Consider the following 47,055-nt stretch of genomic DNA (forward strand, 5'->3'; position numbering starts at 1 on the left):
GACTGACAGTCATTTTGGTATTGACTACTAACATCTGGAAAATGATAAAAATCCAATTGTGCAAAATTTTCAAGGTACTATATGGTAGGTCAGAGAGTTTTTACAAACTCTTTTGACCCCAACATCTGGAGATTATTTAATGAATGACACTAAAAAATATAAGTTCACCCTGAATCCTCTCTCGACAATAATCTTATCACCGAGAGAGCAAAGCTGTTTTTTATGCAATAATAAAGAAATGAAAAAAATAAAAGGACAGGACGGCCGGTTTTCCTATACAGACAGCATTAAATTCGTTTATCCTTTTTATCAGTATGGGATGTATGAAGAATATGAACCGTCAAATGCACAATACTATATACCTGGTTCCTCAATCAAGGGGGCGGTAGGTTCATCGCTGATTTCATTTGATGATATAAGGGTGGATGGACAAAACATATTGCTAAGAAATCTGTATAAATTACAGAATATCCGAACGGATTCAGCAGAGGAAAAACCTAAATTAGGAATTTTTTTCCCAAAAGTGGCAATAGAAACTCTTGATTCAGGTACGGAATTAAACGGTGAGCTGTTTACTGGAGAAAATCCGGTAGCTGTGCTGCAGGATGCGCAGCAGAGAAGTACAGATAAATTAAAGCAGCTCTTAAAACAAATAAACGCTATTTTGTTGAAATACGAAGGAGAATCCCGGGAGATAAAAGAGAAGGATATTCTGTGCTTGATGAAATCAAAGTTAGAAACATTGTTACGTGAGATTTCATCAACCGACCAGAACCGATACCTCATTATTCTTGGTGGGTATAAGGGCCTTAACTTATCCGGCGTATTCCCCCACGAAGCCGCCGGCGCAATATACATCGACACAGAAAACAAACTCCCCCACGGCCTTGCCTGGATAAGATTGGAATAACCCATGATAAACAACGAACCCGTCCACTTCTCCCTGAAATACCTTCCGCTCCTGATACGCCTGCGCTGCTGTGAGCCGGCCCGGCTTCCCGGTTATCTGGGCTCCACCCTCCATGGAATTCTGGGATGGGCCCTGCTCAATCACAAGGAAGCAAACAGATATATATACGAGAACAGGAAAATGGCTGAAGGCGGTTATGATATCCCCAATCCTTACATCATCAACCCGCCCGGGTACAGGGAGCAGTATAATAAAGGCGATGAACTCAGATTTCAGGTGATACTTCTTGGCGATGCCCTCCGGTATGCGGAGCAGCTAATCAATGCCCTCATAACTGCCGGGAGCTTTACCATAGGGGCGGAGCGCAAGAGATTCCAGCTGGAAGAAATCATGCAGTATGATCAGCTTCAGTCAATCTGGAAGCCCGGCCTTTATGCCCCCGAGGCCATAAAAGCGGAAGTCCTCTCAGAACACAGAACCGAAGGCTGCACCAACTGCTCCATACAGCTGCTGACCCCGCTTCGCATCCGGAGAAGCGGCAGCCTGCTGACCGAACTCGATTTTATAACCATCTTCCGGAGCATAAGCAGAAGGATAACAGAGCTTACCGCGCGTTACGGCGGCTATGTAAACGAGCAGGAAATTGCCTGGCTCATGGAAGCGGCGCAGCATATCCAAAAAACATCCTCAGGGCTTTATGTAAAAAATATGGAGCGCTATTCCACCAGAAGAGATAAAAAAATGGATTTAAGCGGCCTGCTGGGCGCCATGACCTTTCAGGGAGAGCTGGCTCCCTTTACACCCTGGCTGAATGCGGCGTGTATCCTTCATCTGGGAAGAAATACAACCTTAGGCTGCGGTAAAATAGACGCAGTAATAATGAACTGATAAAAAGCTGCCCTGTTGTTTTGTTCAGGGCAGCTTTTTTGCCGCCGCAGTATCTGGCTGCCGCCGTTGCGCCAGGCTGTGGCGCTGCACTGCCTGCTATCTGCTCTGGCATAAGCCATGACCCAATTTCAGAAAAAAATCCCCTCTAATTTCCCCAACTTTTGCAAAAACCATTTGACAAATCCTGGATCCCCCATTATAATCAACAAAAACATACTAATCCAATAGGAATTGTAAACATACTATGTACAGACTGCCGTCGGGCAGGAAGGAGAGGCGAGATGAAAGACAGGACAGAGAGAGCATACAGATTTGAGACATTGCAGCTTCACGTAGGGCAGGAGCAGGCGGACCCGGCGACGGACGCGCGGGCGGTGCCGATTTACCAGACATCCTCATACGTGTTCCATGACTGCGAAGACGCAGCGGCGAGATTCGCGCTTTCGGCAGGGGGCAATATATACGGAAGGCTGACGAACCCTACGGAAGAGGTTTTCGAGAAAAGAATGGCCGCACTGGAAGGCGGAAGCGCAGCTCTGGCCGTGGCCTCCGGCGCCGCAGCGATTGCCTATACCTTCCAGAATCTGGCCCATCAGGGCGATCACATTGTCGCGGCGAAAAACATATACGGCGGGACCTATAATTTCCTTGCCCACACCTTCCCCGATTCCGGAGTCACTACGACCTTCGTGGATCCCTTCAATTTCAAAGAACTGGAAGGCGCCATTCAGGAAAATACAAAGGCTGTCTTTGTAGAAACTCTTGGAAATCCCAATTCCGATGTGGTGGATTTGGAAGCGATTGCAGCAATTGCCCATGCCCACGGCATCGTGCTGGCAGTGGATAATACCTTTGCCACGCCCTATCTGGTGCGGCCCATGGAATACGGCGCGGATATTGTGGTACATTCCGCCACCAAATTCATCGGCGGCCACGGTACGGCAATCGGCGGCGTGATTGTGGAAAGCGGCCGTTTTGACTGGGAGGCGAGCGGAAAATATCCTTCCTTAACGCAGCCGAATGAAAGCTACCACGGCGTAAGCTTTACCAAAGCTGCAGGCCCCGCGGCATTTGTTACGAAAATCAGGGCTACCCTGCTGCGTGATACAGGAGCTACGCTGTCCCCCTTTCATGCATTTTTGTTCCTTCAGGGGCTGGAAACCCTGTCTCTGCGCGTGGAACGCCATGTTTCAAATGCGCTGAAAACCGCAGCCTGGCTGGCGGCCCATCCCCAGGTGGAAAAGGTCCATCACCCTTCCGTTACCACGGATGAGGTCCAGAAGGCGCTGTACGCCAAATATTTTCCCCATGGAGGCGGATCTGTTTTTACTTTTGAGATCAGAGGCGGAGCGGAAACCGCGAAAAAATTTATTGATAATCTTCAGCTTTTCTCTTTACTTGCCAACGTGGCGGATGTAAAATCTTTGGTAATCCACCCGGCCTCCACCACCCATGGACAGCTGAATGCAGAGGAGCTGGAGGAACAGGGCATCCGCCCCAATACTATCCGGCTTTCCATTGGAACGGAGCATATTGATGATATCATTCAGGATCTGGAGGAGGCATTCCGGGCAGTGGCGGAATAAGCGCGCGGCGGCTATATAAGCAGCTATATAATATGGGAGCTGTGAAATAAGCGCCGGCGGGCCGATTATACTCCAGGCAGAATTTTGCCGGAAAAAGCGAAGGAGATGACAGCATGGGAAAAATACCAACAAGGGAAGAAGCCTGGGAGCTTCTGACCAGATACAACCAGGACGAATTCCATCTGAAGCATGCGCAGACCGTGGAAGGTGTTATGAGATACTTTGCACAGAAGCTGGGCTATGAAGATGAGGTGGATTTCTGGGGAATCGTGGGTCTGCTCCACGATCTGGATTTTGAACAGTATCCGGAAGAGCACTGCATAAAATCCCAGGAAATCATGAGGGCTGAGGGGCTGGATGAAGCCCTGATTCATGCAACGGCGAGCCATGGCTATGGCCTGACCGTAGACGTAAAGCCGGAAAAGGAAATGGAAAAGGTGCTTTTTGCGGTAGATGAGCTAACTGGCCTGATCGGCGCTGCCGCGCTGATGCGTCCTTCCAGAAGTGTACAGGATCTGGAACTGAAGTCCGTGAAAAAGAAGTTCAAGACAAAAAGCTTTGCTGCGGGCTGCTCCCGGGAAGTGATTGAGCAGGGCGCAGAAATGCTGGGCTGGAGCCTGGATGATCTGATTACGGACACCATACTGGCCATGAGGATCTTTGAAGAATAAAGAGAAAAAAGGGCGGTACGGATACGGTAAAAGGTATCTGTACCGCCTTTATGCATAAGGAGGAGGCATGAAGAAGACTGGTTAAAAGGAGAAAACCCTTCCTGTTTCAGGAAGGCTCCGCGATTCTGGAAACTCCCACATAGATACGGGAAATTTCGTACCAGGTGGGAAAATCCACCACACCGGTCCGGGGCAGCCCGAATACCCGCTGGAAAACCCTCACCGCCTCTGCGGTCTGCTGGCCGAATATGCCGTCCGGGGTTAAATAGGGAATGGCAGGATAGTTCTGCCGGATGCGGTTGAGCTGCTCCTGCATCTGGAGCACCTTGGCTCCGGAGGAGCCTATGGTCAAATCGTAGCCGGGCCAGGAGGAAGGGACGCCGCTGATGGCAGCAGCGGCGTTGATATACATGTCGCTGCCGTAATAGTAATGGATGATATCAATGGCATCATAGCCTTCCTCTCCCAGATACATGGAGCCCCACTGGCTCAAGCCCCGGCAGTTCACCCTGCGGCCGTCGCAGTAGCTGGTAAGTATCGGCTGTCTCACGCCGGGGCGGGAGAGATAATTGGAAAAAATAGTATCTACCAGAAAGCTGATATTTTCAAAGATATTTCTGCCGTAGACCCATTTCTGGTCAAAGGCTGTGGAAGAGGTAATGGTAAAATTGTAGCCCTGGTTCCGGTACCATTCCGTATAGACACGGTTCAGGGTAAAGGACATAATTGCCAGTATGTTTGCATAAATGGTGGATTCCGGCCAGGTCGCATAAATCTCGGAGGAAGCCACATTTTTAATGTAATCCGTATAGCGGACATAGTAATTCGGGGCGGTGGAATCGGAGGGGACGCCGTCATGCACAATGACAAATTCAGGGATGACGACCCGGCTTAAAACGATTTCGCCTGTTTCATCCACAGGCTTTATTTCAGCCTCCGGAATTTTGGGAGGAAAATCACCAAAAAGGGTGTGGGCGGGTATTACAATGTCTTCTTCCCTTCCGGGCCGTTCCTCCGGAATCAGGGCAATCGGCTGAAAAGCGGTAACGTCGGCCAGGATTTGTGTGCCGGAAACGAGTACAGGCTCAAAGCCGGGTGCCTCAACGGATATGTTGTATTGGGAATAAGGCTGCTGGTCGGTAGGCGTCAGGCTGTATTCTACCGGGGGCGCGGGAAGCTCCACCGTATCGGTCTGGCCGGATTCATCAGTGGTCAGGGTTTCTACGACGGAATCCGGATCTCCTGTCAGAGAGATGGTAACGGAAGCGCCTTTTATCGGAAGCGGGCCAAGGCTGGAGGTGAGACTGATTTTCAGCCCACCTGCATAGGGACTGTCGATGGTCTGGGCGGCATGCAGTTTGTTTGCCATATGTTGCGATAACCTCATATTTATTGCTTACAGTTATTATATGCGCTTACGGAAGGAAGTTTCCGCCGAAAGATGTAAAGGGCTTTGAAAACGGAAAGAGGAAAGAACCGTCGGCAGAAGGTAGATTTTCGTCTGAAAATATGAAACGTCAGCATAAAAAAGGAAGCAGCCGCCAAGACTGCTTCCTCTGTAGATACTGTTTGAAATCCTTAATCCAGGTTCAGCTGCTTTTTCATAAGGTATTCGGAAAGAACATAGCAGGCGGCGCCCGTGACTACGGAGGCTATAAATGAAAGTATAAAGGTATTGCGCATAAAACTTCCCATGAAGTCCGGGATTCCGGGGCCGATGGAAACGGAATGGTTCGTAATGACTATTTTAGTCAGATAGGGCGTCATGGCAAAGGAGGTCACCGTCTGGATTAAAATGGTAACGCCAATGTAACACAGGACGGAGCCCATCACCTTATGCTTTGAAAACATCTGGCCCAGGGATATGGAACCATAAATAACCAAAGCGCTGCTCATTGATGAAACAAGAAAATAAAAAAAGTTAAATACGATAAACGCCGGCAGCGACATCCCGAACAGCGCGTCGGAATATTCAGCGGCATATTTCATAAAGAAAGAAAAGGACAGATTCATATCCTCCAATACCATAACCGGCAGGGCAAAAATGAGTATCATGAAAATTGCCCAGAGCACCAGCAGAGTAACTACGAACAGCCACACAGTGCTTACTAAAAGCTTGGAAACCAGCAGCTGCCTGGGGGTTACAGGCAGTGTATGCATAAGATAGCCTTCATCGGTATACAGATTCCTGTAAAAACGGACCGCTACATAAAGCGTGATGACAAAGCTGATACAGGTGATGGTCATTACATAGAACATCATCAATACAAAAGCGCCTACATTCAGATCATCTGCATTGGCGGGAGGGCCCATCCTGGTAAAACAGATGACGGCCGTAAGGGTCATCAGTATGACAATGGCACAGCATAAAGCGGGGATGCGCCAGGTTTCCTTCCATTCATGTTTCATTAATTTCGTCAGCATGCAAACACCTCCCTGAAATAACTGTCCACGGATTTTCCATAGGTTTCCCGGATATTTTCCACGGAGGAGCAGAGCATAATCTGTCCGTTCCTGATTAAAATCACGTCGTCCAGCACGGCCTCGATATCGGATATAAGATGGGTGGAAAGCAGGATGGATGCATTTTCGTTATAGTTGCCGATGATTGTTTTCAGGATGAAATCACGGGCGGCAGGATCCACACCCGCTATCGGTTCATCCAGGATGTAAAGATCGGCTTCCCTGCTCATAACCAGCACCAGCTGAACCTTTTCCTTGGTGCCCTTGGAAAGGGTTTTCAGGCGTGAGTTCAGGTTGATCTGCAGGCTCTCCAGCATGGACATGGCTTTTTCCCTGTTGAAATTATCATAAAAGTCTTCAAAATATTCCACCAAATCTATTACGGTCCGGCTGCTGGTAAGATAGGTGCGTTCCGGAAGATAGGAAACTTTTTTCTTGGTTTCCACGCCGGGAGCCTTTCCGTCAATCAGGATCTGGCCGGAGGAAGGGGTCAGAAGACCGTTGAGCAGTTTAATCAGCGTGGTCTTGCCGCTTCCGTTCGGACCGAGGAGGCCGATAATGCGTCCTCTGGGAATATTCAGATTCAGGTTGTTCAGCGCCATAAAATGACCATAAGCCTTGGAAAGGCCGGAAATAGTCACAAGATCGTTCATGCGCGCTCCCTCCTTTGTTCGGCAGGCTCTTCAGCAACGGCTGAGAGCAGTGCCAGGATATCATTTTTTTCAAAACCCAGTTCTTTCATTTTCTCGATAAAGGATAATGCTTCTTCTTTTGCCAGCTGAGTCCGAATCTGTGTAATCATGTCTTTGTCCTCCGTTACGAATCTGCCGCTGGTACGTTTTGTTACAATCAGGCCGCTGCGCTCCAGCTCCGCAAAGGCCTTCTGCATCGTGTTGGGATTTACGCTGGCTTCAGCGGCCAGTTCCCTGACACTGGGAAGTTTATCACCCGGTCCATAGGTGCCGGAAACAATCTGCAGTTGGATGCGTTCCAGCAGCTGTGCATAGATGGGGCGGTCAGAATCCAGGTTCCATGCCATATCATCATTCCTTTCTTAATATGTATCTCTGTATTAATTTAATAATACAATATAACAATAAATATAGAATGTCAATAGAATTCCTTACTTTTTATAAAATATGGAAAGGGTATCGCTTTCCCTGCAAAAGGGTGCGCCGGCAATATCCCCGAAGACACCGTGAACCTTAAAGCCTGCGTTTTCGGCCTCTCCGGCCAGACTTTCCACGGTAAAATAAGTGTTCCACAGGTAATAGGGAGTGATCTCCTTACCGGAAACGACGGCTGTCAGATCCAGGGTTACATTTTCGGGATATTTATAATAACCCTGGAAGGCGGCATATTCGCCGGGACGCCAGAAGCCGCCGCTTTGGCAAAGCTCCCAGGTCTGCCGTTCCCGGAAATGACGGTAGGCGGCCATGGAAAATACATCCAGCACGAAGCAGCCGCCCGGCTTCAGATGCCGGTAAACCCTGGCCATGATATTTTTCCTGCCGTCAGCGGACAGCGCGCCATAATCGCAATAGATCATAACGGCAAAATCGAATGACTGCGGCAGCTCCATCTCCAGATAATTCTGATATAGATAAGAAATATCCAGGCCCTGGCTCCGGGCGCCTGACGGTGTATAGACCGCTGGTTTTTTCAAGGCTTCGATAATTTTGTTGTTCATTTTACTGCTCCTTACATAAACAGAAAAAGCCGCAGATTTTACTCTGCGGCTAAGCCCTCAAAAGCTGAAGTGTTCTTCCCCAGCCATATCCATGCTGCCGGTTATACAGCATCCGATACGCCGGACTCACATCACCTTTTTCCGTTATTATTTCTGTTTTTATTCTATTGCAGTATCCAGCGGCTGTCAATGATAAATCCCACTGTTCTGCAGGACTGTAAAACCCTGCACTCTGCAGGCCTATAAAATACCGCCGCTTTGTGGGACAGCAAAATCCCACCGTCCGGCAGGGCGGCAGGCCTGGCTGAACCGTTACCTTGTTATTTCTTTACCGGCAGCAGGGCTTCGGTTACGCGAACAACTCCCGGATACAGGTAAGCAGCCGTGTATTATCCTCCGGCAGCATGAAGCAAAAACGGAAATAGCTGTTGTTAAGGCTATGAAAGTCGGAGCAGTCCCGAATCATCATTTTACGGCGGATAGCGGCCTCAAAGAGAGTCCGGGCCGTTATTTCCGGATTGAGGCTGCGGGCCAGGACAAAGTTGGCATAGGCCGGGTAAACCTTAAGCTCAGGAATCGCGGCCAGAGCCTGGATACAGCGTTCACGTTCCTTACCGATAAGGGAACGGGTGCGTTCAATGTATTCCTTATCAGTGAACATGATTTGCCCGGCGGCATCCGCCAGGGAACTGACGGTCCAGGGATTTTTGGCGGCATCAATCCTGCCGCGCAGTTCCCCGTTGGAGGTGACGGCATAGCCCAGACGAAGCCCGGGAGCGGACCAGAATTTAGAAACACCCCGCAGCACCAGGAGATTGTCGTACTCCCCGGCCAGGGGAATGGAAGTGATTTCCGATATGGAGGGTGCAAATTCGGCATAGGTTTCGTCTGTCATGACGAAAATATTATTTTCCCGGCAAAAAGAAAGAAGGAGGCGCATCTGCGAGGCCGGAACAGCGCTGGAGGTTGGATTGTTCGGATTACACAGCACAAGCAGCCCGGGCAGACGCTGTTTCCCTCCGGCAGCCTTGGCACCATCGGCATGTTCCATAATAAAGCGTTCCAGATCCTCCACATCCAGGACGAAATCCTTTTCCGCACACAGATCATAATAGTGAAGCACACTTCCTGCCAGGGTCAGCTCACGCTCATACTCGGAATAAGCAGGCCCAAGTACGACTGCGGCATGAGGATGTATGGCCTGTATTGCGGCAGAGATAAGCTCTGTGGAGCCGTTTCCCACCATAATATTTTCCGCAGCCGCGCCGGTATAATCAGCTATCGCCCGCCGGAGCGCCGTATAGTTCCGGTCAGGATAAGCACACAGCACATCCAGATGAGCGGCAAGATAATCTTTCATGAAAGGCGAGAGCCCCAGCGGATTAACATTTGCCCCAAATCCCGTAATCTCTTCCTTTTTTATCCCGTAAATCTGTTCTATTTTTTCCAAATCACTACCATGAAAAGCAGCCATAATACCCTCCTTTTTCGGGAACATTATTTTATATATTGGGGAGACCGCCGCGGCATTGTCATGGGCTGAAGCGCGCCGCCCCGCAAAGCTCTGAACGGAGTACCATACCGGCCGCTGCCCTGTTCTGTACTCCGTTCAGAGCTTTGCAGGACGGCGCGCTTCAGCCCATGACAATGCCACGGCGGAACATCCGAATGTATGAAATGAAATAATGTCCGCGAACTTCTATTTTGAAATGTTGCAGGATTCCTATTGGTAATGTTATACTGTATACTGATATTAAATCTTTTTGGTTTGAAAAACAAGTGTGTCTATTGAATAGCTTTATGTTGGCTGTTTGTAAATGTCGAAAGAACATATTAGGTGTATTTATTTACTGTTTATAGAGCAAGACCTGGCTTATACAGCCTCGTGGAAGAGATGTTTATTTCTGGAAAGATGACGAAAACAGGCCTCTTTGGAAAGATACCTATATTTATGCTAAATTGAACGGCGTAATGGGCTGAATTGAAGAGACGGACTAAAGAAAAATTTTTTATGAAACACTGCGGCATTATGCTATAAGAATATATACAGGCCTATGCAACGTGTTTTAGCTATAGTTGAATAAAAATAGACGAGGAGGTGAGAACTTTGAAGGAGCTTTTTGCGCGGATATCAACAGAGGATTGGGAAGAAACAGGCGGTTCCTTGGAGCTCTCATGTCAGGAAGTGGGTCTGGCCCTGGAAAAGGATGAAGTGAGGGAAGGCTTCTTTACGGTAACCGGGGAACCCGGACAGGTAACGGAAGGGTACGTTTCCTGTGACGAAGAGCGTATGGAGTGCCTGACTTCTTTTTTTTCGGGCTCTGTGGAAAATATAGAGTACCGGTTTGACAGCCGCGGGATGCGGGAGGGGGAGGAGCGCAGGGGAAGATTCCTGATCGTGTCCAACCGGGGTGAGTATGAGGTGCCGTTTCAGGCGGTGGTGGTACATAAGGAGCTGGTCAGCTCGGAGGGCGAGCTGGGCAATCTGTTCCAGTTTACGAACCTGGCGAGAAATAGCTGGGAGGAGGCAGTGAAGCTGTTTTATTCACCTGATTTCCTGCGGGTTCTGGGCGGGCAGGACCGGAAATACCGAAATCTGTACAAAGGTCTTTCCAGAGATCCGGGAAATGTGCATAACGTGGAGGAATTTCTCATTTCCGTGCATAAGAAGCAGCCGGTGGAATATGTGCTTCCCCGGACGGAAATCGTGGTGGCAAACCTTCAGGGACAGGGAGGGGAGACGCTTCAGATTGTAAAAAACGGCTGGGGCTGTACCTATCTGGAGGTGGAAACGGAAGGAGGTTTTCTTTCCACGGAGAAAAAAATCCTGCGGGAGGAGGATTTCCTGGGAAACCAGTGCAGCCTGCCTTTGTTTGTCAATCAGGAGGCGCTGCACGAAGGAAAGAATTTCGGAAGGATCATTTTAAGACATGCCTATGGAACACAGTATGCATCCGTTACCATTATCAAAAGGGCGGAGCATCGTGTGGTGAGAACCGGGCGCCGGCAGGAGATGAAGCGTCTGACGGTGGAGCTGGTTCGGCTTTATCAGGATTATAAAATGAAGCGGATGAATGCAGTGCTGTGGAGGGCGCAGACCGCTGAGGTGGTGGAGCGGATGAAGCGGCTGGATGATAAGAATCCTGCGGTGCGGCTTTATCAGGCGCATCTTCTGATTACGGAGGAACGCTTTGACGATGCGGGCCGGATTCTGGAACATCTGGATATCACCCTGGACGATGAAGCGCCGGAGCTTTACTGTTATTATCTGTATCTGAGCAGCCTGTATCACAGGGATGAGGCTTTTACCGCAGAGGTTACCATACAGGTGGAGGATTTTTACCGGGTATACCGGGATAACTGGCGGATTGCCTGGCTTCTGCTGTTTATGCTGGCGCCCCTGGGGAGAAGCGTTTCCCAGAAATGGCTGTTTCTGGAGGAACAGTTCCGGCGCAGCGGGACGAGCCCCGTGCTGTATCTGGAGGCTCTGCACCTGGCGAATTTCAGCCCAACCCTGATGATGAAGCTGGATACCTATGAACTGCAGCTTCTGCATTTCGGCGCCAGGAATGGAATCCTTTCCGAGGATCTGGTGGGGCATCTGGTCTATCTTGCAGGAAAGGAAAAATATTATAAGGAGTGCCTGTTTGGGATTTTGAAAGCCTGCTATGAGAAAAAAAGTGATCCGCAGCTGCTTGCCGCCATCTGTTCCCTGCTCATTAAGGGAAATAAAAGCGGTCCGGAATATTACCTGTGGTACCGCAGGGGCGTGGAGCAGGAGCTGAGGGTTACCAGGCTGTATGAATATTATATGATGTCGGTGGATTTGAATAAGGAAGTGGAAATCCCCCGCATTGTACTCATGTATTTTGCTTACCAGAGCAATCTGGATTATGAACACTGCGCCTACCTGTATGCCTATCTGCAAAAGCACAGGGAAGAGTTCCCGGAGTTGTATCTGGCCTACAAGAGCCAGATAGACCGCTTCGTGCTGCAGCAGCTCTACAAAGGCCGCATCAACCGGCATCTGGCGTATCTGTATCAGACCGTCCTGGATGAAAAAATGCTGACCAGGGATAACTGCCAGGCGGTGGCGCCCCTTCTTTTCATGCAGCAGCTGGACTGCGAGGGATCGGATATCCGGCAGGCGGTGGTCATCCATACCCGGCTGCGGGGCGAGCAGGCCTATCCGGTGGAGGATGGCAGAGCCTATGTGGCGGTTTATGATAAGGATTATGAGATCCTTCTGGAGGATGAAGCCCATAACCGTTATGCTGCCGGAAGGCCCTTTGTACTCGACCGGCTGATGTATCCGGCCCGGTGCGCGGGCGCTTTGGAGCCCTTTGTGGAAAATTCCTTGGGCTTTAATCTGTTCTGCTGTGAGAGCAGCAAGGGAAAAATACGGATTACGGAAAAAAATGCGTCCAGGTTCCGGCTGCTTTCGGAGGATGAGCATGTTATCCCGGCCTTTGCCCGGGCGATACGCATAGCACTGCTGCGTTTTTATTATGGACAGGAGAACCTGGAGGAGCTGGATCTGCTGCTGGAGACATTGAAAAAAGAGGATTTGGACGCGTCGGATGTTTATGAGGCGGCAGGCTTTCTGGTGCTCCGTTCCTTTTATGAAAAGGCCTACGCCTGGCTGCAGGGAATGGAGTTGGGACGTGCGGATGCCAAAATCCTGCTGCGCCTGTGCAGCAGAATGCTGGAAACCGGCCTGTGCACCCAGGAGGCGGCCATGACCCGGCTTTGCTACAGCGCATTCGGCAGGGAAAAATATGACAGCCATATCCTGCAGCACCTGGTAGAGCAATATGAGGGAAGCTGTAAGGAACTGACGGAAATCCGGAGGGCAGCGGAGAACTTTGCGGTGGACACCTATAACCTGACGGAAAGGCTGCTGGTGCAGCTGCTCTATACCGGCGTAAATGTGCTGGAAAGCACCGGGCTTTTACGGCAGTATATTGTGGGCGGCGGGAAAAATGAGCTGGAAGCGGCTTTCCTGCACAGGTGCAGCGGCCTGTATCTGATGAACGGGGAAAAAATGGACCGCTACATTATCACTGATATCGGCAGGGTGGCGGCCAGGGGTGAGCCCTTAAGCGATATGTGCCGCCTGGCGTTTCTGGAATATTTTGCGAGAAACCGTGACGAGCGCGGCGAAAGGGTTGATTTGCTGATTAAGCAGTTCGGGGAGGAGCTTATCGGCAAGAATATGAAGCTTCCTCTGTTCCAGGAGTATGTGGATATCCTGGAAGGCGCGGAACCCATGATGGATAAAACCATGGTAGTTTTCCGGGGCCAAAGGGAGCGTCCGGCAGTGATCAATTACCGGATAGTTTCAAATGGAACGGGCGGCAGCGAGCCTTCTGCGCCGCAGAAGACTTACCGGACCCTGGAGCTGCAGCATATGTATGCGGGCATTTATACGGCCAGTTTTGTGCTGTTTGCAGGAGAAAGCCTGCAGTATTTTATCACGGATAATTCCGGCAGCGGGGAGATCCTGGACAGCGGCGAGCTGAAAATGGGGGACTGCAGCCTTTTTGTGAAGGAAAGCCGGTATGGCTTGATTAACGATATCGCTTCCGCCCGCCTGATGGGAGAGGAAGCGGAGGCACAGGAGCTTCTGGAACAGTATCTGATGACGGAGTGGATGACTGACGGACTGTTTCAGATAAAAGGGCAGTAACAGAAAAAAAGCGGCGGTTTGTAACGGTTCAGCCCCATCGGGGCTGTTACCGTGGTTCAATTTTAACTGGGCTGCCGCAAAAGAAAGGCAGGTGAAGGAAGATGTTTCTGGGAAATGGGGACAGGAAAAGCGGAACAGGCGCGTTTATCGGATATGACATCAGCGACAGGTTTGCCCAGATCAGCTTCTGGATGCCGGGAGTGGATAAACCGGAAACACTGACCCAGGTCATGGGAGAGGAGCAGTACATGATTCCCGCGGTGCTCTGCCGGCGCACGGATCGGGATGTGTGGACCTATGGAAGGGAAGCGCTGAAAAATGCGTCTGCCGGTGACGGCATCCTTGTGGAAAACTTGCTTTCCAAAGCGCTGGCGGGCGAGAGCGTGGAGGTGGACGGGGAAAGCTACGAAGGGGCTGTTTTGCTTTCCCTGTTTATCAAACGAAGCCTTTCGCTGCTTGCGGGGGCGGTCAATCCGGAAAAAGCGGGTATGTTCCTTTTTACGTTAGAAAAAGTGGATAAGCAGACCGTGGAGGTGCTGTCCCGGGTGGCGGCGCTGATTTCCCTGCCGCCGGAACGGGTTTCCTGCCAAAGCAGGGCGGAGAGCTTCTTCTATTATAATATCAACCAGCCGGAGGAGCTTTGGCGGCATCATGTGATGGTATGCGATTTTTCGGGCAGCCATATGAAGCTGCTCATGTTTGAGGTAAACCGGCATACCAGGCCGGTGACGGTGATGATACGGGAGGATGATTACCCGCAGCTGCCAAGAGAGGCCCTGCCGGAGGAGGAAGCTGAACGGGAGGCTGTAAAACAGCGGATGGACAGCGTCTTTGCAGCGATTTTAGGAAAGGTGTGCGAGGGAAAAATCATTGATACGGTTTATCTGATAGGCGACGGTTTTGAAGGTGACTGGTATACCCGTTCGCTGCCGATCCTCTGCCGCGGCAGGCGTGTTTTCCTGGGAAACAACCTGTACAGCAAGGGGGCGTGCTATGGGGCAAGGGCCAAGCAGCAGCCTGGTGAAAACAGCAGCGGCTACGTTTATCTGGGCAAGGACATGCTGAAGGCCAATATCGGGCTGGAGGCGGCCTTCAGGGGGGAGGAATCCTATTTTGCACTGCTGGATGCGGGAACCAACTGGTATGATGCAAAAAGGGAATGTGATTTCCTTTTGAACGAGGATCATGCGTTTTCCCTGCGGATTACGCCTCTTTCCGGGCGTGAGGTGAAGGAAGTGACCGTAACGCTGGACGGGGTTCCGGAGAGGCCTGTGAGAACGACGAGGATACGCCTGACGGTTTCTCTGGAGGATGTGGATACAGTAAAGCTGCGGATGGAGGATCTGGGCTTTGGGGAAATGTTCCCGGCATCCCATAAGATATGGGAGGAGACTTTCAGTCTTGGCGGACGGCAGGAGCGATTTTAACATATTTCAGCGAAAGGAGGCGGAGGCGCATGAGCAGGGTCCATTTATGTCTGGGAAGACTGGCAGATAATCCATACACCTTTGAAAAGTCCAGGGTCCGTGTTTTTTCCATAGAGGAGCTGTGCTTCTTCCTGCGGGAAAATGCGTATCTGCTGGATGAAAATATTTTTACCAGGGGGCTTTTTGACTGGATAGGGAAGGAATGCGCCCTGCCGGATCTGGGACAGAAGCTGAATATGCTTTTAAAAAATAAGGAGAAACCGGAAAGCTTTGTTACCGTAATTTTTGAGTATACAGGGTATTTTGACGACCGGGAAATCCGGGAAACACAGCATCTGGTGGAGGTGAGCGCAGATGTGACGCTGTCAGAGAAGCAGAAGGCCAGGGCGGATTATTTCCTGGAAAGCAGGCGCTATGTGCTGGCGCTGCAGGAATACCAGAAGCTGCTTCATGACGGCGAGGGACTGTCCCCTGTTTTCCTGGGGAAGGTTTACCATAATATGGGCTGCGCGCAGGCCAAGCTGTTCTTATTTGAAAAAGCGGCTGTGTCCTTTGAGCAGGCCAGCCGTCTGGGAGGAGATCCCGCCAGCCTGCTTTCCTATCTGGCGGCGATGCGGCTGCATCTGAAGGAGCAGGAGTATCTGAATTTCCTGACGGAGCATCCGGAGTATTATGAGGCGTCCCTGGAGCTGGAAAAGCTTGTGGTGGAACGCAAGGAGGGCTGGACGGCTTCCAGGAATGAGTCTGTGGTAGCTGAGATTAAGAGCGCTTTCTTCTCGGGAGAGGAGGAAAAGTGCGGGGAGCTGATGGAGGGCGTCCTGGGAAAACTGGAGGAGGAGTACCGGGATTACGTAGTGCAGTGAGGGGAGGACGATTGCGGGTCTTGTCAGCCTGTGGTTCCTGGCAAACTCCCGCGGGAACCACAGGCTGACAGGATCCGCAAAGTGGAACCTTATCCGTGGGTCATATTGCTTGGGGCTTGTAGTAGATAAGTTTGGTGTTTACTGGGAGCTGTATTACAAAGTGTGAAACGACTTTCTCTAGGTGGGGAAAGTGTTTATTTTGAAAGAAAGGCTGTAAATATGATAGATGTAGAAAGTTTCAAAGAACTGTTAGGAGATAACGGAGAACGCTTTCCTTTATTAACCCTTGATGAATTTTTTGAGGGAAATACGCAGGAGGATTCCATTGCCCCGAATCAATGGGAGTTTGGCCGGCCTTCTCTTGGTGAAATGTGGGAGCTGTTGAAAAAAATTGAGCGGTTGCCCAAGGTGGAGTGGGTTCGTGTTGCCCTTCATGATGATACGGAAATTATTAAATGTGGCGGGGAGGAAATATTGAATCTTGCGGGAGATTCTATCGTAGTATGTGCGGACATCCAGCCTGAAGAACTGGAAAAACTGGTGAATTGCGAGTGGTTATGTTCTGACGGGGTAATTGAAATAAATCCTTCGGAACTAGATATTTATTCGTGCATACCATTAATTCCGGAAAATTTTAGTTGTTTAGAAATTGTGTGGGACTAATTCAAAGAAGCTGTTTTTTGTATACGATGATGCGGAAGCTATAGAGTTTAATGAGAATTACCTTAAAACCCCATATTTCCGGGATGTACAACTATAAGTTGTCAAATGAGTGTGCTTTGTAGGTGGTTTGCAACCATAGCAGGGGCTATGATTTGGGCACAGTCAGGAACGACTGAAATAGACGGAGGCCTAAGGTATGTGCGTATCAAAACGAGCGGAACTTGATTATCTGATCTGTAATGCACCTCTTGAATATTCTGACCTTATCTTGAATGGCAATCCCGAGACATATTTGAAAACTGTAACTGAATATAAAATATTGGATAGTGACAATGAACAATGTCATTACCAGAATGCGAAAGGACGGTCTGCTGGAATACAGCAGTGCGCACTCTATTGGGCGTGAAAAGGCATTTGTTCTGTCGGAAAAGGGTACCGGCTATATCGCACCATTGCTGGCTTCGCTGGAAGGAATGGAAACCGGGGCGCTGGAACTGCTCGGCGATGAAAAGCTGGCCATGCTGACAGGGCTTTTATCGGATTATAATAAGGCATTATGTACCGTTATGGAGGAACAACAGGAATAAATGGATACGATTGCATTTTACGGAAAAGAAAAAATCAGCAAAATACTTCTGAAATTGGCTCCGCCTGTAATGCTGGCACAGCTCATTCAGGCGCTGTATAACATTATTGATAGCCTTTTCATCGGAAGATTTTCCGATGATGGTTTAACGGCTCTGTCCATCGTATATCCGCTTCAGCTTTTGATGATCGCTCTTGCAGTGGGAACAGGTGTTGGGATCAACACCATCATTGCCGCTAAGCTTGGTGAAGGCCGGGAAAAGGAAGCCAATGAATACGCTGGTGTGGGTACTCCGTTGGCCACAGTCCTTTGGCTTTTGTTTGCCCTGATCTGCTGGCTCATTATGCCCGCTTATGCCAGGATGTCCACTGAATCCGAAACGATCATTCAGGATGTAATCACTTACGGCAGGATGAGGTTTCAACAGATTTCTTATTAAAGGATGCAAAAACAGAAAAGAGTGCTGACGAAAAGGGATATTATGTGAGCAGGGAAATGGCGGAGGCATATATTATCAGTGAGAAAAAAGTCTGAAGGAATTATCGAAGGAGTATGCTTTCCGAAAAAAGAGATATGTGGCCGTGGCCATTCCCTGTACGGTGCTGTTTATTATCGGCGTTTTGGTTCTGGGCTTTACAGCGAGGGGATATATTGCATGGTCGGATTTTCATTCCTTTGTTTTCCTTGGATTTGCGGCAGGCATCTTTGGGTTTGTGTACTCTGCCGGTGTTATGGAAGCGTACGAATTGCTGGTGGAAAATGAGCAGTATTCGTCACGCATATTTTTCAGGATAAAACGGAAGATCAAGGAGAAGCTTGACAGAATCTGATTGCTGCCTGCAGATCTTGATGCATAAAAGTCATTATAATCCATCTGCCATCCGGGATGTTGTTTCTTCAATAAAAAATCACATTCAGTCTTGACACAGGAAATCACCTCATGATAGGATATTGCCAGTGATGATTTAGTATGATAAATCGATAAATTAGTAAAGGAATGCTGTGGGACAGTATTCCTGCATGAGGAGGAAGAACTATGAAAAAGGCAGCGGCAATTCTGTTGGCAGGTGTGATGGCGTTTGGCCTGATCGGCTGCGGCGGTACACAGACATCAGGAAGCGGACAGGCCGGAGGCGCGGCACAGGAGAGCAGTGCGGCAGCGGATAACGCGGCGGCAGAAAGCACAGCGGCGGAAAGCGTACAGGAGGAAGAAAGCAGCACGCAGGCGCAGAGTGCGGATGCGGCGGCGGACGGAGAAGGACGCCAGTTTATTGTTGGCTTCGATGCGGAATTCCCGCCTTATGGTTATAAGGATGAGAGCGGTGAATATGCGGGATTTGATCTGGATCTGGCGGCTGAGGTATGCAAGCGTCAGGGCTGGGAGCTGGTAAAGCAGCCCATTGACTGGGATTCCAAGGATATGGAGCTGGATTCCGGAGCGATTGACTGCATCTGGAACGGATTTACAATGAACGGCAGGGAGGCTCAGTATACCTTCAGCGTGCCTTATGTGGATAACAGCCAGGTATTTGTGGTGGCTGAGGACGCGGGAATTGAAACGAAATCGGATCTGGCAGGCAAGGCAGTGGGAGTACAGAAGGATTCCTCCGCGCTGGCAGCCCTGGAAGGGGATGAAAAGGCGCTGGCCGATACCTTTGCGGCGCTGAACCAGTATGCGGATTATAATACGGCATTTATGGATCTGGAAGCGGGCGCCATTGATGCCCTGGCCATTGATATCGGCGTTGCCAATTACCAGATTGCCTCCAGAGACGGCGGCTATGTGATTCTGGACGGCGAGGCTCATAAGGAATACCTGTCCACAGAGCAGTACGGCATCGGCTTTAAGAAGGGCAATGAGGAGCTGAAAAATACGGTTGAAGCGACCCTGATGGAGATGGCTGAGGACGGCACCTTTAAGCAGATAGCGGAAAAGTACGCAGATTACGGACTGCTTGACAGCATCTGCCTTGGAAAATAACAGAAGCTGGCTGAAGCCGCCTGGAAGAATTACGAAAGCGGTTCCCGTCCGGCTGCCAGGCCGCTGCCGGAGACGGTTTGAAAGGGATTTTTGAAGCCGCCGGTAAGTCAGTGAATAAATATTGATGATTCTCGGATAGAGATTCGGAAGGAAAGCCGCAACAGCGGCTTTTTTCCGGTTAAGGAATTCGGGAAAGCCCGAAGCAAACGAAAGAAAGATAAGTGGAGGAAGCCATGGAATTGGGAAATATGCTGCAGCAGCTCGCAGGGGGTATGCTGATTACAACGGAGATTTTTGTATTGACCCTGTTGTTCTCCCTGCCGCTGGGATTGTTTTTATCCTTTGGAAGGATGTCCAAAATCGGGGTGCTTCGTTTCATAACGAAAATTTACATATCGGTAATGAGGGGAACGCCGCTGATGCTGCAGCTGATTGTTGTGTATTTTGCGCCTTATTATGTGTTCGGCATGAAAATATCCAAGGGCTACCGGATGGTGGCGGTAATCCTGGCCTTTGTGCTGAATTATGCGGCGTACTTTGCGGAGATTTACCGTTCCGGAATCGAGTCCATGCCGGTGGGACAATATGAGGCGGCTAAAATTCTGGGCTACAGCCGTGCGCAGACCTTTGTAAAAATCATTCTGCCCCAGGTGATTAAGCGGGTGCTCCCTGCGGTGACAAATGAAATGATAACGCTGGTAAAGGATACCTCCCTGGCCTTTGTGCTTACCGTGACGGAGATGTTTACCATCGCCAAGCAGATAGCGGCGGCCCAGGCCTCCGTAGCTCCGCTGATGGCGGCCGGCGTATTTTATTATATTTTCAATCTGGTAGTTGCCATGGTGATGGAGCATGTGGAAAAACGCCTGAATTATTACAGAGGTTAAGGCAAAAGAAGCCTGGGAAAATGCAGGGGAAGCGGTTCCCCGGTATTTCCGGGCTCCGTTTCTACACAGAGTACACGGATAGGAGAAAAAGGAACAAAATGAGCCGGAATTTTCTTGAAATCAATCATATGAAAAAAAGCTTTGGGGATCTGGAGGTTATCAAGGATATTTCCCTGACCGTAAAGGAAGGGGAGGTGGTTTCCATCATAGGGCCTTCGGGCTCAGGGAAGTCTACGCTGCTTCGCTGCGCCACCATGCTGGAAAAAATGGACGGCGGGGAGCTTTCCTTTCTGGGGGAGAAGGCCGCCCATGAGGAAAACGGCAGGTGCGTGTATGCCTCCAGGGCGGATTTAAAGCGGATCCATAAGCATTTTGGACTGGTGTTCCAGAGCTTTAACCTGTTCCCGCATTACAGCGTCCTGAAAAATATCATAGATGCGCCCATGACGGTGGACGGCATTTCCAGGAAGGAAGCGGAGGCACGCGCCGAAAAGCTGCTGGCCCAGCTGGGCCTGTCCGATAAAAAGGATGCTTATCCCTATCAGCTTTCCGGCGGACAGCAGCAGCGTGTTTCCATTGCGCGTGCGCTGGCCCTGCAGCCGAAAATCCTGTTTTTTGACGAACCAACCTCAGCGCTGGATCCGGAGCTGACCGGGGAGGTGTTAAAGGTAATCAGACAGCTGGCGCAGGAGCATATGACAATGATCATTGTAACCCATGAAATGCAGTTTGCCAGGGAGCTTTCCGACCGGATCATCTTTATGGAGCAGGGCGTAATTTGTCAGGAAGGAACGCCGGAGGAGCTTTTCAGTTCACCTAATGCACGGGTCCGTGAGTTCATCGGGCGTGTGATGAACGTGTAAGTTTTCTTGATTTTTGAAAAGCGGTGAGATATACTTGTTTCAGTTATGCTGTCCTTTCCCGGGAAAATCATGGCAGCAAGGTCAGGCATTTTGCAGCGGGAAGGGTATGTGCAGGTTAATTGTTCAGTAAATGAAAAGCAGAAGGTTTCAGGACAGGCTGTCCTGACGGAACAATCTAAGTATAAAGGAGTTGCCGTTTATGAGTGATAATATGGACAGATATGTAAGCCCGCTTTCGGAGCGTTATGCGAGCAGGGAAATGCAGTACATTTTTTCCCCGGATATGAAATTCCGCACCTGGAGAAGGCTGTGGATCGCCCTGGCGGAGACGGAGAAGGAGCTGGGCCTTCCCATTACGGAGGAGCAGATCGCAGAATTAAAGGCCCATGCGGAGGATATCAACTATGAGGTTGCCCAAGCAAGGGAAAAAGAGGTGCGCCATGATGTTATGAGCCATGTTTATGCTTACGGCGTGCAGTGCCCGAAGGCGAAGGGGATTATCCATCTGGGGGCCACCTCCTGCTATGTGGGTGACAACACGGATATCATTGTGATGACGGAAGCGCTGAAGCTGGTGAAAAAGAAGCTTGTGAACGTGCTGGCGGAGCTTGCTTCCTTTGCCGGAAAATATAAGGATCTGCCCACCCTGGCATTCACCCATTTCCAGCCGGCCCAGCCCACAACGGTAGGCAAGCGCGCAACCCTGTGGATGCAGGAATTTTACCTGGATCTGGAGGATCTGGATTATGTGCTTTCCACTATGAAGCTGCTTGGCTCCAAGGGAACTACGGGAACACAGGCCTCTTTCCTGGAGCTGTTTGACGGCGATATGGACAAGGTAAATGCGCTCGATCCCATGATTGCGGAAAAAATGGGCTTTCAGGCCTGCTATCCGGTATCCGGGCAGACCTATTCCCGTAAAATAGATACAAGAGTGCTCAACGTGCTGGCGGGAATCGCGGCAAGCGCCACCAAGATGTCCAATGACATCCGGCTTCTCCAGCATCTGAAGGAAGTGGAGGAACCTTTCGAGAAGAACCAGATAGGTTCCTCGGCCATGGCTTATAAGAGAAATCCCATGCGTAGTGAACGGATTGCGTCCCTTTCCCGCTATGTGATTGCGGATGCGCTCAATCCGGCGATTACCTCTGCAACCCAGTGGTTTGAACGTACCCTGGATGATTCCGCCAACAAGCGGCTGAGCGTGCCGGAAGGCTTCCTGGCTGTGGACGGCATCCTGGATCTGTGCTTGAATGTGGTGGACGGCCTGGTGGTATATCCGAAGGTCATTGAAAAACGGCTTATGAGCGAACTGCCTTTTATGGCAACGGAAAATATTATGATGGATGCGGTGAAAAAAGGCGGCGACCGCCAGGAGCTGCATGAAAAAATCCGGGAACTGTCCATGGAAGCCGGCAGGCGGGTGAAAGCGGAGGGCAAAGACAATAACCTGCTGGAGCTCATCGCACAGGAACCCATGTTTATGACTACCGCTGAAGAACTGACCGAAACCATGGACCCTTCCAAATATATTGGCTGTGCCCCGGCACAGGTGGAAAGCTTCCTGAAGGATGTAATCGGGCCTGTGCTTGAGGAAAATAAAGAACTGCTGGGCGTGAAAGCGGAAATTAATGTGTAATAGCGGTTTACAGGATAAGGATAAGATAAGATAAGATAAGATAAGAAGAGGCTCTGCGGCGGCAGAGCCTTCTTTGGAATAAAAAGGAAATGTGGAAAGCCCCGGTTAAAGTCTGGATCCGGGATATGTATGAGGAACGGAAATGGAAATCGGAACGTAAGAAAGAAAATAAACAGGCAGGAAAAAGAGCTGTAGAACCGGTGGCGGCAGATCTTAAAGATTTATTTGACTGACAGACAACGCAGTGCAGAATTGTCATTATATATAAAGACTTACATGCGCAGTTCCATTATAATTACATACAAAATGGGAGCGATAATATATGGATAAAAATGGTTACCTGAAGCAGTACTACGGCAGTTACCGGGAAGATGCCCGTCTGTCTGCTGCAAAGCACGGCCTGGTGGAATATCTGACGACAATGAAATACATCCATAAATTTCTGGAACGGGGAATGCGTATTTTAGAGGTGGGAGCCGGAACCGGGCGCTATTCCCTTGCATTGGCGAAAGAAGGCTTCCGGGTAGATGCGGTGGAACTTCTGGAACACAACCTTAATATCCTGCGGTCAAAAACGGAGGATGGCATGAGACTTCAGGCAGTACAGGGAGATGCCCTGGATTTGTCCCGCTATCAGGAGAATACGTTTGACATAACCCTTCTTCTCGGGCCGATGTATCATCTTTATACGCAGGATGAAAGGAAGAAAGCACTGGAGGAAGCCGCACGGGTAATCCGTGAAAACGGGATTCTGTATATCGCCTACTGCATGAATGAGCCAACTGTGGTGGGAGAACTGTTTGCCCGGGGAACCATTTACGACTGCCTGGAGAAAGGAAAGCTGACGGAGGATTTCCATTTTACCGTGCAGCCGGAGGATCTGTTTGCACTGGTGCGGACAGAGGATATTGCGGAACTGAACCAATCTGTACAGGTGGAACGGATCTGCCTGACAGCCACTGACGGCGCAACCGGATATATGCGCCCTGTCATAGACAATATGAACGATGAACAATTTGCTATCTATATGAAATACCATCTGGCGGTCTGTGAAAGGCAGGATCTGATAGGGGCAAGCCACCATACGCTGGATATTCTGCGAAAAAGGGCCACGGCTTCCGGTACAAAACGTGAATAAAAAACTTAAGTATAAAAAAGTAATTGCAATACTTGATAATTCATGCTATAAATAGACATTATAACTTTCAAAGGAGCGAATTATGAGTCAATTATTCTCACTTTCCATTCGACGCAGACGATGAGGCTTGTATCTTTATAGGTACAGGCTTAATTTGCTGTGTGCCTATAGAAAGTGAGTTGAATTATATTTATTTTCAAAGCACTGTCGGGCACACACAGCCTGTCAGTGTTTTTTTATTTCCGCGGGCAACGAGCCAAATAGATGAACTCGCAGAGAAGCAAAGGTTCTCTTGCCGTTTGGTGACTGCAATTGAAAACTAAATATCTGATGCAATGCAGTTTTTCTGCCGAAAGAAACCCGGTACCGTCCCGGCGGGCTGCAGAAGTATTCGAAAGTGCAGGAGCATTTTTCAAATATGCTCTGATGCAAAGAAGGGAGCAAGTATGAAATTATTAACGGAGCTGTTATCAGCAGTATTTATGAATGCATTTTCAAAGTGCGAAATTTAAGGGGATCCCTCAGGCGGAAGCAGAGGAAACCATAGTGCTTGATTACGGAAATCCCAATGTTGCCAAACCGCTTCATGTCGGCCACCTGCGTTCAGCCATCATCGGGGAAGCCTTAAAAAGAATCATTACAGCGACCGGCAGGAAAGCGGTTGGGGATGTCCATCTGGGGGATTGGGGCCTTCCGATGGGGCTGGTCCTTGCAGAGCTGGAGGAAAGATACGCAGATACATTGCCCACGCTTACAGCGGATTTATTAAATGAAATCTATCCGGCCGCGAGCCGGAAAAGTAAAACAAATGAGGTCTTTCTTGAAAAAGCAAGAACGATAACAGCCCGGCTTCAAAAAGGAGATACGCATTATACAAAAATTTGGTGTAACATGGTTGAGGTATCTGTAAAGGAAATCAGAAAAACCTTTCAAAGACTGGACGTTTCCTTTGATTACTGGTATGGGGAAAGTGATTCCAGTAAATATGTGCCTCAGCTGCTGCAGCTGTTAACGGACCGGAACCTGCTTGTAAAAAGCGAAGGCGCACAGGTCGTGGAGGTTGCAAAGGAGAATGACAAAACGCCGGTCCCTCCTGCGATTATTGTGAAATCCAACGGCTCGGAAGGATACGTGACGACAGATATTGCAGCGATTATACAGCGGGAAAAGGATTTCAGACCGGATAAAATATGGTATGTCGTAGATTTCAGGCAGAATTTACACTTTACCCAGGTATTCCGTGTCGCCCGGAAGGCAGCGCTGATACCAGAAAGCACGGAGCTTGCCCATCTGTGTTTTGGAACGGTAAACGGAAAAGACGGCAAGCCGTTTAAAACCAGGGACGGCGGAGTAATGCAGCTGTCAGAGCTGCTGGATTCGGTAACAGCCTGTTCCTATGAAAAATTAAAATCATCAGATAATATAGCGGAGGCGGACAAAAAAGCCGCAGCGGAGAAAATAGGGATAGCCGCGGTGAAATTCGGTGACTTAATTAACCACTATTCCAAGGACTACGTTTTTGATACGGATAAATTTATGGCATCGGAGGGCAAAACAGGCGTCTATCTTCTATATACGGCTGCCCGTATCAATTCAATCATCAGGAAAACCGGCCTTAACTGCGGAAAGGTAAAGCTGCAGGGAGTTTATTCAGAAAGTGAAAGAGAATTATTGTTAAAAATTGCACTCAGCGGCAGCGCTTTTATAAACGCCTTTCATGAGAAAGCCCCCAATATTGTCTGTGAAAATGCTTACCAGATAGCAGCGGCCTTTTCGAAATTTTACCATGAAAACCATATAATAAGCGAGAAAGATGAAAAGAAAAAAAGCCTCCTGGCTGGCACTATGCGTCATTACAAAGGGGATGCTGCTAAAACATCTGGATACATTGGCAATAGAAACAGTGGATGTTATGTAATTTACAAAGCGGCGCCTTCCAACTTAAAATATGAATATGCATTTCACGCTCCATTTCTGCATTCCGCTTCCCTGCGCATTGCGGATACGCTTTTCCTGCCCTATACTGACAGCAGACATTAAAAATCAGTCGGTCGGCCGGACAGGAAACGGCAATGAAGGAGTGGGCATGAGTTATTTTTTTCTGGCGATTTTATTTATAGCGGAGTTGGTAAAGGAAGGCATCTTTTTTGGCAAAAGGAAGCGCATACCGGTGGTTCAAATGGGTTTTATTACCGCAGAAATCCTGTTTTTTCTGCTGCTTGTCATATTTGGAGGGCTGCCCCTTGATACAGCCTGGCTGTTTCCTGGCATTTATCTTGTGTGCAGCCTTATATCTGCTTACTTCCTTTTTTCTGAGGGAAAAAAGAAGGACGGCAAAAGAAGAAAGGCGGCAAAATACCATCCGTCGGCCCTTCCTGTTCATCTATTGCTTTTGTTCCTCTGCATGATACCGGCCCTGTTGTTCCCGCCTATGATACCTTTGCCCGTAACCGGCGGCTACGCTTACGAGACGGTAAGCTTTACCTGGACGGATGATGCGAGGGAGGAGGAATTCTGCTCCGACGGTTCGTCCAGGCGGGTGGCGGTGCAGTTTTGGTATCCTGTTTCCGGGGAAGGGGAAAACTTCCCGCTGATCGTGTTTTCCCATGGCGCCTTCGGGTACAGGATGAGCAATTATTCGGCCTATACCGAGCTTGCCTCCAACGGATATGTGGTATGCAGTGTGGAGCATCCATATCATGCAATTTTTTCAGAGCTGGACGATGGGGAAGTGATTATTGTGGATAAGCAGTTTATGAGTGATATTTCCAGAATAAATGGAGACGGCATGCCGGAAGAAGAAAACTTTCGGGTGACCAGATCCTGGCTTCGGCTGCGGTGACGGCTGGACGGGAACGGCCGCAGGTGCGGGCCGTTATCGATCTGGACGGGACTATGCTGGGCGAGGAAACCGGCTTTGCGGACGGAAAATACCAGATGAACACGGAGCCTTACCCGGTTCCCCTTTTATGCATCGATACCTCCGAACATTATGAGCAGGGGCAGAGATACGGCGATCAATATGTGAATCATGTAATTTTGTCACTGGCAAAGGATGGAAGAGAGATTCAGTTTACCGATGCCGGGCATATGAATTTTACGGATCTTCCTCTTTTTTCCCCGCCGCTGGCAGCGCTGCTTGGGACCGGAAAGAGGGATGCGAGGGAATGCCTGGTGACGATGAATGGTATTATCAGAGATTATTTTGATTATTATCTGAAGGGACAGGGAACGCTTTCTCTACAGGAAACGTACTAGAAACCAGAAACGGCACAGCCCTCCGGCACTCCTCCGGCAGCCTTCCGGCATGCCTACGATCCCTGGCCCGCTTGAGGCCCACATGCAGTCGCAGCCACGCATAACCGTACCGTAGGCGGAACAGATTCTTCCGCTGCTCCAGAACGGCGGTGGTGAACCTGATGCGGGTTTCGTACCTGCGCCCCGGCCTGAACGGGCGGCTCTCCGCAAGGCTGACGAACGGCGAGGACATCATTATTTCCAGAAAATATGTAAATGCGTTGAAAGCGAGGCTGCAAAATGAGTAAAAAGGAATTTATAGGACAAGTGTTTATCAGTTTTTTTGTCGTGGTAACCTGCATAAACCTGGGGATGGCCTTTATGGGGATGATCTATGCCCCGGATACCAGGTTTGGCTATGAGGCTCTTCTGTTCCCGGTGTTCTACGGTTTTCTGGGGATTCTGCCCTCAGCCGTGCTCTACAGCAGAAAAGAGCTTACAGTGAAGCAGATGCTTCTCCGCAAAATCATACAGCTTATTTTGATAGAAGCGATAATGGTTGGCATCGTATTTTTCCTGGAAGGGACGGATTTCAGTACGCTTTTACCCTTTATGATAATGGTTTTGGCTGTCTGCCTGGCTGCGGAGGGCATCCTTTGGCTTGCGGCGGATAAAAAGGTCAAAAAGCTGAATGCCCAGCTGAAGCGGTTCCAGGACCGGGAACCGGCCGCAGATACATCCCGCGGCTGATGATGAATGTTATTGTTCACTCAGTACTGTGCATTTACTGCACAGTATGTAAGAAAGTGATTCAAGAGTGCATAAATCCCATTGCTGCAGGCAATTTTTACTGGATTTATGCAGTTACTGGTTTTCGGAGTGAACAGAAACAGAACAATAATAAAAAAGACTAATATATGAATCTTTTATTGATTAAAACCACAAAAAAGGTTAAAATATTAGCTATGAATAACTTTGATTTTTTGAGATCACCAGGAGAAATAAGTAAAGATATTGCAGGCCGTATGAGCAGAAGGAGAAAGGAGAAAAAAATAACACAGGTACAGCTGGCGAAATATTCGGATGTGAGTTTGGGATCCATAAAACGTTTTGAACGTACCGGAGAGATATCATTATCTTCGCTCATAAAAATTGCATTTGCATTGGGGTATGAAAACGACTTTGACGGGCTGTTTACAAAAAAAGGCTACGCGTCCATTGAGGAGGTCTTAAATGAACGATAATAAAATGTTGTCTGTATTTATGGATAAGCGAAAAGTAGGGACGCTTGCGGTTACAAAAGATAAGCTCACAGCCTTTGAGTACGATGCGGATTGGCTGCGAAACGGATTTTCGGTCAGCCCGGTCTCTCTGCCGCTTCAGTCCGGGGTTTTTACTCCCAAAGGATTTGATCCGTTTGAAGGAACCTTTGGCGTGTTTGCAGACAGCCTCCCGGATGGTTGGGGAAGATTGCTGGTGGACAGGATGCTGCGAAAAGAAGGTATGAATCCTGTAAAGGTAGATGCATTGAACCGCTTGGCAATAGTGGGATCCTCCGGTATGGGAGCATTAACTTATTACCCTGAAAATAAGCTGGTCTCCGATGATAAGGACGTATCTTTGGATGACCTGGCCAAAGGCTGCGAGGCTATTATGAAATCGAATGATAGTGAAAATCTTGATGAGCTTTTTCAATTAGGCGGTTCTTCCGGCGGGGCAAGACCCAAGGTAAATTATATTATTGATGGAGAAGAATGGATAGTGAAGTTTGCGTCTTCCTATGATAAGGGAAACATAGGGGTACAGGAATATGAGTATTCTCTTTGCGCAAAAGAATGCGGCATCAGGATGGAGGAGACCCGGTTGATGCCAAGTAAGCTTTGTCAGGGTTACTTCGCAACTAAAAGATTTGACAGAAATGGGGGAAAGAGGATTCATATGGTTTCTGTCAGCGCATTGCTTGAAACATCTCATAGAATTCCTAATTTGGATTATAATATTCTGATGCAGCTTACTTTGAAATTGACGAATGATTATAGCCAGCTGGAGCAGCTTTATCGTCTTATGTGTTTTAATGTTTTTGCGCATAACAGAGATGACCATTCCAAAAATTTTTCATTCCTTTATGATGAAAGTCAGAAAAAATGGGTTCTATCACCAGCATATGACTTGACATACAGTAATTCTATTGGCGGAGAACATGCAACAACAGTGAATGGAAATGGGGAAAATCCGGGAATAAAGGATTTGCTGGCTGTTGCTGAGGATATAAAGCTTGATCCTTATAAAGCCAGAGCTATAGCAGAAGAGATTGAGGAAAAGGTTTACTGCAGATTAAAAAAGTGGTTGTGAGTCAATAAATGCTTTTATTCCTGCGAGCAACGAGCCAAGTAGCCATGCTTGCATGGATATTTGGCGACTGCCGCGAGGGTCAAAGACCCCGCTGCTCTGCAGCGAGGTCTTTGATTCAGATGGAAAGATGAAAAAAGAACATTTCATAGACACTTCCATATTTTTCCGGTATGATAAAGAAAAGACAGGCAAAAAGTCCGTATGGGGCGGACTTGGAAGTCTGACGGAATACCGGAGGAACTATGATAAAAGCGATTGTGGTGGATGATGAGATTTTAACAAGAGAAGGAATAAGCGCCAATATCCCGTGGAAAAAGCTGGGATATGAGCTGGTTGCTGTCTGCGCCGACGGCAGGGAGGCAAGGGACTATGTGCAGGGCAATGAGGTGGATGTGGTTCTGACTGATATTTGTATGCCATATATGGACGGCCTCCAGCTGAGCGAATTCCTTTATCATGAATATCCGCAGATTAAGATCATCATTTTCAGCGGTTATGATGAATTCGAATATGCCAAGCAGGCCCTGAAATATCAGGTGTCCGAATATCTGCTCAAGCCGGTCACCGCTTCTGAGCTGTCCGGAGTGCTGATTCAAATCGGTGAAAAAATAGACGAACGCAGGAAAAATGAAGAGCTTATCGGCAGGATGAGCACCACCTATCACAAAAACCACCTCCTTGTGCGCTCCGATGTGCTCATGAGCCTTGTCATGGGAGACAAGACACGGGAGGAAAATGACAGGGAGCTGGAGGAATTGGGAATAACCCTCTGGGGGAATGCTTTCCGGGTCGCAGTGATAGAGATAGAGGACTACAGGGATGTGCACAGCCTGGATGATAAGAAGAAACAGGAACGCGCCCTTATCGCCTTTGTCGTATACAATGTATCACAGGAAATTGTGGAAAAATACGGCGCGGGAGAGGTGTTCCAGGGGAAGGAGTACCGCACGGTCCTCCTGCTGGAGAGCAATAAGCCGGTGGAGTTCTGCCGGGAAAGCCGGGCCATTGCGGAGGAGATCAACGGACGGCTGAAGGAAATCCTGGGAATGAAGACCAATATCGGAATCGGCGGCTGTATCAGAGAACGTCAGGCTCTGTTCCATTCCTATGAAGATGCGCTGGCAGCGCTTCAGTGCCGCTATATTTTCGAGGAGGAGTCCCTGTTTGTGATGGAGGATATCCGTCAGCATACGGGGGAACAGACGGAAACGGAGCTGGCGGCGGAAGAAATTCTGGATGCCGTCAAGCACAGCGATACCCAATCTGTTTCCCGAATTATGGAAAAAATGAAAAAAGGCATCCGCACAGCCGGCTGGACGAAAGAAAGGGTTCACATGTATCTGCAGCAGCTGCTGGATGCGGTTCCGGAGCTTCTGCGTTCCTTTCAGCTGGAGGAGCAGGACATCGTCTGGGAAAAAGAGCGGGCGCTGGAAGGGATGATGAGCGCCGTAAGCCTGGAACAGGCGCTTTCCGTGATGGAGGGCTACTACCGGAAAGCGGCGGAAATGCTGGATACGGGGAAAAATGACGGCGGGAAGAAATATGCGCTCCTTGCCATGGATTACATAGAAAAACATTATGGGGAAAACGAACTGGGGCTGAATTCGATATGCTCTTATCTGAATATCAGTACCAGCCGTTTCAGCGCCATTTTTAAAAGCGTCACAGGGGAAACCTTCATGGAGGCGCTTACCGGCATACGGATGCAGAAGGCGAGAGAGCTGCTGGAAAACACCGCTCTGAAAAATTATGAAATCGCTGAAAAGGTAGGTTTTTCAGATCCTCATTATTTCAGCGCCGCCTTTAAAAAGGCTACGGGAAAATCACCAACAGAGTACGCCAGGGAAAAGAGGGGGATGTGATGAAACGGCAGGAGAAAGCGGGGGGCCGCCGGATAAAGCTGCCCTTTTCCAGCATCAGAACCACCATGCTGGCGGTGTTTTCCGTTTTGATAGTGGCAACGCTCACTTTTTTTTACATTATATCCCTGAACTATACGGAACGGACGATATTAAATAATTCCATAGATTATACCACCCGCCTGACCGGGCAGGTGACCAGGGACATTGATTCCTACATTGATTATATGGAAAACATATCCTCCATGGTGGCTCACAGCAGCGATGTGCAGAACTACCTGCTGGATAAAAAATCTGCGGGAGATCCCAACCTGTACCGGAGGATTGTGACCCAGTTTTCCACGGTACTGGAAACACGGAAGGACATTTCCAATATTGCCGTGGTTTCCGAAGAGGATAAAGGAATCATCAATGATGGAAACGATGTCCTTAATGTGAATATTCCCCTGTACAGTGTGGACTGGTACGGCAAGGTGAGGGACAAGGGCGGGACCTGGCTCACCTCCTCCCATGTGCAGAATGTGATTAAGGATAATTATAAATGGGTAATTACCATGAGCCGCGGAATCGAGAACCCAGATACGGGGGAAACGGTGGGCGTTTTTTTCATCGATTTGAACTATAAGGCGCTGGAAGACCTGTGTGAGCGCAATAACATCGGATCTGATTATATTTATATTATTGATCCTGACGGCAAAATCATTTACCATCCCAAGCAGAAGCTTATCTACAGCTCCCTGAAAACAGAAATGGTGGATGAAGTGCTGGAATGCGAGGATGGTTATTTCCTGAAAAAAGAAGGGACGGGCGGCAAGCTCTATACCATTTCCATATCGGGGAAAACCGGCTGGAGCATTGTGGGCGTAACGGATATGGCGGAGCTTATGAAGGGGCGCTCCGAGGCACAGCGGCTGTATGTTATGATCACAGCAGGATTTCTGGTGGTAACCGTGCTGCTGTGCGTGGTATTCTCCTCAGCGATTACGCGTCCGCTGGAACGGCTGAAAAATTCCATGAAAGAGGTGGAGCGCGGTAATTTTGAGGGGACGCAGGTAGAGACGGAGGGAAATAACGAAATCGCCGGCCTGGGAAAATCCTTCAATGTAATGATATACAAAATACAGCAGCTGATGGAGCAGAACATCTACGAACAGGAACAGAAGCGCCTGAGTGAGCTGAAGGCGCTGCAGTCGCAGATCAATCCCCATTTTCTGTACAATACGCTGGATTCCATCATCTGGATGGCGGAGGGCGGCAGGAACAGTGAGGTAGTGCTTATGACCTCATCCCTGGCCAGGCTGCTGCGGCAGAGCATCAGCAATGAGGACGAGCTTGTTTCCATCAGGCGTGAGGTGGATTATGCCGCAAGCTACCTGACCATCCAGAAAATGCGTTACCAGGACAAGATGGAATTCGAAATCGATGTGGATGAGGGGATAATGAACCAGCAGATCATCAAGCTGGTGCTGCAGCCGGTGGTGGAAAATGCTATTTATCACGGAATCAAATATAAGGAAGGAAAGGGTCTGATAAAAATAACCGGAACCTACCGGGATGGCTGTATTTACCTTACCGTATATGATAACGGCAGGGGGATGGAGCAGGAAGTGCTGGATCATATCTTTGATGCAAAGAATGGGGAAGAAAAATCAGGGATAGGAATCTGCAACGTACAGATGCGGCTCCAGCTTTATTACGGTATGGAATATGGGATTTTTTACAAAAGCATCCCCGGCGAGGGAACGGCAGCCACGATAAAAATCCCGTTTGTGGAAGAGGAGGCGCAGGAAACAAATGAAGATAAATAAGAAAAAACTTCTGTCGGCCATATTTCTTCTGCTGGCGGTATCGGTGGTTTTGCTTCTGGCGTTTATGCGCAAGGAACCCAAAAAAGAGCCGTACTCCATTATTTTTATTTCCAAGATCATTGACGACAGCGATTTCTGGACCCAGCTGATAGATGGGACAAAAGCGGCGGCGCAGGAATACGGCGTGGAACTGTCCGTCCGTGCGCCGGAGGCTGAGGACGATTATGAAATGCAGAACATTCTGATCGAACAGGCGATTTCAGAGCATCCGGACGCTATTGTCCTGACGCCGGCCAGCTATACGGAAACCACTCCGCTGGCCCGCAAGATTGTGGACAGCGGCATACGCCTGCTCCTTCTTGACTCGGAAATCAATGAGGACGTGGAAGAATGCATCATTTCCACAGACAATATCAAAGCGGGGCAGCTGCAGGGCTCTTATGTTCGGGAGATCCTCAAACCGGATTCCCAAATCGCCGTAATCGCCCATGTAAAAAACTCTTCCACGGCCATCGAACGGGAAAAAGGCCTGCGGGAAGGGTTGGGAGAGGAGCAGGGGAAAATTGCGGATGTGGTTTTCTGTGATTCGAACTATGACAAGGCCTATCAGCTTATGCTGGGCGTCCTGGAAAAGCATCCGGATGTAGACGTGGTGGTGGGGCTGAATGAATACTCCGCCGTCGGTGCCGCCCGCGCCATCGTGGACAAAGGCCTGGCAGGAGAAATCAGTTTTGTGGGCTTTGACAGCTCCCTGGAAGAAATCAAAATGCTGGAGGCTGGAATTTTCCAGGGCATGGTGATCCAAAATCCATTCAAAATGGGTTATCTGGGTGTGGAAACCGCCGTGAAGGTGCTGAACGGTGAAAAAGTGCCCAGGGAAATCGATTCCGGTTCCGTACTGATAACCCGTGACAACATGTACCTGGACGAAAACCAGGAAATGCTTTTCCCTTTTAAAGGAGAATAGAGGGGGAAAAATATGAAAGCGGTTGCAAGAATCAACAAATAAATTGAACTTTTTTGTGGCTTTTGTGGTGTAAAAAGGGTAAAAATTTACAGAACAGTAAATTTTTACCCTTTTTTTGTAAGAAATTACATTTAGTGTTGGGGAAGATGCCACTATACTATAAACATAGGCTTGAGTGATGAGAAAGAAAGCAGTAATTAATGAGAAGGGATGGAAGGTGAAAAAGTGGGGGAAGTTATTCTGACGATGAAGGATATCGATAAATCCTTTCCGGGCGTTCATGCTCTGAAAAAAGTCAGCCTGGAAGTCCGCAGGGGCGAGGTACATGCCCTGATGGGTGAAAACGGGGCAGGCAAGTCCACGCTTATGAAAATTCTGACCGGGATCTATTCCAAGGACAGCGGGCAGATTATATATGAAGGGAAGGAAGTGGAGTTCACGCATCCACGGGAGGCCCAGGATGCGGGAATCGCTATTGTGCATCAGGAGCTGAATATGATGCAGCAGCTGACCGTGGCTCAGAACATATTCATCGGCCGGGAGTATATGAAGGGTAAAATCATAGACGACAAGCGGATGAATGAGGAGGCGGCGAAGCTGTTTGAAAAGCTGAATATCAGTATCGATCCTTCCCAGGTGATGGGTGATCTGACCGTAGGAAAACAGCAGATGTGTGAAATCGCCAAGGCAATTTCCAAAGAGGTAAAGGTTCTGGTATTTGATGAGCCTACGGCGGCGCTGACGGATTTGGAAATCAATGAGCTGTTTAAAATCATCAGGGATTTAAGGGAAAAAGGAATCGGCATTATTTACATATCCCATCGTATGGATGAAATCAAGATCATTACCGACAGAGTCACTGTCATGCGTGACGGGGAGTATGTGGGAACCCTGATAAGCAAGGACTGTACCAAGGACGATATCATCAATATGATGGTGGGGCGGACGATTTATGAGGAACCAAAGTCCGTAAGCAATGTCCCGGACAATGCGCCGGTGGTACTGAAGGTGGAACATCTGCAGGCCGGGAAAATGGTGCAGGATATCAGTTTTGAACTGAGAAAGGGAGAAATTCTGGGATTTTCAGGACTGATGGGAGCGGGAAGGACGGAGACCGCCCGGGTTATTTTCGGCGCGGATAAGAAGCAGGGCGGCGATATATACGTCAACGGCAAAAAAGTGGAAATCAACAGCCCGCAGGACGCAGTGAAGGCAGGAATCGGTTACCTGTCGGAGGACAGAAAGCGTTACGGCGTGGTTTTGGATAAAACCATTGCGGAAAACACCACAATGGCCTCTCTGGAAAAATTTGTGAGGGGTTTGTTTATAGATAAGAAGGACGAGGAAAGCACGGCACAGGACTATGTGGAGCGTCTGAATACCAAGACACCCACAGTCACCACGCCCACGCTCAGCCTTTCCGGCGGGAACCAGCAGAAAGTGGTTATCGCCAAGTGGCTGGTAAGGGACTGTGATATCCTGATTTTCGATGAACCGACCAGAGGTATCGACGTGGGGGCCAAAAGCGAGATTTATCATCTGATGAACGAACTGGCTGCCTCAGGAAAGTCCATTATCATGATTTCTTCCGAACTGCCGGAAATCCTGCGCATGAGCGACAGGGTCCTGGTTATGTGCGAGGGAAGAAAAACAGCGGAAATTCCGATAGAGAAGGCCTCACAGGAAGTAATCATGCAGGCCGCTACGGTAGGCATGTAAAGAGGGAGGAAAAACATGGCGAAAATAACGAATACGGGAGGGGCCGTAAAGAGAAATCCCCTTGCGAAATTTACAAAATCCATTGGGACGCAGAGGCTGATCGCCTTACTGGCCCTGATTATCCTGTACCTGGTATTCGGGTTTATCAATCCGGCATTCCGGTCCTATGCAACACTGGTCAACATCTTTGATGCCTCTTATTATATCGGTCTGATGGCAATCGGCGTAACCTTCGCCATCACCTCGGACGGCATTGATCTTTCCATTGGAACCGTGCTCACCTGTTCCGCATTGATTTCCGGACAGCTGATCACCAAGTATCATCTGCCTGTGGCCCTGGGGCTTTTGGTATGTATCCTCATCGGCGCCCTGTTCGGGCTTCTGAACGGCCTGATGGTGTCCTACATGCATCTGCCTCCCTTTATCGCAACGCTGGGTTCCATGATGCTTTCCAAAGGCCTCGGTTCCATTTTTACCAAGGCGCAGAGCGTTACCTGGCCGCAGTCCAGCCAGGCGGAAGGCTGGTTCCGCAATATCTTCAAAATCAACCAGAACGGTATTTTGATTCCCACCGGTTTTATTCTCCTGATTGTTATCGCCATCCTGGCTTCCATCCTGCTCAATAAGACCCGGCCCGGCCGTTATATCGTGGCATTGGGCAGCAACAGTGAAGCAACAAGGCTATCCGGCGTTAACATTGCAAAATGGAGAACGCTTGCCTATATCATCAGCGGCACGCTGGCTGGCCTGGCAGGCCTGGCCTATGCCTCCATTTATTCCACCATCCTTCCCGGAGGGGGCGGCGGTTTCGAACTGGATGCCATCGCAGGCGTGGTAATCGGCGGCACTTCCATGAGCGGCGGCTACGGAACCATTTCCGGTACCCTGATCGGTGTGTTTATCATGTCCGTGCTGAAAACCGGACTTCCCTTTGTGGGGCTGCAGAGCAACTGGCAGCAGGCGGTTACCGGCGTAGTCCTGGTGTTCGCGGTATTCATGGATGTTATGAACAGACAGAAAAAGAAAAAAGTCTGAGCAGAAACAGGAAGTTTTCAGACAGTTACAGAAAATGTTTGTAATGCCTGTCATATCAAAAAAGGAACGATATGAAGGTTTTTGATTACAAAACCGGCGGAAGAAGAGCCGGGGGTATTTCAAATTTTAAAGGAGGGTTTTACATGAAAAAGAAATTACTCAGTATCGCATTGGGTGCGGCTATGGTAGCGAGCATGCTGGCAGGCTGCGGAAGCAATGCTTCCACAACGGCTCCTGCAGCGTCCACACCGGCGCCCGCGGAGACAAAAGCAGAAGCGCCTGCAGAGCCTGCTTCTTCAGAAGCAGCGGCAGATACGGCGCAGGCCTCTACAGAAATTACGGGGAAGATCTATCTGGTATCCAAGGGCTTCCAGCATCAGTTCTGGCAGGCAGTGCTCCAGGGGGCAAATGAAGCTGCTGCGGAATACGGCGTGGAAATTGATTTCCAGGGACCCGATACCGAATCCGATATCGCGCAGCAGGTACAGATGCTGAACAACGCATTCAACAACAATCCGCCCGCAATCGGCCTGGCAGCTCTTGACACAGAAGCATGCCTGGATACGATTAAGGAAATCCAGAAAGCAGGCATTCCGATTATCGGCTTTGACTCCGGCGTACCCGGCGCTCCCGAAGGCGCTATCGTTGCCAACGCAGCGACCGATAACTATAAAGCAGGCGAACTGGCTGCTGATGAAACCTACAAGCTGATCAAAGACAAGGTTGCATCCGCAACCGGCACCGTAAGAATCGGCGTTATGAACCAGGAAGCTAACTCCGAATCCATCGTACAGCGTGGCACCGGCTTCGTTGATAAGATGAAATTCCTTCTGGAAGCAGACGGCAAGACCGTTTCCGTAGAAGGCCATGACAAATGGGCAAACAAGGTTGACGGCGCAGATGTTATCATCGACGTAGCGGTTCCCGCATCCGTAAGTGCAGACCTTTCTTCCGTTGACGCTCAGAACCTGTTAAACAAGCCTGACACCATCTGCATCTATGGCTCCAACCAGTTCTCAGGCGAAGGTCTGATTAACGGTGACGCAAACATCGGCAAACTGGGCAAGGAAGTGGTCGGCGTTGCATTTGACTCCGGCGTGCTGATTAAAACAGCAGTCAGAGAAGGCAAGCTGGCAGGCGCAGTTACCCAGGATCCTCTTCAGATTGGCTATAAAACCGTTGAGCTGTGTGTAAAGGCCATCAAGGGCGAGCCTGTAAGTGATGTTGATACAGGATGCCAGTGGTATACTGCTGAAAACATGGACGATCCCAAGGTCGCTCCCAACCTTTATGACTGATTTAAAAAGGTAAATCTATAAGCTGTACTTATTTCTAATATAATAAATATTGATTTTACTTATGGTTAATAATAATATATAATCATAAAGTAAAAGACGCAGAAAGCGGGTTTTTTACAAAAATGGTTTTGTGAAAGCCCGCTTTTTTTGTTGTGGAGCGGCACTTTTGCCAATCTGCGGCAGGCAGATGTCCTTTCAGGGACGCAGATTTGAAACAGGAGGAATAAGAAATGGTAAAAGCAGTGGTAGGCGCTAACTGGGGCGACGAAGGAAAAGGTAAAATCACGGATATGCTGGCCAGGGAAGCAGACATTATCATCCGCTTCCAGGGCGGTGCGAACGCAGGACACACTATTGTTAATGACTATGGCAAATTTGCGCTTCACACCCTTCCGTCCGGTGTTTTCTACAGACATACGACGAGCATTATCGGAAACGGCGTTGCGTTGAACATTCCGGTATTTATCAATGAAATACATTCCATTACGGACAGAAACGTACCCATGCCGAATATCCTTGTTTCCGACAGGGCGCAGATTGTAATGCCTTACCATATTCTTTTTGATCAATATGAGGAAGAAAGGCTGGGCGGAAAATCCTTCGGCTCAACCAAGTCGGGCATTGCCCCTTTTTATTCCGACAAATATGCGAAAATCGGCTTCCAGGTATGCGAGCTGTTTGATGAGGAAGGCCTGAAAGCAAAACTGGCCAGTGTATGCGAAACGAAAAATGTGCTTCTGGAACATCTTTACCACAAGCCTCTGCTGGATGTGGAGGAGCTGTATGCAACCCTGCAGGAATACAGGGACATGATCGCTCCCTTCGTATGCGATACCTCCGCTTATCTGGACAAAGCCATTAAAGAAGGGAAAAATATCCTCTTGGAGGGACAGCTGGGAACGCTGAAGGATCCTGATCACGGAATTTACCCCATGGTAACCTCATCCTCCACACTGGCCGCCTACGGCGCCATCGGCGCAGGTATTCCGCCCTATGAAATCAGGCAGGTGGTTACCGTATGCAAGGCTTATTCCTCCGCAGTGGGCGCCGGCGCGTTTGTATCCGAAATTTTCGGGGAGGAAGCGGAGGAACTCAGACGCAGGGGCGGCGACGGCGGAGAATACGGCGCCACCACAGGACGTCCCCGCCGGATGGGCTGGTTTGACTGTGTGGCCTCCAGATATGGCTGCCGTCTCCAGGGAACTACGGACGTGGCCTTTACCGTTCTTGACGTGCTGGGCTATCTGGATGAGATTCCGGTGTGCACAGGATATGAGGTGGACGGCACGGTGACGGAGGACTTCCCGGTTACCTGGAAGCTGGAAAAAGCAAAGCCCGTCCTGGAAACGCTGCCCGGCTGGAAATGCGATATCCGGGGCATCAGAAAATATGGGGATCTGCCTGAAAACTGCAGAAAATATATTGAGTTCGTGGAAGCGCATATCGGCTATCCCATTACTATGGTGAGCAACGGCCCCGGCAGAGAGGATATTATTTACAGACAGAGCGCTCTTTGCAGATAAAAGGAAAAACGGATGCTGCAGAAGCTGGAGTAATACAAGGTGTTTTATCATGAAACCAGCCGCGCGCAGGCTGCTGGATTTGTTACGCAGGGAAGATAAGGCAGAGAGGGACGCGAATGATTCGTACGGTTATTTTTGACATAGGCAATGTGCTGACGGTTTTCGGCTGGAAAAATTTTATCCACAGCTTCGGTTTCCCGCCGGAAACGGAGGAAAGGGTGGGAAAGGCAACGGTGGACAATCCGTTCTGGCATGAGTTTGACAGGGGTTTTTTAAGCGATGACGAAATGCTGGCCGGGTTCATAAACAATGATCCTACCGTGGAAAAGGAGATACGCCAGATTTTTGTCAGCCTTCACGGCATTGTAACAAGGGCTGATTATGCGATCCCCTGGATTCAGAAGCTGAAAAGCGCAGGGTATCAGGTGCTTGTCCTCTCCAATTTTTCCGATAAGGTGAAACGGGACAACGAGGATGCCATGGATTTCCTGGAATATGTGGACGGCGGCATCCTTTCCTACCGGGACGGAGTTATCAAGCCTGATCCGGCGATTTACAGGCTTCTGCTTGGCAGGTATGGCCTGAAAGCGGAAGAGTGTGTGTTCCTGGATGATATACAGTCCAATCTGGATACGGCAGCCGGACTGGGCATACATACCATCCTTTTCCGGAACCTGAAGCAGGCGCAGGAGGAACTTTTGCAGCTGGGTGTAGACAGCATATACTGATTTGCGGTAAAATAGATTCGTCAGGAGATTTACAGGTATCAGGAAAAAGCAGTAATAACGGGCGGAGCGGAAAGGCTCTGCCCGAAAACAAAAAGGAAAGCCAGGCGGTATGGGATAGCGGCCTGGCTTTCTTTTTTAAGTATTTATTTTCCGTTGGAATTATCCTGACCCTGCCTGCGTTCCTTAATCTTGCCGAACAGCCAGATATATATCCACAAAAGGATGGGAAGCCCGACCGTTGCCACCAGGCAGGCCTGGAACAGGCGGTCGGCGCCCGGGAAGTTCAGGCATGCAACCACCAGCGTTGCCAGATAAAGCAGGAGCAGCAGACCCACGCATACAAGGGCCGCAATCTGCTTTGGTGTTTTCTTCTTTTTATCCATTTCCATTTATCTCCTTAATCATCTGCGTCAATGGCTTTTTAATCATCTACATCGAATGCTTCCAGCTTGCTTTTTTTCGGAATCGGCTTGCTGTCGCCATGTTTTACAAAAAGCATGGTGAAGAAGGCTGCCGTAACGAAAAGCGCGGCATAAGGGAACAAAGTATGATAGCCTACATGCTGAAGCAGGAATCCGGAAAGAATAGGGGTGACGATCTGCGCCGCCATGGAAAAGGTATAGTAAAATCCGGTGAATTTACCGATATCGCTGCCCTTGCTCATTTCTACCACCATCGGATAGGAATTGACATTGATGGCCGCCCAGGCCACGCCCACCAGGGCGAACAGGCCGTTAATCCATACATGGTATTCCTTTACGGTCGCACCCAGGGCAAACATGGAGGCAAGCAGCACTATACCGCCCAGAATCGTTTTTTTACGCCCTATGCGGGAAGCAATGGCTCCCACAGGGATATAGGAGCAGATGGCTGCAATTGTGGCAACCAGCAGGCAGTTGGCAAAGCCGCCGCCCTGGATTCCCCAGTAAATCTGCGCATATTTGGAAAAAGCGGTAGTTACCGCATTGTAGCCCATGAACCAGAAGGAAACGGAAATCAGGATGAGTATCAGGCTCCTTTTTACTTCAGGAGGCATGGGGGCATTGGCGGTTTGCGTTTCTTCCACCGTACCCTCTGCAATATCCAGATCACGGTCGATTTTCTCACGTTCCTCACGCAGTGGATTTTCCTTTATTTTCCACAAGAGGAGCAGCACCGCGGCAACCATTACCAGCGCAACGATCAGGAAAATGGGGAGGTAATTGGGCTTGCCGGTTTTCGGTACCAGCGTGGAAATCAGGATCAGGGAAATCACGCCGCCAACCGCGCCCATCAGGTTGATGATGGCATTTGCCTTGGAGCGCAGCGGCTTGGGCGTAACGTCGGGCATCAGGGAAACGGCAGGGGAACGGTAGCTGCCCATGGCAATCAGCGTAACGCACAATGCCGCAACAAAAAGGGCCAGGGAACCGATATTATCCGCAAAGGGCAGGAAAAGCATGGCAATTACCGCCGCCGCAGTACCGCAGAGGATAAAGGGCGTACGTCTGCCCAGCTTCGTATGTACCTTATCGGACAGGCTTCCGAAAAACGGAAGCATAAAAAGAGCCAGGACATTGTCAATCGCCATAATTCCGCCGGAAATGGTGTCGCTGATGTGGAAGGTGTTTTTCAGAATCAGCGGGATGATGCTGTCATAGAGCTGCCAGAAGGCGCTGATCGACAGAAAGGCCAGACCGACCAGAAGGGTCCGTTTTGTGTTAAGCTTCATAGGTGATACCTCACTTTGCAAGTTTGCGGTCCCTGTGTGTGGGACGCTCTACTCCTATGATATATCAATACAACAAAAAGAGCAATGTTTTCGTGTGGAGGGCCAGGGCCTTTTGTGATGGATTTCAGCATTCCTGGATCGCTTTCTTATGGTCAGCGCGAAGCGCTGGCCTGCGCAGTAAATGCGCAGTCCTGTTTGAACTGTTACAAATTGTTCTTTGATGTCTGGCTTTTGTATGTGTTGCACTTGCGATACTTTGGTTTTATTATAAAATATGAAGAAGTGGTATGCGGTAAGCGGGAGTGGAATAGAAGTGGGGGAAAGGTATATGGTAAAGAACAAAGTGTAATATTGAGGGATAGGGAAGTGGAAAAGAATTTTTGGGGAGGTATTCTATGGAGTTAAGAACAGATGATAATAAGGGAAGACTGTGTGAATTTTTGCGGCGGAAAAGCAAAGTCCCCCCTACAGCACTGCTGCTGCAGGAGGAACTTTGAACTAGGGGAGGAATCCTCCCCGCAATGGGAGGATAAGTAATTATTTATCTTGCGTAATCATAAACCGGCGGCAGAGCCGCCTGGTTTATGAATCATCAAAGGAGGGGGTTCCGATGATATTAACAGTATGTCCCCGCATTGAAATAATATACACAGAAAATAAAAAAATAATTTCGTATAATTACAAGATTTATACCGATATAAAACAGAAATGACAATTAGTATATGGATTATACAACTGCTCCGGAAGCTGCGATAAAATGGGGTATTTCAGAACGACGCGTACAGAAGCTCTGCGAGGATAACAGAATACCGGTTATTGAGCGTATCAGCCATATATGCCTGATACCAAAAGACGCGGAAAGACCCGCTGACGGGCGATGAAATGGATCTTTCAGAGGAAAGGAGTAAATTTGTATGGCTACTATTTTGATTGCAGAAGATGAAAAAAATATGCAGGATATTATTGTGGAGTACATGAAGCGTGGCGGCCATTCCTGCATTACGGCAGACGACGGCATTGACGCTGTTACGATTTTGAAAAACAATCCCGTGGATGTGGCGATTTTAGATATTATGATGCCGCACCTGGACGGCTTTTCTGTCTGTAAGATAGCGAGAGAAATGTATAATTTCCCTATCATTTTTCTTACGGCAAAAGAGGGGGAGGATGACAAGTTAAAGGGCTATGATTACGGCGCCGATGATTATATGACAAAGCCGTTTAGCCCCAAGGTGCTGTTAGCAAAGGTCAATGCCTTACTACGCCGTTCCTCGTCTGAAAATACCCAGGAAACCTTAACTGTCGGCGATCTGACTTTAGCAACGGCTTCACACAGCGTTATTGCAGCGGGCGACGATATTGATTTAACCTATAAGGAGTTTGAACTATTGCGTTTTTTCATGCAGAATAAAAATCAAGTGTTTTCCCGCGAACAACTGTTAAACCGTATTTGGGGATATGATTTCGGGGGAAATACCCGGACAGTGGATACACACATCAAGACTCTGCGGCAAAAGCTTGGTGCGCAGGGGCATCATATCGTAACGTTGATACGTTCCGGCTACAAGTTCGAGGTATGATGATGAAAAAGATAAATGCGTGGTTTGGATTGAATACGGTTCGGAAAAAAGTGCTGCTGCTTTCAAAATTAGTGGGCGGCATTATCGTCTTTTTTTATGTTTTCACATCGGAATTACCAACCAATCGAAGAATAGCCTTTGTTATTTGGTTTGGGCTATTGGTGGCGGTTATCGTCGGCGTGGACGCTATGCTGGGGCGTTTTATTTCAAAGCCGATCGATGAAATCAACCGCACGGCGAGGCAAATGGCAAAGTTAGATTTTTCAGCGCATTGCAATATTCACGCGGAGGATGAATTTGGAGAGCTTTCACAAAACCTGAATACAATGTTTTCTAATCTGGGGGTAGCTCTTGAAAAACTGGAAGCGGCCAATAAGCAGCTTGAAAAAGAAGCAACGAAGCAGCATTTACTATTGACGCAGAGAAAAGAATTGGTTGACAGCTTATCCCATGAAATGAAAACGCCGCTTGGCGTTATCCGCGCATATGTTGAGGGGCTGAAAGAGGAAACCGATGAACAGAAAAAACAGCATTACATGGATGTTATCTTATCTGCAACAGACCGCATGAATACTATGATTGTTTCCCTGCTTGATTTGTCTGCATTGGAAGCGGGGGCCGCAAAGCTGTCAGAGGAACGCTTTGACTTTATAGAGCTGGCCGAAACTGTCGCCGGACGTTTACTGATAGACACACCAAATGCAAATTACCGTTTTACTTATGAACTGCCGGACGAAAAAGCCTTTATTTATGCCGATAAGTACCGCATGGAGCAAGTCCTTAATAACTTAATACAAAACGCAAAAAACCATGTTTGTGATAGCGGTGAAATTCATTTATCTGTTATCCGGAGGGAAAGTAAATTGCGGTTTTCAATCTTCAATCAAGGGGAACAGATACCGCCGCAGGATATTCCAATGATTTGGGAGAAATTTTACCGCGGAAAGTCCTCACAAAATAACACCTTTAACAGCTCCGGCCTTGGCCTTTCTATCGTCGCTCAAATCCTGTCCATGTGTGAAACGGACTATGGTGTTGATAACAAACCAAACGGTGTTGAATTTTATTTTGATTTCTCCCTAATTGCATAAAACCGAAACGAGGAAACGCCTTGCTCTTAAATGAAGCAGGGCATTTTTATTTCACACCGATTTCACAGCCGCCACACTTCGATTTCACCGCATTTTCATAGACTGACCTTATTAAAACAGATAGGAGGAAAAGGATATGTTTTTAGGATTGGAATGGTATTGGTGGCTGATTATTATCTTGCTGGCGGCAATCTCTCTTCCATTCAAAGTTAAATTTATGAATTGGTGGAGCAAACGCCAGAAAGAACAAAAAGATAAACAAAAAGATAAATGGGGTGATGAAGAATGATTGAGGTTGAAAATTTAACTTTCTCATACCAGAAACAAAAACAAACCCTGCATGGGTTGACCTTTTCCGTAGCTGACGGTGAGATATTCGGATTTTTAGGCCCGAATGGTTCCGGAAAGTCTACCACACAGAAAATTTTGACGGGCATTCTACAAGGATATGGGGGAAATGTCCGCCTTTTCGGTAAGACTTTGGGGGATCAGCAAAAGAACTTTCGGGAGAAAATCGGTGTGCTGTTTGAATTTCCATATCTCTACACGAATTTAAGCGTACTCGACAATCTGCACTATTTTGCTTCATTTTATCCAGCAGACAGCCGGCGCGACATAAATGAACTGTTTGAGCTGTTGGAGTTTAAAAAGGACTTCTTAAAAAAGCCTGTATCTTCCTGCTCCAAAGGAATGCGGCAGCGTGTTAGCATGGCACGGGCGTTACTGAACAATCCGCAGCTTTTGTTTTTAGATGAACCGACAAGCGGACTTGACCCGCAGGGCGCGGTACTGTTCCGGGGAATCATTGAGGAAGAACGAAAAAAAGGCACAACGGTTTTCCTGACTACTCATAACATGATGGATGCGGATTTGCTTTGTGACAGGGTAGCTTTTATCGCTGACGGTGAAATAAAGGCAATCGACAAGCCGAAAAAGTTAAAAGAAGAAAACAGCAATCATCAAGTCGAAATTAATTATGTATATCAGGGAAAGCACGGTACAACAGTCATTGAAATGCCAGAGCTGAAGGCGGGTATTCCGTTCCCGTATGACGAGATCATCAGTATTCACTCCAAAGAACCGACGCTTGAAGATATGTTTATCCAGTACACAGGGAGGGGGTTGACATAATGTGGAGAGGGTTTCTTGTTTTGCTGAAAAAGGACTTTAAACTGATGTTATCAGGCAGGTTTTTCCTGCTTGCGCTTGGCTCCCTCATTCTATATTCGTGTTACATTAATTTTGTCTATATAAACTTGGATCAGAACATATATCCGGTGTATCTCTATGATCCGCTCCATACGCAAAGTACAGCGTCCGCTGAAATAACAGAAGTTGACAGTATAGAGAAATTGCAGGCAGAAAGCAGGGACGGCTATGCCGTCGGCATTGACGCTTCAAATGGAACGCCGGAAATTATTATGGTTTCATCTGGCATAGACAGTACGGACAGATACCGTGCCGCATATGCAAACTTTTTGTTGTCCCCCAAATTGCATACTGCGGCAGAGATAATAGGACAGGATAATAAGGAAATGAAAAACCGCAGGGAAATCACTTGTGAATTTCTGTTTTTTGAATTAACGGCGGTCGGCTTCTTAGGACTTGCTTCCCTGCTGTTCAAAGAAAAACAAATGGGGCTTATTCGCGTCCACGGGGTGCTGCCTGTGAGTAAAACGGCGTTTATCGTCTCGAAGTTAGGTCTGTTTCTGCTGTCCGACCTTGTATTTGCAACACTTTTGACCGTCATAAATTTAGGCATTCCGGTGGGGCTGTCCGTGTTGCCGCACGTTTTACTACAAACGGGTATTTTGTCCATGTTTATGGCATTGGCAGGGTTTTTTTGCGCGATGCTGCTGCCCGGTTTCAGGCAATTTTCTTTACTGTATCTTGTTTTGGCGGTTTTCATTACAACTCCCGTATTTCTTGCGGGACAGACGGGGATTGCCTGGGATTGGATAAAGTATCACCCCGTGTATCCTCTGTTTATGGCAATGAAAAATGCGTATTGGGGTGTATCGGCTGCAAATGGCATTTATTATACAATTTGCGGACTGACAATGATAGCGTTATTCCTGCAGCGCCGAAAGGCGCTGGCAGGTTGTAAATAATCCTCTCGATACTTTTATACTTAAATATTTATTTTCCACATCGCTACGCCCTTTTCATGTTTTTATCCACACCCTTTAGGCATTCGTAGCCT

The 47,055-nt window shown here is 48.7% G+C and carries 46 protein-coding genes and 1 pseudogene; 39 read left to right on the forward strand and 8 right to left on the reverse strand.

Annotated features, from left to right (window positions below; all coding sequences use genetic code 11):
* Positions 1-139 precede the first annotated feature (139 nt).
* From FYJ45_RS21155 to FYJ45_RS21170, 4 genes are all read left to right on the forward strand, one after another.
* A complete protein-coding gene (locus FYJ45_RS21155) occupies positions 140-910 on the forward strand; it encodes a hypothetical protein (protein ID WP_154467116.1) in 771 nt (256 codons plus the stop codon).
* Between the two features lie 3 nt (positions 911-913).
* A complete protein-coding gene (gene cas6 / locus FYJ45_RS21160) occupies positions 914-1,798 on the forward strand; it encodes a CRISPR system precrRNA processing endoribonuclease RAMP protein Cas6 (RefSeq protein WP_154467117.1) in 885 nt (294 codons plus the stop codon).
* A gap of 281 nt (positions 1,799-2,079) precedes the next feature.
* Entirely contained in the window at positions 2,080-3,384 is a 1,305-nt protein-coding gene (locus tag FYJ45_RS21165; protein ID WP_154467118.1) for an O-acetylhomoserine aminocarboxypropyltransferase/cysteine synthase family protein, read from the forward strand.
* A gap of 113 nt (positions 3,385-3,497) precedes the next feature.
* Positions 3,498-4,055 (forward strand): hydrolase, encoded by a 558-nt coding sequence (locus FYJ45_RS21170; protein ID WP_154467119.1) that lies wholly within the window; start codon positions 3,498-3,500, stop codon positions 4,053-4,055.
* A gap of 106 nt (positions 4,056-4,161) precedes the next feature.
* On the opposite strand, the gene FYJ45_RS21175 is transcribed toward FYJ45_RS21170, so the two are convergent.
* The 6 genes from FYJ45_RS21175 to FYJ45_RS21200 all read right to left on the reverse strand — a co-directional run bounded on the left by FYJ45_RS21175 (position 4,162) and on the right by FYJ45_RS21200 (position 9,682).
* Positions 4,162-5,424, reverse strand: coding sequence for a peptidoglycan-binding protein (locus tag FYJ45_RS21175; RefSeq protein WP_154467120.1), 1,263 nt, complete (start codon positions 5,422-5,424; stop codon positions 4,162-4,164).
* 209 nt (positions 5,425-5,633) lie between these two features.
* Positions 5,634-6,479 (reverse strand): hypothetical protein, encoded by an 846-nt coding sequence (locus FYJ45_RS21180; RefSeq protein WP_154467121.1) that lies wholly within the window; start codon positions 6,477-6,479, stop codon positions 5,634-5,636.
* Entirely contained in the window at positions 6,473-7,171 is a 699-nt protein-coding gene (locus FYJ45_RS21185) for an ABC transporter ATP-binding protein (RefSeq protein WP_154467122.1), read from the reverse strand. The genes FYJ45_RS21180 and FYJ45_RS21185 overlap by 7 nt, the downstream gene beginning before the upstream one ends.
* Positions 7,168-7,557 carry a GntR family transcriptional regulator gene (locus tag FYJ45_RS21190; protein WP_021639932.1) on the reverse strand — a complete coding sequence of 130 codons (390 nt, stop codon included), beginning with the start codon at positions 7,555-7,557 and terminating at the stop codon, positions 7,168-7,170. Before FYJ45_RS21190 ends, FYJ45_RS21185 begins: the two co-directional genes overlap by 4 nt.
* 84 nt (positions 7,558-7,641) lie before the next feature.
* Positions 7,642-8,208: a class I SAM-dependent methyltransferase gene (locus tag FYJ45_RS21195; protein ID WP_154467123.1), complete on the reverse strand. Its 567-nt coding sequence runs from the start codon at positions 8,206-8,208 to the stop codon at positions 7,642-7,644.
* Between the two features lie 349 nt (positions 8,209-8,557).
* Entirely contained in the window at positions 8,558-9,682 is a 1,125-nt protein-coding gene (locus FYJ45_RS21200; protein ID WP_154467124.1) for a pyridoxal phosphate-dependent aminotransferase, read from the reverse strand.
* A 633-nt stretch (positions 9,683-10,315) separates the two neighbouring features.
* On the opposite strand from FYJ45_RS21200, the gene FYJ45_RS21205 reads away from it, so the two are divergent.
* The 29 genes and pseudogenes from FYJ45_RS21205 (at position 10,316) to FYJ45_RS21345 (ending at position 40,470) form a co-directional block, all read left to right on the forward strand.
* Positions 10,316-13,897, forward strand: coding sequence for a DUF5717 family protein (locus FYJ45_RS21205; RefSeq protein WP_154467125.1), 3,582 nt, complete (start codon positions 10,316-10,318; stop codon positions 13,895-13,897).
* Between the two features lie 101 nt (positions 13,898-13,998).
* Positions 13,999-15,324, forward strand: a complete 1,326-nt coding sequence (locus FYJ45_RS21210) for a DUF5716 family protein (RefSeq protein WP_154467126.1) — start codon at positions 13,999-14,001, stop codon at positions 15,322-15,324.
* A 29-nt stretch (positions 15,325-15,353) separates the two neighbouring features.
* On the forward strand, positions 15,354-16,187 hold the full coding sequence (locus FYJ45_RS21215; protein WP_021637269.1) for a hypothetical protein: 834 nt from the start codon (positions 15,354-15,356) through the stop codon (positions 16,185-16,187).
* 219 nt (positions 16,188-16,406) lie between these two features.
* Entirely contained in the window at positions 16,407-16,850 is a 444-nt protein-coding gene (locus FYJ45_RS21220; RefSeq protein WP_154467127.1) for a hypothetical protein, read from the forward strand.
* A 196-nt stretch (positions 16,851-17,046) separates the two neighbouring features.
* On the forward strand, positions 17,047-17,256 hold the full coding sequence (locus FYJ45_RS33275) for a DUF6061 family protein (RefSeq protein ID WP_154467128.1): 210 nt from the start codon (positions 17,047-17,049) through the stop codon (positions 17,254-17,256).
* Positions 17,183-17,437, forward strand: a complete 255-nt coding sequence (locus FYJ45_RS21230) for a hypothetical protein (protein WP_154467129.1) — start codon at positions 17,183-17,185, stop codon at positions 17,435-17,437. The genes FYJ45_RS33275 and FYJ45_RS21230 overlap by 74 nt, the downstream gene beginning before the upstream one ends.
* Positions 17,438-17,875: an MATE family efflux transporter gene (locus tag FYJ45_RS21235; RefSeq protein ID WP_154467130.1), complete on the forward strand. Its 438-nt coding sequence runs from the start codon at positions 17,438-17,440 to the stop codon at positions 17,873-17,875.
* A gap of 142 nt (positions 17,876-18,017) precedes the next feature.
* Positions 18,018-18,266, forward strand: a complete 249-nt coding sequence (locus FYJ45_RS21240) for a hypothetical protein (RefSeq protein ID WP_154467131.1) — start codon at positions 18,018-18,020, stop codon at positions 18,264-18,266.
* A gap of 206 nt (positions 18,267-18,472) precedes the next feature.
* Complete coding sequence (locus tag FYJ45_RS21245) at positions 18,473-19,417, forward strand: amino acid ABC transporter substrate-binding protein (RefSeq protein ID WP_154467132.1); 945 nt, start codon at positions 18,473-18,475, stop codon at positions 19,415-19,417.
* A gap of 233 nt (positions 19,418-19,650) precedes the next feature.
* A complete protein-coding gene (locus tag FYJ45_RS21250; protein WP_102289667.1) occupies positions 19,651-20,304 on the forward strand; it encodes an amino acid ABC transporter permease in 654 nt (217 codons plus the stop codon).
* 98 nt (positions 20,305-20,402) lie between these two features.
* Positions 20,403-21,167, forward strand: a complete 765-nt coding sequence (locus FYJ45_RS21255) for an amino acid ABC transporter ATP-binding protein (protein WP_154467133.1) — start codon at positions 20,403-20,405, stop codon at positions 21,165-21,167.
* A gap of 199 nt (positions 21,168-21,366) precedes the next feature.
* A complete protein-coding gene (gene purB, locus FYJ45_RS21260) occupies positions 21,367-22,806 on the forward strand; it encodes an adenylosuccinate lyase (protein WP_195841923.1) in 1,440 nt (479 codons plus the stop codon).
* Positions 22,807-23,128: 322 nt separating this feature from the next.
* Positions 23,129-23,944: a class I SAM-dependent methyltransferase gene (locus tag FYJ45_RS21265; RefSeq protein WP_154467134.1), complete on the forward strand. Its 816-nt coding sequence runs from the start codon at positions 23,129-23,131 to the stop codon at positions 23,942-23,944.
* Between the two features lie 486 nt (positions 23,945-24,430).
* Positions 24,431-25,984 carry an arginine--tRNA ligase gene (gene argS / locus FYJ45_RS21270; RefSeq protein WP_235930934.1) on the forward strand — a complete coding sequence of 518 codons (1,554 nt, stop codon included), beginning with the start codon at positions 24,431-24,433 and terminating at the stop codon, positions 25,982-25,984.
* Positions 25,985-26,030: 46 nt separating this feature from the next.
* Positions 26,031-26,786: an alpha/beta hydrolase gene (locus tag FYJ45_RS21275; RefSeq protein ID WP_195841924.1), complete on the forward strand. Its 756-nt coding sequence runs from the start codon at positions 26,031-26,033 to the stop codon at positions 26,784-26,786.
* Between the two features lie 23 nt (positions 26,787-26,809).
* Positions 26,810-27,202: a hypothetical protein gene (locus FYJ45_RS21280; RefSeq protein ID WP_154467136.1), complete on the forward strand. Its 393-nt coding sequence runs from the start codon at positions 26,810-26,812 to the stop codon at positions 27,200-27,202.
* 131 nt (positions 27,203-27,333) lie between these two features.
* A pseudogene (locus FYJ45_RS21285) lies at positions 27,334-27,489 on the forward strand (LytTR family DNA-binding domain-containing protein); the annotation flags it as partial.
* Entirely contained in the window at positions 27,482-27,931 is a 450-nt protein-coding gene (locus FYJ45_RS21290; protein WP_154467138.1) for a DUF3021 family protein, read from the forward strand. The pseudogene FYJ45_RS21285 and the gene FYJ45_RS21290, both read left to right, overlap by 8 nt.
* A 167-nt stretch (positions 27,932-28,098) precedes the next feature.
* Entirely contained in the window at positions 28,099-28,425 is a 327-nt protein-coding gene (locus tag FYJ45_RS21295) for a helix-turn-helix domain-containing protein (RefSeq protein ID WP_235930935.1), read from the forward strand.
* Positions 28,415-29,533, forward strand: coding sequence for a type II toxin-antitoxin system HipA family toxin (locus FYJ45_RS21300; RefSeq protein ID WP_021637308.1), 1,119 nt, complete (start codon positions 28,415-28,417; stop codon positions 29,531-29,533). Before FYJ45_RS21295 ends, FYJ45_RS21300 begins: the two co-directional genes overlap by 11 nt.
* A 127-nt stretch (positions 29,534-29,660) precedes the next feature.
* Positions 29,661-29,801, forward strand: a complete 141-nt coding sequence (locus FYJ45_RS21305; RefSeq protein ID WP_154467139.1) for a hypothetical protein — start codon at positions 29,661-29,663, stop codon at positions 29,799-29,801.
* Positions 29,776-31,395: a response regulator gene (locus FYJ45_RS21310; RefSeq protein WP_154467140.1), complete on the forward strand. Its 1,620-nt coding sequence runs from the start codon at positions 29,776-29,778 to the stop codon at positions 31,393-31,395. The genes FYJ45_RS21305 and FYJ45_RS21310 overlap by 26 nt, the downstream gene beginning before the upstream one ends.
* Complete coding sequence (locus tag FYJ45_RS21315; RefSeq protein WP_154467141.1) at positions 31,395-33,200, forward strand: cache domain-containing sensor histidine kinase; 1,806 nt, start codon at positions 31,395-31,397, stop codon at positions 33,198-33,200. The genes FYJ45_RS21310 and FYJ45_RS21315 overlap by 1 nt, the downstream gene beginning before the upstream one ends.
* Positions 33,187-34,167, forward strand: coding sequence for a substrate-binding domain-containing protein (locus FYJ45_RS21320; RefSeq protein WP_025491266.1), 981 nt, complete (start codon positions 33,187-33,189; stop codon positions 34,165-34,167). Before FYJ45_RS21315 ends, FYJ45_RS21320 begins: the two co-directional genes overlap by 14 nt.
* A 225-nt stretch (positions 34,168-34,392) precedes the next feature.
* Complete coding sequence (locus FYJ45_RS21325) at positions 34,393-35,886, forward strand: sugar ABC transporter ATP-binding protein (RefSeq protein ID WP_276892589.1); 1,494 nt, start codon at positions 34,393-34,395, stop codon at positions 35,884-35,886.
* 15 nt (positions 35,887-35,901) lie between these two features.
* Positions 35,902-36,921 carry an ABC transporter permease gene (locus FYJ45_RS21330; protein ID WP_154467143.1) on the forward strand — a complete coding sequence of 340 codons (1,020 nt, stop codon included), beginning with the start codon at positions 35,902-35,904 and terminating at the stop codon, positions 36,919-36,921.
* 143 nt (positions 36,922-37,064) lie between these two features.
* Complete coding sequence (locus tag FYJ45_RS21335; RefSeq protein WP_154467144.1) at positions 37,065-38,219, forward strand: substrate-binding domain-containing protein; 1,155 nt, start codon at positions 37,065-37,067, stop codon at positions 38,217-38,219.
* Between the two features lie 230 nt (positions 38,220-38,449).
* Positions 38,450-39,742: an adenylosuccinate synthase gene (locus FYJ45_RS21340; protein ID WP_154467145.1), complete on the forward strand. Its 1,293-nt coding sequence runs from the start codon at positions 38,450-38,452 to the stop codon at positions 39,740-39,742.
* A 116-nt stretch (positions 39,743-39,858) separates the two neighbouring features.
* Positions 39,859-40,470, forward strand: a complete 612-nt coding sequence (locus FYJ45_RS21345) for an HAD family hydrolase (protein WP_154467146.1) — start codon at positions 39,859-39,861, stop codon at positions 40,468-40,470.
* 143 nt (positions 40,471-40,613) lie between these two features.
* On the opposite strand, the gene FYJ45_RS21350 is transcribed toward FYJ45_RS21345, so the two are convergent.
* Together FYJ45_RS21350 and FYJ45_RS21355 are read right to left on the reverse strand one after the other, a co-directional pair.
* Complete coding sequence (locus tag FYJ45_RS21350) at positions 40,614-40,853, reverse strand: hypothetical protein (RefSeq protein ID WP_025491270.1); 240 nt, start codon at positions 40,851-40,853, stop codon at positions 40,614-40,616.
* A gap of 38 nt (positions 40,854-40,891) precedes the next feature.
* A complete protein-coding gene (locus tag FYJ45_RS21355; protein WP_154467147.1) occupies positions 40,892-42,181 on the reverse strand; it encodes an MFS transporter in 1,290 nt (429 codons plus the stop codon).
* Positions 42,182-42,295: 114 nt separating this feature from the next.
* Here FYJ45_RS21355 and FYJ45_RS21360 point away from each other — a divergent pair, with 114 nt between their 5' ends.
* From FYJ45_RS21360 to FYJ45_RS21380, 6 genes are all read left to right on the forward strand, one after another.
* Positions 42,296-42,586: a hypothetical protein gene (locus tag FYJ45_RS21360; RefSeq protein WP_154467148.1), complete on the forward strand. Its 291-nt coding sequence runs from the start codon at positions 42,296-42,298 to the stop codon at positions 42,584-42,586.
* A gap of 509 nt (positions 42,587-43,095) precedes the next feature.
* On the forward strand, positions 43,096-43,761 hold the full coding sequence (locus FYJ45_RS21365; protein WP_154467149.1) for a response regulator transcription factor: 666 nt from the start codon (positions 43,096-43,098) through the stop codon (positions 43,759-43,761).
* A complete protein-coding gene (locus tag FYJ45_RS21370; protein ID WP_154467150.1) occupies positions 43,758-44,852 on the forward strand; it encodes a HAMP domain-containing sensor histidine kinase in 1,095 nt (364 codons plus the stop codon). The genes FYJ45_RS21365 and FYJ45_RS21370 overlap by 4 nt, the downstream gene beginning before the upstream one ends.
* A 136-nt stretch (positions 44,853-44,988) precedes the next feature.
* Positions 44,989-45,141, forward strand: a complete 153-nt coding sequence (locus FYJ45_RS29775) for a hypothetical protein (protein ID WP_195841927.1) — start codon at positions 44,989-44,991, stop codon at positions 45,139-45,141.
* The gene (locus FYJ45_RS21375) at positions 45,138-45,983 is read left to right on the forward strand and encodes an ABC transporter ATP-binding protein (RefSeq protein WP_154467151.1); all 846 of its coding nucleotides are present in this window, start codon (positions 45,138-45,140) and stop codon (positions 45,981-45,983) included. The genes FYJ45_RS29775 and FYJ45_RS21375 overlap by 4 nt, the downstream gene beginning before the upstream one ends.
* A 20-nt stretch (positions 45,984-46,003) precedes the next feature.
* Positions 46,004-46,963, forward strand: a complete 960-nt coding sequence (locus FYJ45_RS21380) for an ABC transporter permease (protein WP_321170282.1) — start codon at positions 46,004-46,006, stop codon at positions 46,961-46,963.
* Positions 46,964-47,055 lie beyond the last annotated feature (92 nt).

Origin of the sequence: Eisenbergiella porci, assembly GCF_009696275.1 — a bacterium.
Lineage (GTDB): Bacteria > Bacillota > Clostridia > Lachnospirales > Lachnospiraceae > Eisenbergiella > Eisenbergiella porci.

What these genes read in the sequence shown, in the direction of transcription:
- FYJ45_RS21275 (WP_195841924.1), top strand. Translation starts at nt 26,031, where the DNA reads ATGAGTTATTTTTTTCTGGCGATTTTATTTATAGCGGAGTTGGTAAAG.
- FYJ45_RS21365 (WP_154467149.1), top strand. Translation starts at nt 43,096, where the DNA reads ATGGCTACTATTTTGATTGCAGAAGATGAAAAAAATATGCAGGATATT.
- FYJ45_RS21305 (WP_154467139.1), top strand. Translation starts at nt 29,661, where the DNA reads ATGAAAAAAGAACATTTCATAGACACTTCCATATTTTTCCGGTATGAT.
- FYJ45_RS21330 (WP_154467143.1), top strand. Translation starts at nt 35,902, where the DNA reads ATGGCGAAAATAACGAATACGGGAGGGGCCGTAAAGAGAAATCCCCTT.
- FYJ45_RS21170 (WP_154467119.1), top strand. Translation starts at nt 3,498, where the DNA reads ATGGGAAAAATACCAACAAGGGAAGAAGCCTGGGAGCTTCTGACCAGA.
- FYJ45_RS21195 (WP_154467123.1), bottom strand. Translation starts at nt 8,208, where the DNA reads ATGAACAACAAAATTATCGAAGCCTTGAAAAAACCAGCGGTCTATACA.
- FYJ45_RS21155 (WP_154467116.1), top strand. Translation starts at nt 140, where the DNA reads ATGAATGACACTAAAAAATATAAGTTCACCCTGAATCCTCTCTCGACA.
- FYJ45_RS29775 (WP_195841927.1), top strand. Translation starts at nt 44,989, where the DNA reads ATGTTTTTAGGATTGGAATGGTATTGGTGGCTGATTATTATCTTGCTG.
- cas6 (WP_154467117.1), top strand. Translation starts at nt 914, where the DNA reads ATGATAAACAACGAACCCGTCCACTTCTCCCTGAAATACCTTCCGCTC.
- FYJ45_RS21340 (WP_154467145.1), top strand. Translation starts at nt 38,450, where the DNA reads ATGGTAAAAGCAGTGGTAGGCGCTAACTGGGGCGACGAAGGAAAAGGT.
- FYJ45_RS21250 (WP_102289667.1), top strand. Translation starts at nt 19,651, where the DNA reads ATGGAATTGGGAAATATGCTGCAGCAGCTCGCAGGGGGTATGCTGATT.
- FYJ45_RS21230 (WP_154467129.1), top strand. Translation starts at nt 17,183, where the DNA reads ATGAACAATGTCATTACCAGAATGCGAAAGGACGGTCTGCTGGAATAC.
- FYJ45_RS21295 (WP_235930935.1), top strand. Translation starts at nt 28,099, where the DNA reads ATGAATCTTTTATTGATTAAAACCACAAAAAAGGTTAAAATATTAGCT.
- FYJ45_RS21220 (WP_154467127.1), top strand. Translation starts at nt 16,407, where the DNA reads ATGATAGATGTAGAAAGTTTCAAAGAACTGTTAGGAGATAACGGAGAA.
- FYJ45_RS21175 (WP_154467120.1), bottom strand. Translation starts at nt 5,424, where the DNA reads ATGGCAAACAAACTGCATGCCGCCCAGACCATCGACAGTCCCTATGCA.
- FYJ45_RS33275 (WP_154467128.1), top strand. Translation starts at nt 17,047, where the DNA reads ATGTGCGTATCAAAACGAGCGGAACTTGATTATCTGATCTGTAATGCA.
- FYJ45_RS21290 (WP_154467138.1), top strand. Translation starts at nt 27,482, where the DNA reads ATGAGTAAAAAGGAATTTATAGGACAAGTGTTTATCAGTTTTTTTGTC.
- FYJ45_RS21350 (WP_025491270.1), bottom strand. Translation starts at nt 40,853, where the DNA reads ATGGATAAAAAGAAGAAAACACCAAAGCAGATTGCGGCCCTTGTATGC.
- FYJ45_RS21165 (WP_154467118.1), top strand. Translation starts at nt 2,080, where the DNA reads ATGAAAGACAGGACAGAGAGAGCATACAGATTTGAGACATTGCAGCTT.
- FYJ45_RS21185 (WP_154467122.1), bottom strand. Translation starts at nt 7,171, where the DNA reads ATGAACGATCTTGTGACTATTTCCGGCCTTTCCAAGGCTTATGGTCAT.
- FYJ45_RS21190 (WP_021639932.1), bottom strand. Translation starts at nt 7,557, where the DNA reads ATGGCATGGAACCTGGATTCTGACCGCCCCATCTATGCACAGCTGCTG.
- FYJ45_RS21370 (WP_154467150.1), top strand. Translation starts at nt 43,758, where the DNA reads ATGATGATGAAAAAGATAAATGCGTGGTTTGGATTGAATACGGTTCGG.
- FYJ45_RS21200 (WP_154467124.1), bottom strand. Translation starts at nt 9,682, where the DNA reads ATGGCTGCTTTTCATGGTAGTGATTTGGAAAAAATAGAACAGATTTAC.
- FYJ45_RS21255 (WP_154467133.1), top strand. Translation starts at nt 20,403, where the DNA reads ATGAGCCGGAATTTTCTTGAAATCAATCATATGAAAAAAAGCTTTGGG.
- FYJ45_RS21355 (WP_154467147.1), bottom strand. Translation starts at nt 42,181, where the DNA reads ATGAAGCTTAACACAAAACGGACCCTTCTGGTCGGTCTGGCCTTTCTG.
- FYJ45_RS21210 (WP_154467126.1), top strand. Translation starts at nt 13,999, where the DNA reads ATGTTTCTGGGAAATGGGGACAGGAAAAGCGGAACAGGCGCGTTTATC.
- FYJ45_RS21235 (WP_154467130.1), top strand. Translation starts at nt 17,438, where the DNA reads ATGGATACGATTGCATTTTACGGAAAAGAAAAAATCAGCAAAATACTT.
- FYJ45_RS21320 (WP_025491266.1), top strand. Translation starts at nt 33,187, where the DNA reads ATGAAGATAAATAAGAAAAAACTTCTGTCGGCCATATTTCTTCTGCTG.
- FYJ45_RS21375 (WP_154467151.1), top strand. Translation starts at nt 45,138, where the DNA reads ATGATTGAGGTTGAAAATTTAACTTTCTCATACCAGAAACAAAAACAA.
- FYJ45_RS21245 (WP_154467132.1), top strand. Translation starts at nt 18,473, where the DNA reads ATGAAAAAGGCAGCGGCAATTCTGTTGGCAGGTGTGATGGCGTTTGGC.
- argS (WP_235930934.1), top strand. Translation starts at nt 24,431, where the DNA reads ATGCATTTTCAAAGTGCGAAATTTAAGGGGATCCCTCAGGCGGAAGCA.
- FYJ45_RS21315 (WP_154467141.1), top strand. Translation starts at nt 31,395, where the DNA reads ATGAAACGGCAGGAGAAAGCGGGGGGCCGCCGGATAAAGCTGCCCTTT.
- FYJ45_RS21335 (WP_154467144.1), top strand. Translation starts at nt 37,065, where the DNA reads ATGAAAAAGAAATTACTCAGTATCGCATTGGGTGCGGCTATGGTAGCG.
- FYJ45_RS21345 (WP_154467146.1), top strand. Translation starts at nt 39,859, where the DNA reads ATGATTCGTACGGTTATTTTTGACATAGGCAATGTGCTGACGGTTTTC.
- FYJ45_RS21265 (WP_154467134.1), top strand. Translation starts at nt 23,129, where the DNA reads ATGGATAAAAATGGTTACCTGAAGCAGTACTACGGCAGTTACCGGGAA.
- purB (WP_195841923.1), top strand. Translation starts at nt 21,367, where the DNA reads ATGAGTGATAATATGGACAGATATGTAAGCCCGCTTTCGGAGCGTTAT.
- FYJ45_RS21180 (WP_154467121.1), bottom strand. Translation starts at nt 6,479, where the DNA reads ATGCTGACGAAATTAATGAAACATGAATGGAAGGAAACCTGGCGCATC.
- FYJ45_RS21215 (WP_021637269.1), top strand. Translation starts at nt 15,354, where the DNA reads ATGAGCAGGGTCCATTTATGTCTGGGAAGACTGGCAGATAATCCATAC.
- FYJ45_RS21300 (WP_021637308.1), top strand. Translation starts at nt 28,415, where the DNA reads ATGAACGATAATAAAATGTTGTCTGTATTTATGGATAAGCGAAAAGTA.
- FYJ45_RS21310 (WP_154467140.1), top strand. Translation starts at nt 29,776, where the DNA reads ATGATAAAAGCGATTGTGGTGGATGATGAGATTTTAACAAGAGAAGGA.